The 52,205-nt window shown below is 70.0% G+C and carries 64 protein-coding genes and 1 tRNA gene (2 of these 65 running past the window's edge); 28 read left to right on the top strand and 37 right to left on the bottom strand.

Annotated features, from left to right (window positions below; all coding sequences use genetic code 11):
- The 4 genes from BUR99_RS09385 to BUR99_RS09370 all read right to left on the bottom strand — a co-directional run.
- Positions 1 to 320: the 5' end (the start) of an NAD(P)-dependent alcohol dehydrogenase gene (locus tag BUR99_RS09385; RefSeq protein ID WP_074260062.1), read on the bottom strand. It extends 727 nt beyond the left edge of the window; only the first 320 of its 1,047 coding nucleotides appear in the window; the start codon lies at positions 318 to 320; its stop codon lies off the left edge, out of view.
- 71 nt (positions 321 to 391) lie between these two features.
- Complete coding sequence (locus BUR99_RS09380) at positions 392 to 1,252, bottom strand: 5-oxoprolinase subunit C family protein (protein ID WP_074260061.1); 861 nt, start codon at positions 1,250 to 1,252, stop codon at positions 392 to 394.
- 58 nt (positions 1,253 to 1,310) lie between these two features.
- Positions 1,311 to 1,943 (bottom strand): 5-oxoprolinase subunit B family protein, encoded by a 633-nt coding sequence (locus BUR99_RS09375; RefSeq protein ID WP_074260060.1) that lies wholly within the window; start codon positions 1,941 to 1,943, stop codon positions 1,311 to 1,313.
- The gene (locus BUR99_RS09370) at positions 1,940 to 2,716 is read right to left on the bottom strand and encodes a LamB/YcsF family protein (protein ID WP_084183864.1); all 777 of its coding nucleotides are present in this window, start codon (positions 2,714 to 2,716) and stop codon (positions 1,940 to 1,942) included. The genes BUR99_RS09375 and BUR99_RS09370 overlap by 4 nt, the downstream gene beginning before the upstream one ends.
- A 49-nt stretch (positions 2,717 to 2,765) precedes the next feature.
- Here BUR99_RS09370 and BUR99_RS09365 point away from each other — a divergent pair, with 49 nt between their 5' ends.
- From BUR99_RS09365 to BUR99_RS09355, 3 genes are all read left to right on the top strand, one after another.
- A complete protein-coding gene (locus BUR99_RS09365) occupies positions 2,766 to 3,995 on the top strand; it encodes a PQQ-dependent sugar dehydrogenase (RefSeq protein ID WP_234980802.1) in 1,230 nt (409 codons plus the stop codon).
- 82 nt (positions 3,996 to 4,077) lie between these two features.
- A complete protein-coding gene (locus BUR99_RS09360; protein ID WP_074260058.1) occupies positions 4,078 to 4,575 on the top strand; it encodes a SprT-like domain-containing protein in 498 nt (165 codons plus the stop codon).
- 81 nt (positions 4,576 to 4,656) lie between these two features.
- A complete protein-coding gene (locus BUR99_RS09355; protein WP_074260057.1) occupies positions 4,657 to 5,268 on the top strand; it encodes a CGNR zinc finger domain-containing protein in 612 nt (203 codons plus the stop codon).
- Between the two features lie 4 nt (positions 5,269 to 5,272).
- On the opposite strand, the gene BUR99_RS09350 is transcribed toward BUR99_RS09355, so the two are convergent.
- The gene (locus BUR99_RS09350) at positions 5,273 to 5,845 is read right to left on the bottom strand and encodes a 2-phosphosulfolactate phosphatase (RefSeq protein ID WP_074260056.1); all 573 of its coding nucleotides are present in this window, start codon (positions 5,843 to 5,845) and stop codon (positions 5,273 to 5,275) included.
- Between the two features lie 47 nt (positions 5,846 to 5,892).
- Positions 5,893 to 7,146 carry a hypothetical protein gene (locus BUR99_RS20270; protein WP_159440979.1) on the bottom strand — a complete coding sequence of 418 codons (1,254 nt, stop codon included), beginning with the start codon at positions 7,144 to 7,146 and terminating at the stop codon, positions 5,893 to 5,895.
- Between the two features lie 100 nt (positions 7,147 to 7,246).
- Here BUR99_RS20270 and BUR99_RS09340 point away from each other — a divergent pair, with 100 nt between their 5' ends.
- The 4 genes from BUR99_RS09340 (at position 7,247) to BUR99_RS09325 (ending at position 11,243) form a co-directional block, all read left to right on the top strand.
- A complete protein-coding gene (locus tag BUR99_RS09340) occupies positions 7,247 to 7,798 on the top strand; it encodes a hypothetical protein (protein WP_074260055.1) in 552 nt (183 codons plus the stop codon).
- A complete protein-coding gene (locus BUR99_RS09335; RefSeq protein WP_074260054.1) occupies positions 7,795 to 8,424 on the top strand; it encodes a DUF1684 domain-containing protein in 630 nt (209 codons plus the stop codon). The genes BUR99_RS09340 and BUR99_RS09335 overlap by 4 nt, the downstream gene beginning before the upstream one ends.
- Before the next feature lie 308 nt (positions 8,425 to 8,732).
- Positions 8,733 to 10,298, top strand: a complete 1,566-nt coding sequence (locus BUR99_RS09330) for a DEAD/DEAH box helicase (protein WP_074260053.1) — start codon at positions 8,733 to 8,735, stop codon at positions 10,296 to 10,298.
- A 387-nt stretch (positions 10,299 to 10,685) separates the two neighbouring features.
- Positions 10,686 to 11,243 carry a hypothetical protein gene (locus tag BUR99_RS09325; RefSeq protein WP_074260052.1) on the top strand — a complete coding sequence of 186 codons (558 nt, stop codon included), beginning with the start codon at positions 10,686 to 10,688 and terminating at the stop codon, positions 11,241 to 11,243.
- On the opposite strand, the gene BUR99_RS09320 is transcribed toward BUR99_RS09325, so the two are convergent.
- From BUR99_RS09320 to BUR99_RS09305, 4 genes are all read right to left on the bottom strand, one after another.
- Entirely contained in the window at positions 11,240 to 11,743 is a 504-nt protein-coding gene (locus BUR99_RS09320) for a hypothetical protein (RefSeq protein ID WP_074260051.1), read from the bottom strand. The genes BUR99_RS09325 and BUR99_RS09320 overlap by 4 nt on opposite strands.
- Positions 11,740 to 12,366, bottom strand: coding sequence for an RNA polymerase sigma factor (locus tag BUR99_RS09315; protein ID WP_074260050.1), 627 nt, complete (start codon positions 12,364 to 12,366; stop codon positions 11,740 to 11,742). Before BUR99_RS09315 ends, BUR99_RS09320 begins: the two co-directional genes overlap by 4 nt.
- 151 nt (positions 12,367 to 12,517) lie before the next feature.
- Positions 12,518 to 12,928, bottom strand: a complete 411-nt coding sequence (locus BUR99_RS09310) for a VOC family protein (RefSeq protein WP_074260049.1) — start codon at positions 12,926 to 12,928, stop codon at positions 12,518 to 12,520.
- A gap of 10 nt (positions 12,929 to 12,938) precedes the next feature.
- Positions 12,939 to 13,379, bottom strand: coding sequence for a helix-turn-helix transcriptional regulator (locus BUR99_RS09305; protein WP_074260048.1), 441 nt, complete (start codon positions 13,377 to 13,379; stop codon positions 12,939 to 12,941).
- Positions 13,380 to 13,449: 70 nt separating this feature from the next.
- On the opposite strand from BUR99_RS09305, the gene BUR99_RS09300 reads away from it, so the two are divergent.
- Positions 13,450 to 13,953, top strand: coding sequence for a GNAT family N-acetyltransferase (locus tag BUR99_RS09300; protein ID WP_074260047.1), 504 nt, complete (start codon positions 13,450 to 13,452; stop codon positions 13,951 to 13,953).
- 7 nt (positions 13,954 to 13,960) lie between these two features.
- Here the strand turns inward: BUR99_RS09300 and BUR99_RS09295 are convergent, their stop codons facing one another.
- Positions 13,961 to 14,542: an NUDIX hydrolase family protein gene (locus tag BUR99_RS09295; protein ID WP_074260046.1), complete on the bottom strand. Its 582-nt coding sequence runs from the start codon at positions 14,540 to 14,542 to the stop codon at positions 13,961 to 13,963.
- A 36-nt stretch (positions 14,543 to 14,578) separates the two neighbouring features.
- On the opposite strand from BUR99_RS09295, the gene BUR99_RS09290 reads away from it, so the two are divergent.
- Complete coding sequence (locus tag BUR99_RS09290; RefSeq protein WP_074260045.1) at positions 14,579 to 15,217, top strand: alpha/beta hydrolase; 639 nt, start codon at positions 14,579 to 14,581, stop codon at positions 15,215 to 15,217.
- 16 nt (positions 15,218 to 15,233) lie between these two features.
- On the opposite strand, the gene BUR99_RS09285 is transcribed toward BUR99_RS09290, so the two are convergent.
- Entirely contained in the window at positions 15,234 to 15,614 is a 381-nt protein-coding gene (locus BUR99_RS09285) for a DUF5997 family protein (protein ID WP_084183910.1), read from the bottom strand.
- Between the two features lie 132 nt (positions 15,615 to 15,746).
- Here BUR99_RS09285 and BUR99_RS09280 point away from each other — a divergent pair, with 132 nt between their 5' ends.
- Together BUR99_RS09280 and BUR99_RS09275 are read left to right on the top strand one after the other, a co-directional pair.
- Positions 15,747 to 16,466, top strand: coding sequence for a LysR family substrate-binding domain-containing protein (locus BUR99_RS09280; RefSeq protein WP_074260044.1), 720 nt, complete (start codon positions 15,747 to 15,749; stop codon positions 16,464 to 16,466).
- Positions 16,463 to 17,212, top strand: coding sequence for a glutamine amidotransferase (locus BUR99_RS09275; RefSeq protein ID WP_074260043.1), 750 nt, complete (start codon positions 16,463 to 16,465; stop codon positions 17,210 to 17,212). Before BUR99_RS09280 ends, BUR99_RS09275 begins: the two co-directional genes overlap by 4 nt.
- A 78-nt stretch (positions 17,213 to 17,290) precedes the next feature.
- Here BUR99_RS09275 and BUR99_RS09270 read toward each other — a convergent pair whose 3' ends face one another.
- The 4 genes from BUR99_RS09270 to BUR99_RS09255 form a co-directional block, all read right to left on the bottom strand.
- Positions 17,291 to 17,566, bottom strand: a complete 276-nt coding sequence (locus tag BUR99_RS09270; RefSeq protein ID WP_074260042.1) for a GlsB/YeaQ/YmgE family stress response membrane protein — start codon at positions 17,564 to 17,566, stop codon at positions 17,291 to 17,293.
- A 106-nt stretch (positions 17,567 to 17,672) separates the two neighbouring features.
- Complete coding sequence (locus tag BUR99_RS09265) at positions 17,673 to 18,497, bottom strand: YidC/Oxa1 family membrane protein insertase (protein ID WP_074260041.1); 825 nt, start codon at positions 18,495 to 18,497, stop codon at positions 17,673 to 17,675.
- A 121-nt stretch (positions 18,498 to 18,618) separates the two neighbouring features.
- A complete protein-coding gene (locus tag BUR99_RS09260) occupies positions 18,619 to 18,912 on the bottom strand; it encodes a DUF6412 domain-containing protein (RefSeq protein ID WP_074260040.1) in 294 nt (97 codons plus the stop codon).
- Between the two features lie 90 nt (positions 18,913 to 19,002).
- The gene (locus tag BUR99_RS09255; protein WP_074260039.1) at positions 19,003 to 19,545 is read right to left on the bottom strand and encodes a GNAT family N-acetyltransferase; all 543 of its coding nucleotides are present in this window, start codon (positions 19,543 to 19,545) and stop codon (positions 19,003 to 19,005) included.
- 92 nt (positions 19,546 to 19,637) lie between these two features.
- Between BUR99_RS09255 and BUR99_RS09250 the strand changes: the two genes are divergently transcribed.
- Complete coding sequence (locus BUR99_RS09250) at positions 19,638 to 20,711, top strand: DNA polymerase IV (RefSeq protein WP_455423299.1); 1,074 nt, start codon at positions 19,638 to 19,640, stop codon at positions 20,709 to 20,711.
- A gap of 20 nt (positions 20,712 to 20,731) precedes the next feature.
- Here BUR99_RS09250 and BUR99_RS09245 read toward each other — a convergent pair whose 3' ends face one another.
- From BUR99_RS09245 to BUR99_RS09235, 3 genes are all read right to left on the bottom strand, one after another.
- Positions 20,732 to 21,961 (bottom strand): RNA polymerase sigma factor, encoded by a 1,230-nt coding sequence (locus tag BUR99_RS09245; protein WP_074260038.1) that lies wholly within the window; start codon positions 21,959 to 21,961, stop codon positions 20,732 to 20,734.
- Positions 21,958 to 22,326, bottom strand: a complete 369-nt coding sequence (locus BUR99_RS09240; protein ID WP_074260331.1) for a YciI family protein — start codon at positions 22,324 to 22,326, stop codon at positions 21,958 to 21,960. The genes BUR99_RS09245 and BUR99_RS09240 overlap by 4 nt, the downstream gene beginning before the upstream one ends.
- Before the next feature lie 81 nt (positions 22,327 to 22,407).
- Positions 22,408 to 24,009, bottom strand: a complete 1,602-nt coding sequence (locus BUR99_RS09235) for an MFS transporter (RefSeq protein WP_074260330.1) — start codon at positions 24,007 to 24,009, stop codon at positions 22,408 to 22,410.
- Positions 24,010 to 24,117: 108 nt separating this feature from the next.
- On the opposite strand from BUR99_RS09235, the gene BUR99_RS20425 reads away from it, so the two are divergent.
- The 3 genes from BUR99_RS20425 to BUR99_RS09220 are packed head-to-tail and all read left to right on the top strand — an operon-like array spanning position 24,118 to position 25,190.
- On the top strand, positions 24,118 to 24,468 hold the full coding sequence (locus BUR99_RS20425; protein ID WP_074260037.1) for a three-helix bundle dimerization domain-containing protein: 351 nt from the start codon (positions 24,118 to 24,120) through the stop codon (positions 24,466 to 24,468).
- A gap of 31 nt (positions 24,469 to 24,499) precedes the next feature.
- On the top strand, positions 24,500 to 24,820 hold the full coding sequence (locus tag BUR99_RS09225) for a DMT family transporter (RefSeq protein WP_074260036.1): 321 nt from the start codon (positions 24,500 to 24,502) through the stop codon (positions 24,818 to 24,820).
- Position 24,821: 1 nt separating this feature from the next.
- On the top strand, positions 24,822 to 25,190 hold the full coding sequence (locus BUR99_RS09220; protein ID WP_074260035.1) for a DMT family transporter: 369 nt from the start codon (positions 24,822 to 24,824) through the stop codon (positions 25,188 to 25,190).
- Positions 25,191 to 25,223: 33 nt separating this feature from the next.
- On the opposite strand, the gene cls is transcribed toward BUR99_RS09220, so the two are convergent.
- Both cls and BUR99_RS09210 read right to left on the bottom strand, forming a co-directional pair.
- The gene (cls, locus tag BUR99_RS09215) at positions 25,224 to 26,693 is read right to left on the bottom strand and encodes a cardiolipin synthase (protein WP_074260329.1); all 1,470 of its coding nucleotides are present in this window, start codon (positions 26,691 to 26,693) and stop codon (positions 25,224 to 25,226) included.
- A 236-nt stretch (positions 26,694 to 26,929) separates the two neighbouring features.
- Complete coding sequence (locus BUR99_RS09210; protein WP_143231562.1) at positions 26,930 to 27,379, bottom strand: hypothetical protein; 450 nt, start codon at positions 27,377 to 27,379, stop codon at positions 26,930 to 26,932.
- A gap of 226 nt (positions 27,380 to 27,605) precedes the next feature.
- Between BUR99_RS09210 and BUR99_RS09205 the strand changes: the two genes are divergently transcribed.
- Entirely contained in the window at positions 27,606 to 27,959 is a 354-nt protein-coding gene (locus tag BUR99_RS09205) for a hypothetical protein (protein WP_074260033.1), read from the top strand.
- A gap of 377 nt (positions 27,960 to 28,336) precedes the next feature.
- Here the strand turns inward: BUR99_RS09205 and BUR99_RS09200 are convergent, their stop codons facing one another.
- From BUR99_RS09200 to BUR99_RS09190, 3 genes are all read right to left on the bottom strand, one after another.
- Positions 28,337 to 30,157 (bottom strand): DUF11 domain-containing protein, encoded by a 1,821-nt coding sequence (locus tag BUR99_RS09200; protein WP_084183860.1) that lies wholly within the window; start codon positions 30,155 to 30,157, stop codon positions 28,337 to 28,339.
- A gap of 326 nt (positions 30,158 to 30,483) precedes the next feature.
- A complete protein-coding gene (locus BUR99_RS20675; RefSeq protein ID WP_074260031.1) occupies positions 30,484 to 30,774 on the bottom strand; it encodes a helix-turn-helix domain-containing protein in 291 nt (96 codons plus the stop codon).
- Between the two features lie 147 nt (positions 30,775 to 30,921).
- On the bottom strand, positions 30,922 to 31,470 hold the full coding sequence (locus tag BUR99_RS09190; RefSeq protein WP_143231561.1) for a hypothetical protein: 549 nt from the start codon (positions 31,468 to 31,470) through the stop codon (positions 30,922 to 30,924).
- A 255-nt stretch (positions 31,471 to 31,725) separates the two neighbouring features.
- On the opposite strand from BUR99_RS09190, the gene BUR99_RS09185 reads away from it, so the two are divergent.
- The 5 genes from BUR99_RS09185 to BUR99_RS20265 all read left to right on the top strand — a co-directional run bounded on the left by BUR99_RS09185 (position 31,726) and on the right by BUR99_RS20265 (position 33,667).
- A complete protein-coding gene (locus BUR99_RS09185; protein ID WP_074260029.1) occupies positions 31,726 to 32,409 on the top strand; it encodes a hypothetical protein in 684 nt (227 codons plus the stop codon).
- Positions 32,410 to 32,511: 102 nt separating this feature from the next.
- Complete coding sequence (locus tag BUR99_RS09180) at positions 32,512 to 32,718, top strand: hypothetical protein (protein ID WP_074260028.1); 207 nt, start codon at positions 32,512 to 32,514, stop codon at positions 32,716 to 32,718.
- Between the two features lie 46 nt (positions 32,719 to 32,764).
- Entirely contained in the window at positions 32,765 to 32,992 is a 228-nt protein-coding gene (locus BUR99_RS20000) for a hypothetical protein (RefSeq protein WP_234980801.1), read from the top strand.
- Between the two features lie 44 nt (positions 32,993 to 33,036).
- The gene (locus tag BUR99_RS19995) at positions 33,037 to 33,504 is read left to right on the top strand and encodes a hypothetical protein (protein ID WP_143231560.1); all 468 of its coding nucleotides are present in this window, start codon (positions 33,037 to 33,039) and stop codon (positions 33,502 to 33,504) included.
- Positions 33,505 to 33,514: 10 nt separating this feature from the next.
- Positions 33,515 to 33,667, top strand: coding sequence for a hypothetical protein (locus BUR99_RS20265; protein WP_159440978.1), 153 nt, complete (start codon positions 33,515 to 33,517; stop codon positions 33,665 to 33,667).
- 50 nt (positions 33,668 to 33,717) lie between these two features.
- Here BUR99_RS20265 and BUR99_RS19990 read toward each other — a convergent pair whose 3' ends face one another.
- Together BUR99_RS19990 and BUR99_RS20260 are read right to left on the bottom strand one after the other, a co-directional pair.
- Positions 33,718 to 34,185, bottom strand: coding sequence for a hypothetical protein (locus BUR99_RS19990; protein WP_143231559.1), 468 nt, complete (start codon positions 34,183 to 34,185; stop codon positions 33,718 to 33,720).
- Positions 34,182 to 34,334: a hypothetical protein gene (locus BUR99_RS20260; RefSeq protein WP_159440977.1), complete on the bottom strand. Its 153-nt coding sequence runs from the start codon at positions 34,332 to 34,334 to the stop codon at positions 34,182 to 34,184. Before BUR99_RS20260 ends, BUR99_RS19990 begins: the two co-directional genes overlap by 4 nt.
- 112 nt (positions 34,335 to 34,446) lie before the next feature.
- Between BUR99_RS20260 and BUR99_RS09165 the strand changes: the two genes are divergently transcribed.
- The gene (locus BUR99_RS09165) at positions 34,447 to 35,208 is read left to right on the top strand and encodes a tyrosine-type recombinase/integrase (RefSeq protein ID WP_074260025.1); all 762 of its coding nucleotides are present in this window, start codon (positions 34,447 to 34,449) and stop codon (positions 35,206 to 35,208) included.
- A 52-nt stretch (positions 35,209 to 35,260) separates the two neighbouring features.
- Here BUR99_RS09165 and BUR99_RS09160 read toward each other — a convergent pair.
- Positions 35,261 to 35,350: transfer RNA gene (locus BUR99_RS09160), tRNA-Ser, on the bottom strand.
- A gap of 109 nt (positions 35,351 to 35,459) precedes the next feature.
- Here BUR99_RS09160 and BUR99_RS09155 point away from each other — a divergent pair.
- Positions 35,460 to 36,281 (top strand): SGNH/GDSL hydrolase family protein, encoded by an 822-nt coding sequence (locus tag BUR99_RS09155; protein ID WP_234980800.1) that lies wholly within the window; start codon positions 35,460 to 35,462, stop codon positions 36,279 to 36,281.
- Here the strand turns inward: BUR99_RS09155 and BUR99_RS09150 are convergent.
- Positions 36,259 to 37,473, bottom strand: a complete 1,215-nt coding sequence (locus tag BUR99_RS09150) for a flavin-containing monooxygenase (protein ID WP_074260024.1) — start codon at positions 37,471 to 37,473, stop codon at positions 36,259 to 36,261. The two genes, BUR99_RS09155 and BUR99_RS09150, sit on opposite strands and share 23 nt — an antisense overlap.
- 100 nt (positions 37,474 to 37,573) lie before the next feature.
- On the opposite strand from BUR99_RS09150, the gene radA reads away from it, so the two are divergent.
- Positions 37,574 to 38,938 (top strand): DNA repair protein RadA, encoded by a 1,365-nt coding sequence (gene radA / locus BUR99_RS09145; protein WP_074260023.1) that lies wholly within the window; start codon positions 37,574 to 37,576, stop codon positions 38,936 to 38,938.
- Between the two features lie 40 nt (positions 38,939 to 38,978).
- Here the strand turns inward: radA and BUR99_RS09140 are convergent, their stop codons facing one another.
- Together BUR99_RS09140 and BUR99_RS09135 are read right to left on the bottom strand one after the other, a co-directional pair.
- Positions 38,979 to 39,404, bottom strand: coding sequence for a heavy metal-responsive transcriptional regulator (locus tag BUR99_RS09140; RefSeq protein WP_074260022.1), 426 nt, complete (start codon positions 39,402 to 39,404; stop codon positions 38,979 to 38,981).
- On the bottom strand, positions 39,356 to 39,823 hold the full coding sequence (locus BUR99_RS09135; protein WP_143231558.1) for a hypothetical protein: 468 nt from the start codon (positions 39,821 to 39,823) through the stop codon (positions 39,356 to 39,358). Before BUR99_RS09135 ends, BUR99_RS09140 begins: the two co-directional genes overlap by 49 nt.
- A 146-nt stretch (positions 39,824 to 39,969) precedes the next feature.
- Here BUR99_RS09135 and BUR99_RS09130 point away from each other — a divergent pair, with 146 nt between their 5' ends.
- Positions 39,970 to 40,434 carry a DUF3237 domain-containing protein gene (locus tag BUR99_RS09130; protein ID WP_074260020.1) on the top strand — a complete coding sequence of 155 codons (465 nt, stop codon included), beginning with the start codon at positions 39,970 to 39,972 and terminating at the stop codon, positions 40,432 to 40,434.
- Positions 40,435 to 40,461: 27 nt separating this feature from the next.
- On the opposite strand, the gene BUR99_RS09125 is transcribed toward BUR99_RS09130, so the two are convergent.
- The 4 genes from BUR99_RS09125 to BUR99_RS09110 form a co-directional block, all read right to left on the bottom strand.
- Positions 40,462 to 40,872 carry an SseB family protein gene (locus BUR99_RS09125; protein ID WP_074260019.1) on the bottom strand — a complete coding sequence of 137 codons (411 nt, stop codon included), beginning with the start codon at positions 40,870 to 40,872 and terminating at the stop codon, positions 40,462 to 40,464.
- Between the two features lie 277 nt (positions 40,873 to 41,149).
- Complete coding sequence (locus BUR99_RS09120; protein ID WP_074260018.1) at positions 41,150 to 41,779, bottom strand: hypothetical protein; 630 nt, start codon at positions 41,777 to 41,779, stop codon at positions 41,150 to 41,152.
- Between the two features lie 121 nt (positions 41,780 to 41,900).
- Positions 41,901 to 42,404: an amino-acid N-acetyltransferase gene (locus BUR99_RS09115; protein ID WP_074260327.1), complete on the bottom strand. Its 504-nt coding sequence runs from the start codon at positions 42,402 to 42,404 to the stop codon at positions 41,901 to 41,903.
- A gap of 72 nt (positions 42,405 to 42,476) precedes the next feature.
- Positions 42,477 to 45,005, bottom strand: coding sequence for an ATP-dependent Clp protease ATP-binding subunit (locus BUR99_RS09110; RefSeq protein ID WP_074260017.1), 2,529 nt, complete (start codon positions 45,003 to 45,005; stop codon positions 42,477 to 42,479).
- A gap of 174 nt (positions 45,006 to 45,179) precedes the next feature.
- On the opposite strand from BUR99_RS09110, the gene BUR99_RS09105 reads away from it, so the two are divergent.
- On the top strand, positions 45,180 to 45,797 hold the full coding sequence (locus tag BUR99_RS09105) for a DUF2975 domain-containing protein (RefSeq protein ID WP_074260016.1): 618 nt from the start codon (positions 45,180 to 45,182) through the stop codon (positions 45,795 to 45,797).
- Positions 45,797 to 46,045, top strand: coding sequence for a helix-turn-helix domain-containing protein (locus BUR99_RS09100; RefSeq protein WP_074260015.1), 249 nt, complete (start codon positions 45,797 to 45,799; stop codon positions 46,043 to 46,045). Before BUR99_RS09105 ends, BUR99_RS09100 begins: the two co-directional genes overlap by 1 nt.
- Positions 46,046 to 46,113: 68 nt before the next feature.
- Here the strand turns inward: BUR99_RS09100 and BUR99_RS09095 are convergent, their stop codons facing one another.
- Both BUR99_RS09095 and BUR99_RS09090 read right to left on the bottom strand, forming a co-directional pair.
- Positions 46,114 to 49,491 carry a prealbumin-like fold domain-containing protein gene (locus tag BUR99_RS09095; protein ID WP_143231557.1) on the bottom strand — a complete coding sequence of 1,126 codons (3,378 nt, stop codon included), beginning with the start codon at positions 49,489 to 49,491 and terminating at the stop codon, positions 46,114 to 46,116.
- Between the two features lie 175 nt (positions 49,492 to 49,666).
- Positions 49,667 to 50,149, bottom strand: coding sequence for a hypothetical protein (locus tag BUR99_RS09090; RefSeq protein ID WP_074260013.1), 483 nt, complete (start codon positions 50,147 to 50,149; stop codon positions 49,667 to 49,669).
- 60 nt (positions 50,150 to 50,209) lie between these two features.
- Between BUR99_RS09090 and BUR99_RS09085 the strand changes: the two genes are divergently transcribed.
- Positions 50,210 to 51,259 (top strand): pirin family protein, encoded by a 1,050-nt coding sequence (locus BUR99_RS09085; protein WP_074260012.1) that lies wholly within the window; start codon positions 50,210 to 50,212, stop codon positions 51,257 to 51,259.
- A gap of 18 nt (positions 51,260 to 51,277) precedes the next feature.
- Here the strand turns inward: BUR99_RS09085 and BUR99_RS09080 are convergent, their stop codons facing one another.
- Positions 51,278 to 52,205, bottom strand: the final stretch of a protein-coding gene (locus BUR99_RS09080; protein ID WP_074260011.1) for an MSCRAMM family protein. 3,158 nt of this gene lie beyond the right edge of the window; 928 of the gene's 4,086 nt are visible here — the last part of the coding sequence; its start codon lies beyond the right edge, outside the window — the gene reads right to left on this strand; it ends in the stop codon at positions 51,278 to 51,280.

Below are 52,205 nucleotides of genomic sequence, written 5' to 3'. Positions count from 1 at the left end.
AACTGCTCTTCGCCGCGGAGGCAGTTGCGGCACTGCCCGCACGAGTTCACCATGCAGCCCACACCGACCCGGTCGCCCACGGCGTGCCTCGTCACCGCCTCACCGATCTCGGCGACGGTGCCGGCGATCTCATGGCCGGGGGCGAGCGGGTAGTACTGGGACCCCCAGTCGCCGCGCACGGTGTGGATGTCGGAGTGGCAGATGCCGGCGTAGGCGATGTCGATGCGCACATCGTGCGGTCCGAGTGGGCGGCGCTCGATCAGGGTGCGCTCGAGCGGAGCGGCCTCGCTCGGGGCGGCGTAGGCGTTGACGACGGTCATCTCGGTCTCCTCGGTGCTGGGTCGCGCGTGCGCGCCTGCACGACGCTACACGCGCCCGCCGCCGAGGGGGCTCATGCGTGCCGGAACCGCACCTCCTGGCCCGGACGCAGCTGGGCCACGGCATCGAGGGAGGCGGGCGAGATGATCGCGATGACGGGGTAGCCGCCCGTCACCGGACGATCGGCGAGCAGCACGGTCGGCCTGCCGTCGCCCGCGACCTGCATCGAGCCCGGCACAGTGGCCTCGCTCGCGAGCTCGCCCGTCATCTGCCGCTCGAGCGCCGGGCCCTCGAGCCGGGCACCGACCCGGTCGGCCTGGCCCGAGAGGCGCCAGGTGGCGTCGAAGAGCGTCGCGCGCGCGGCATCCGTGAACCAATCGGCACGCGGCCCGGGCAGCAGGGCGAGGGTCACCGCGCCGGTGGGCGGCGGGAAGGCGGCCTCGCGATCGAGCAGGGGCACGGATGCCGCGGGCGCCGCGCCGATCGCGAGCACCCGGCCCGCGGCCACGGGTGCCGGGCCGATCGCCGAGAGCGTGTCGCGCGAGCGGGAGCCGAGCTCCGCCGGCTCGTCGACGCCGCCGCGCACCGCGAGCAGGTACCGCGCACCGCGCTCGGCCGGGCCGATCTCGAGCACCGACCCTGCGACCGCGCGACCCGCGGTGTACGGCGCGAACGGCCGGCCGTCGAGGGTCACCCGACCCCACGCACCCGTCACGGCGACCCAGGTCTCCTCGTCGAATCGGGCGCGGAACCCGCCCATCAGGATCTCGATCCCCGCCGCACCGTCGGGGTTGCCGACGAGGCGGTTCGCGAGGGCGAGGGCCGCCCGATCGAGCGCGCCCGACCCCGCGACCCCGAGGTGCGCGAGCCCGGGCCTGCCCAGGTCTTCGACGAGCGCGAGCGCACCCGGCGCCTCGACGGTGAGCCGCCTCATGACCGGCCGGCGTCTTCCACGAATGCGAGCGCGCCCGGCGCCCCGACCGTGAGGTGCCTCATGACCGGCCGGCGTCTCTGAAGCGCACGCGGCGCCCCGGCACGAGGAGCGCCGGCGACTCCGCGGCCGGATCCCAGAGCGGCGCATCCGTGCGCCCGATGAGCCGCCAGCCGCCCGGGCTCTGACGCGGGTAGACCCCGGCGAAGGCCCCGGCGAGTGCCACCGCACCCGAGGGCACTCGGGGGCGCGGCGCATCGAGCCGGGGCACCTCGAACGGCCAGTCGTCGCTCACGAGGTAGCCGAACCCGGGCGCGAAGCCGATGAACGCGACCCGCCATTCGACGGCCTGGTGCCGGGCGACGAGCGCGTCGCTCGAGATGCCGAGGAGGGCGGCCGCACTCCGGAGGTCGTCGCCGTCGTACACGACGTCGACGGTCACCTCGTCGGCGGCGTGGCCCGACCTGCGGGCCGCGGCCTCGGCCGGAATGCGCCGCACCCAGGTCGCGGCCGACTCGAGCGGCAGACGTTCGGGGTCGATGGCGACGAGGATCGTGCGCGCCGCGGGCACGAGTTCGACGAGGCCCGCCGGCGGCTCGGCCGCGAGCGCATCGTGCAGCGCGAGCACCTCGTCGAGGCTGTCGCACTCGACGAGCAGCGCGGCATCGCCGCTCGGCAGCAGGCGGCGGCTCACGCGAACGCCTCGATCTCGAACCCGGCCTGTTCGAGCGCGGCGCGCACCGCTCGCGCGATCGCGACAGCGCCGGGCGTGTCCCCGTGCAGGCACAGCGAGTCGGCGCCGAGCTCGACCCGGCTGCCGTCGTCGGCGGTGATACCGCCGGTCTCGGCGATCTCGAGCGCGCGATCGGATGCCGCAGCGGGATCGTCGACCACCGCGCCCGGCTCCCCTCTGGGCACGAGGGAGCCGTCGGCCACGTAGCCCCGGTCGACGAAGGCCTCGCGGGCGTAGCGGAGGCCCGCGGCATCCGCTGCCCTGACGATCGCGCCCGACGGTTGGCCGAGCACGGTGAGTGCGGGATCGAAGGCGGCGACGGCTTCGACGAAGGCGTGGGCGGCCGATTCGTCGGTCGCGAGCCGGTGGTAGAGCGCGCCGTGCGCCTTCACGTACCGCACCCGGGTGCGGGCCGCGCGGGCGACGCCGTCGAGTGCACCCAGCTGGGCGAGGAGTTCGGCGGCGATCTCCGCCGGACTCGTGTCGAGCGCACGTCGGCCGAACCCGGCGAGATCGCGGTAGCCGGGGTGCGCGCCGAGCGCGACGCCGTGCGCCGCCGCGAGGCGGGCGCTCGCGAGCATCGTCACCGGGTCGCCGGCGTGGAACCCGCAGGCGACGTTGGCGCTCGACACGAGGGCGAACATCGCCGCGTCGTCGCCGAGCCGCCACGCCCCGAAGGACTCTCCGAGGTCGCTGTTCAGGTCGATGCTGGTCGCATCGTTCTCGGCGGGCATGCTCCCATTCTGGCGCGGACTCGGGGCAGACTGGAGAGAGGAGGACGGGATGGCGCGCACTCGGGTTCCGCACGGTGGCGGCCTCGGCGCGCGGTCACGGCGACGATCGCCGGCCGTCGGGCGCGCGACATCCGCTGCCGGCATGATCCTGGCCGTCGCGCTGCTGACGCCGCTCGCAGGCTGCACGCCCGCTCCCCCGCTGCCGACCCCGACGCCGCTGCCGAGCACGGCGCCGCCGTCGACGGTTCCGCCCGCAACGCCCGTGCCACCGCCACCCGTGCTGCAACCCGCCGGCGCTCCCGAGCCGATCGCCGCCGAGCTCGACGCGCCGTGGTCGATCCTCGTGCTGCCGAACGGCGGCGTGCTCGTCAGCGAACGCGACCGAGGCGACATCGTCGAGGTGCTGCCCGACGGTTCGCATCGCGTGGCCGGCACCGTGCCCGGCGTCGAGGCCGGCGGCGAGGGCGGGCTGCTCGGGCTCGCGTTCCTGCCGGGCGACGGCGAGCGAACCGACCGGGTCTATGCGTACTTCACGGCCGAATCCGACAACCGGGTCGTGCGGTTGCCGCTCACCGGCGCGCCCGGCGCACTCGCGCTCGGTGCACCGGAGGCCGTGTTCACCGGCATCCCCAAGGGCGGCACGAACCACAACGGCGGCCGCATCGCCTTCGGCCCCGATGGACTGCTCTACGTCACGAGCGGCGACGCCGGCAACCGGGACGCCGCGCAGGACCCCGGGTCGCTGTCGGGCAAGATCCTGCGGGTGACGGCCGACGGCGCTGCGGCGCCCGGCAATCCGTTCGGCAACGCCGTGTGGTCGCTCGGGCATCGCAACCCGCAGGGCATCGCCTGGGACGCCAACGGCGAGCTGTGGGCCGCCGAGTTCGGGCAGAACACCTGGGACGAGCTGAACCTCATCTCGCGCGGGGCCAACTACGGCTGGCCGATCGTCGAGGGCGTCGCCGGCGACCCGAGGTTCGTCGACCCCGTGATGCAGTGGTCGACGTCGGAGGCGAGCCCGAGCGGGCTCGCGGTGATCGGCGACACGCTCTTCCTCGCGGCCCTGCGCGGGGAGCGCGTCTGGACGATCGCGCCCGCGACCACCGGCGGCGCGCTCGAGGCGGCGCCGTGGTTCGCGGGCGACCTCGGCCGTATCCGAGACGTCGCGGCCGCCCCCGACGGCTCCCTGTGGCTCATCACGAACAACACCGACGGACGCGGCTCGCCGACCGAGGGCGACGACCGGCTCTACCGGGTGCCGCTCGCCGCAGCGGGCTGACCGCGGCGCGGCGGAATCCGCCACCCGATCGGGGGCCGCCGGTTCCTCCCCGGTGACCCCCGTCGGGACTATTCTCTGTTCCATGGCGGATCTCGAGCGGGTGCGACGATGGGCCGAAGCCCTCATCGTGCTCCATCTCGACGCCGCCGCGTGGAGCTTCGAGTTCGACAACGCGAAGAAGCGCGCCGGCCTCTGCAACTACACCGAGAAGCGCATCTCGGTGTCGCGCTACCTCGCCGCCCGCTACGACGACGACGAGATCCACCAGATCCTGCTGCACGAGGTCGCGCATGCGCTCGCCGGTCCGCGCGCCGGGCACGGTCCGAAGTGGGCTACCGTCGCCTCGGGGCTCGGCTACGTCGGCCGCCGCACCCATGACGGCGAGGTCGCCCATGAGCTGGCTCCGTGGGTCGGGCGATGCCCGGCCGGCCACGAGCACTTCCGGTACCGCGAACCGCAGCGGCAGTTGAGCTGCGGGCTGTGCCGACGCGGGTTCGACCGTGCGAACCTCATCGTGTGGCGCCGTCGCGAGATCACCGCGGCCGTGCGCCGCCGGGCTGCGAGCGCCGCGAGCGGCTGAAGATATGCCGGTGCGCGCATGCGCCCCGTGCGCTCCGGCACGCCGTCGGAAGGGCCCGCCGGCACCGGCTAGATTGGTGGCGTGCCCGTCTCAACCGTCTCGATACCCGTCGGGCAGTGGTTCACCACCGCCGAGGGCGTTCGCTGGTGGTTCGATTCGGGTTCGTTCGCGCTCGACTTCGCCTACACCGGCCAGATCGGCGGGCTCCGCGTCGACGAACAGCTGCACGCGCCCGACGACCTCACGCGCTGGCTCCACGAACGCTTCCCCGTCGCCGTCGGCGCGGCGCGATCGCGCGACCTCTTCGACGCAATCGCCCTGCGCGACGCGATCAGCCGCATGGCGGTCGCCGTGAGCGACGACGAGCCGGTGCGCCCGTCCGATATCGACCTCGTGAACCTCTACGCGGCGACACCCGACGTTCCCCCGTCGCTCGCCGGCGGCACCCGCCAGGCGGGGCGCTCGGTGCAGACCGTGGCACAGGCGCTCTCGACGATCGCGCGCGACGCCGTCGACCTGTTCTCGCCGGGCAACACCGAGCGCGTCCGCTGCTGCTCCGGCGCCGACTGCGACGTCGTCTACCTCGACACGTCGCGTGCCGCGAGCCGCCGCTGGTGCTCCATGCAACGCTGCGGCAACCGTGCGAAGGTGCGTGCGCACCGAGCTCGCAAGGCCGGGCGCGCGGCAGCCTGACGACTCAGTCGACGGATGCCTCGGCGCCGCCCCTGAGCACCCGCGCGGCCTCGCTCGCATCGAGCGCCGCCGCGTCGTGCAGCTCGCCGATGCTCATGCCGGCAGCCGACGCAGCCCGACCGGACGCCGACGCCGACGTCAGGTGACGCACCGCACGGCGGAGTCCGCCGAACGCCGAGGCGGCGACCGCGGCCTCGGGCGAGGAGTCGTCGATGCCGAGCGCCGCGAGGGCGTCGATCACCGCGCCGGCGCCGAGCAGGTCGTCGGCCGAGAAACCCGCCTCGGCGTCGCCCGCAGCGACGATCGCGATGAACGCGCGTTCACCCAGACGCTCCTGCTCGGCGAGGATCCACCGTGCGGTCGCCGATGCGTCGACGAGCCCCGACTCGAGCACCGCCGCCCGCTGCGGCGCCAGGCCGACGATCGACGCGCTCGGCAACGACCCGGTGCCGGGCAGCACGTCGACCCAGACGAGGAGGCGCACGCCCTCGGCGATGCGCCCCGCGCCTCGCCGCCCCCAGTCGAACCGCACCTGGTACTTGGACTGCGCAGCGGGATCAGGGCTCGGCTCGTTCACCCGCACAGGCTATCCGGTGGGCACGCCGTCGGCGTGCCCACGACGCCTCAGAACCCGCGGTAGAGCGCGAGCGCCTCGGCGTCGCTCGCACGCGAGGCGGCCCGCCGTGCCGCGTCGAGCGCGGCGACCGGGTCGGGCTCCTGGTGGGCGATCACGAGTTGGCGCTCGGCCTCAGCCAGCCGGGTGCGCGCATCGGCGCCCACGGGGTGGCCGCCGCGCTCGATCGCCGCTCGCGCCACGCGCAGCTGGCTCTCGGCGATCGCGAGCGCGCCACCGAGTGCACCCCGAGCACCGTCGAGCCGGCCCTGCGCGTTGCGCGCGGCGGCACGGGCCACCTCGAGCCGATCGCGGCACGCGCGCAGCCGGTCACGGTCGATGAACGGGTCACCGGCGAGTGCCGGCCGATCCGCCATCGCGGCCGATCCCGTGCCGATCGCCGTGCCGAGCGCCTCGGCGGCGTCGGCGTCCTCCTGGGCGTCGCGCTCCCGTCGTGCGGCCACGAGTTCGCCGTCGAGCGCGGCGGCCTCCTCCGAGGCGTCCGCCTGCGCCTTCGCGAGCGCCAGCTCGAGCGCGTCGATCTCGTCGAGGTCGCGGCCCGCCCGCCCCAGCCCGTCGGCGGCCGTGCCGAGCAGATCAGCAGCCGGTTCCGAGCGGGCGAGCCTCGCCTCGGCCTCGACGAGCGCGGCCGTGACGGCGGCGAGCGCGGCATCGACCCGGGTCTCCGCGCCTCGCGCGGTGGCGAGCGCCGACTCCGCGAAGCGGGTGGCGAGTCGGCCGAGCATGGCCTCGGCCTCGACGCGTCGGCGGCCGAGCCGCTCGGCCTGCGCACGCAGGGCGGGCAGCTCGGCATGGGCGCCCCGTTCGGTGCGTCGGCGGCCGGCGAGGGCGGATTCGGCGTCGTCGAGCGCGGCGATCGCCGAGGTGCAGAGCCCGTCGATGCGGGTGGTCCAGTTGCGGCGCTCGGCGGCCGAATCGGCATCGGCGTCGTCGAGCCGCTGCTGCAGGATGAACGCCTCGCGCATCCAGGTGCGGGCGGAGCCGATCGCCCCGCGCAATCCGCGCGACGCGTCGGCGCCGAACTGCGCCTCGGCGAACGCGAGCTCGCGTTCGGCGTCGCGCACGGCGTTGTCGGCCTGCACGATGAGCCCCTTGGCCCGCACTTCGGCGGCCGAACCCGCGGCGAGCGCCGCGCGTTCGCGTCGCGCCCCGCCCCGGCGCAAGGCCACGACGCCGCCGATGAGCGCCGCCGCGGCTGCGGCGAAGACCAGGAGGGAGGGCAACCACCAGAGACCGTCGGGCATGTGCGGGAGTCTAGGCGTTCGTGGTTCGCGCACACCGAGTGCCGGCTTCGAATCCGGCGCGGCGCTTGGCGACGGCATCCGGCGGCACTACCGTCGGTTCATGCGGGTGCTCCTGAAACTCACGCTCGACTGCACACCGGATGCCGCGTGGCGGGCGCTCCGGAGTCCGGCGGTGCTGCGCGAGGTCGTCGCCCCATGGCTCGACTTCGAGTCGCTCGAGCCCGACGGACTGCCGACGACGTGGCCCGACGGACGGCATCGGCTGCGGGTGCTCGCCTTCCGCCGGTTCCCGGCCGGTGAGGAGCGCGTCGACCTGACGAGCCCCGGCGGGCTGCCCGCCGGCGTCCGCATGCTCCGCGACGGCGGTGGGGCCGAGACCGGCGTGTTCTCCGCATTCGACGCGTGGGACCACCGCATGGCCGTCTCGGCGCTGCCCGACGGCCGCACCCTCTATCGGGATCAGCTGCTCGCCAGCGCCGGGCCGCTCGACGCGCTCGCGTGGTATCCGACGTGGGCGTTCTGGCAGTGGCGCGGCATGCGATTGCGACAGCTCGCGCCGACCTGGCGGTTCGATCCGCCCGGCACCGCGGATGCCGATGCCGCTGCCGGCGAGCAGGCCCGGCGAACCGGCGCAGCGGGGGGAGCATCATGACCGACTCGATCGCCGCCCTCCAGCTCGCCGATTGGCGCCGGCGCGTCTTCGGCCTCTACTCGGGCGTGCGCCAGCTCAGCGTGCACTCCCCCGCCGCCGGGCACGAGCTGTGGAAGTCCGCCCGCGATGAGCTCTTCGCTGGGCATCCGCAATCGCCGTTGCTTCCCGACGACCGCGCCAGCTTCACGGGACTCACGGTCGCTCGGTACGACCCCGACTGGCGGTTCGAACTCGAGGTGCGCCGGGCGTCCGAGCCGATGCGGCTCGTCGTCGACAGTGCGAGCGACGGCGCGATCCCGTTCTCGCTCGTCGGAGAGGTGCGCGTGCCGTACCTCGGCACGCTCGACGTGTGGCGCCTCACGGGCTACGGCGGCGGACTCTTCGTGCCCGTCAAGGACTCGCTCGCCGGCACCCCCGGCGGCACCTACGGCGGCGGGCGCTACCTGATCGACACCGTGAAGGGCGCCGATCTCGGGCCGGGTGCCGACCCCGACTCGCTCGTCATCGACTTCAACTTCGCCTACAACCCCTCGTGCGCCTACGACCCCTCGTGGTCGTGCCCGCTGGCGCAGCCGGGCAACACGCTGCGGCACGAGGTGCCGGTCGGCGAGCGGATGCCGCGCTGACCCGAGCATCTCGAGACCGCGGCGTCTCCCGGGCCCGCCACGAGGGCGGTTCCGGCCGCTCAGGGCATGCACAGCGGGTCATCCGCTAGACTGTCTCTCGGTGTGCGCGATGATCGCGCCGCCTGCGTCGTAGAAACGCTTTCCGGACACTGTGCGCTGTAGATACTGAAATCGCGCAGGGGTCCGTGACTCTCATACGGCGAACGGATGCGCCGACCGGCGCCTTCGCCAATACCCACCGCCGGGTCTCACCCTTCCGTTTCACGGAAAACTCGATCCTGCGGTGTGCTCTGCCCTGAAAGGCACCAGTGACCGACATCACCTTCAGCACGCTCGGCGTGCCCGCCCCCCTCGTCTCCGTACTCGCGGCCGACGGCAAGACCACCGCGTTCCCGATCCAGGTCGACACGCTGCCCGACACGCTCGCCGGACGCGACGTGCTCGGCCGCGGCAAGACCGGCTCGGGCAAGACCATCGCCTTCGCGCTGCCCATGGTGGCGCGCCTCGGCACCTCGCTCGCCGGCGGCCGTCGCCGCCCGGGCCGCCCCCTCGCCCTCGTGCTCGCCCCGACCCGCGAGCTCGCCACGCAGATCGACGCGGTGCTCGCGCCGCTCGCCGCCGCCTACGACCTGAAGACCACGACGATCTTCGGCGGCATCAACCAGAAGCGCCAGGTCGAGGCGCTGCGCGCCGGCGTCGACATCGTGGTCGCCTGCCCGGGCCGCCTCGAAGACCTCATGAAGCAGGGCTTCGTCACCCTCGACGCGATCGAGATCACCGTGCTCGACGAGGCCGACCACATGGCCGACCTGGGGTTCCTCCCCGTCGTCACGCGCATCATGGACAAGACCCCCTCCGACGGCCAGCGCCTGCTGTTCTCGGCGACGCTCGATAACGGCGTGGACAAGCTCGTCAAGCGCTTCCTCCACAACGAGGTGCTGCACTCGGTCGACGAGGCCACCTCGCACGTCGCCGCGATGACCCACCACGTCTTCGAGGTCGCCGACGTCGACGCGAAGAACGACCTCGTGAAGGCCCTCGCGTCGGGCACCGGCCGCCGCATCCTCTTCATGCGCACGAAGCACCACGCCAAGAAGCTCGCGAAGAAGCTCACCGAGCAGGGCATCCCCGCCGTCGATCTGCACGGCAACCTCTCGCAGCCGCAGCGCGACCGCAACCTGGCCGCGTTCTCCGACGGCTCGGCCAACGTCATGGTCGCCACGGATGTCGCGGCCCGCGGCGTGCACGTCGACGCCATCGAGCTCGTGATCCACGTCGACCCGCCCATGGAGCACAAGGCGTACCTGCACCGCTCGGGCCGCACGGCCCGCGCCGGCAGCGAGGGCGACGTCGTCACCATCAGCCTGCCCGCGCAGAAGCAGGACCTGAAGACCCTGCTCCGCAAGGCCGCGATCACCGTCACCCCGCAGCAGGTCACCGCGACCTCGCCGTCGGTGACCGCCCTCGTCGGCGACGTCGCACCGTACGTGAAGCCGGCTCCGCGCGCCGAGACCCAGCAGCAGGGCGGCGGCGGCCGTTCGCAGGGCGCCAACGCGCAGCGCAAGCGCGCCGCTCGCGACGAGCGCGGCGGCGAGGCGCGCACGGGTGCCGGTCAGGGCCGCGGCCGCGGCCGTGGCGGCAACGCCGGCCAGTCGGATGTCGCCGGCGCACCCCGTCGCGACCGCTCGGGTCGCCCCGCCGAGGCACGTGCCAACGCGCCCAAGCAGGGCGGTGGCCAGGGCCGCGGCGCGCAGACGACGGGCGCGCAGCGCTCGACCTCCAACCGCTCCTCGGGCGGCAAGGCTCCCCTGCGCGTCGGCAGCCTCGTCTCGCCCTCGGGCAACTCGCGCGGCAACCGCCGCGCCCAGGGCTAGCCCCAGACGCTGAACGGCCCCGACGAGTTCCCTCGTCGGGGCCGTTCGTGTTCGCGCCGCCATCCCGGCGATGCCGGCCAGAGTCCCCCGACGGGCCGGCACCGGCGACATGGCGGCGCGAAGGTCAGCTGCCCGACAACATCACCCTCCCGATGTCGCCGCCGACCACGAGCGCGATGACGACCGCCGCAGCCATTGCCGCAGCGATCATCGTGGTCGTCAGCATCGTCATCCGTCGCATCCGCAGCCTCCATCGCTCACAGGGGTATGTCCGGCTCGCACGGTTCGGTTCCATCGGATCCGAAAGGGATTCGAGGGAACTCGCCGGGCCGTGTCGGACATATCCGTGCACGACCGCCGCCCGGGCGGGACTGAAGAGGAGACCCGATGCCTCGCATCAACATGATCAGCGCCGCACTCGCGGCCGCACTCGTATTCGCCGGTTTCGGTGCGGTCTCGCCCGCAGCCGCGGCCGAGACGATCGGCACCGGCTCGAAGGCCGCCGCCGCCGAGCACTGCGCCGTGGAGGTGCGGGCCGTGGGCGAGCGAGCCGCGCCGTCGGCCCCCGTCTGCTTCCCAGAGCCGGAGGGCGTCGAGCGGTACCTCGACGCGATCGGCACCGCCGATGCATCCGGGCGCGCCCTCGCCGCCGCCTCGACCTCGCTCGGAACGGTCTACTCCAACAGCAACGGCGGCGGATCCAGCCTCACGTTCTGGGGATCGAGCGGATGCTACGGCGTCGTGTTCGGCTTCTCGAGCATGCCCTCGGGCTGGAGCAACAACGTCAGTTCGGCGGGCGGCGCCCACGGGTGCTGGGTGACCCTCTACGGCGCGACCGGGTACGGAGGATCGCGCCTGAACTGCACGCCGTGGTGCGGCGGAATCGGCGGTCTCAACGATCAGGTGAAGTCGATCGTGTTCCGCCCGACCGGCACCTTCGGCTAGTCGTCGAGCGGCGCGAGTCCGAGCGCCGCGCAGATCGACGCATTCGACGACGGCACGACCGCGGCGGTCCCGTCCGCCAGGACGCAGGCCTGCAGCTCGTCGGGTACACGGCCCGGCGGGTTGCTCGCCGCCGTCGGGTCGAACGTGTCGTCGAACACGCCCTGCTCCCACATGAGCCTGCAGAGCCCGACCGCGTCGGCGACGCGACCGGCGCCGCTCGGCGAGGCGATCGTGGCCGACGAACCGGGGTACCCGCCGTCGGCGCCCCGCTCGTCCTGCGTCATGCAGAGCACCAGCTCGGTGTTCGACACCTCCGTCGGCTGCAGCAGCACCGCGCCGGCGGTCGCCGCGACGCCGATCGCGAGCACGCCGATGCCGCTCCATCCGAGCACTCGGCGTCGGCGGCGCTTCGCCTGCGCGACCGGCTCGGTGCGCGCGTGCTCCATGAGCATCGCGCGGATCGCGGCATCCCGCTCGGGACGCATCTCGGGCTGGGTCATCGCGTCACCTCCGCGTCGTCGCTCGCCGCCGCCGTCGTCGAGGGCGTGGACGTCTCACCGGGGTCGCGGAGTGATCCGAGTTCCGCCTGGAGTTTCGCGCGCGCCCTCGCGAGTCGGGACTTCACGGTGCCGACCGGGAGGTCGAGCACACTCGCCACGGCGGCCATCGGCAGCTGGTCGACGAGACAGAGGTCGACGATGCGGCGGTCGCTCGCGCTGAGTCGCTGCAGTGCGGCCGTGATCTGGTGCGACATCCGCTCGCTGTCGAGACGGTCGCCGACCTCTTGGCTCGGGTCGACCGTGTGCTCGGCGGCCGGCAGCTTCGCGAGCAGACGTCGGTAGCGCCGCCCCGAGCGCTCGCTGTTGAGCGACACGTTCGTGGTCACGACGAGAAGCCAGGGCAGGAGCGAACCGTCGACGAACCGCACGTCGCGGCGGCGGCGCCACGCCTCGAGGAAGACGACGGCCACGACGTCTTCGGCGTCGGTGCGGTCGAGCACCCGGGAATACGCCTTGCGGAAGATGCGCGCGCGGTACCGGTCGTAGACGACGCCGAACGACGCCTCCGTACCCGAGGTGGCCTCGAGCCAGAGCGCCGCGTCGGATCGGGCGTCGTCAACCATGGTCGAGCCAGCCTAACCGGGCGTCGCGCGCGTGCGTCGCCGTACTCCATTCGGTGCTCCCCGTCTGAGGCGGGTTCCGCAGGACCACCTCGCTCACAGTGGTATGTCCGGATGGTCCCGTCGGGTTCCGCCGGGCTGCCGCTCCGACCCGTCAGGCGGCGAGCATCTGCGAGATGCGCACCGTGTTGCCCGAGGGGTCGCGGAAGGCGCAGTCGCGCGGGCCCCAGGCCTGGTCGATCGGCTCCTGCAGCACTTCGGCGCCCGAGGCGCTCACCTTCTCGAAGAGCGCGTCGACGTCGTCGGACCGGAACACGAGCATCGGCAGCACGCCCTTCGCGAGGAGCTCCTGCATCGCGTCGCCGTCGGCCTGCGAGCGGCCGGCGTGCGGGTCGGAGATCACGATGCCGAGGCCGGGCTGCGCGGCGCTGCCGAGCGTGACCCAGCGGTGATCGCCGGATGCCACGTCGTTCTGCACCTCGAGGCCGAGGCCGTCGCGGTAGAAGGCGAGGGCTTCGTCGACATCGTTGACGGTGACGTTGGTGTACTGGAGTGCGATGGTCATGGCAGCGACGTTACGCCGCGGCGTCACCGCTCGCTTCTCCGTTCCTGCTCGGAGCACCCCGCACCGGACGGGTGCAGGTCTTCGCGACGCACGGGGGCATGGCGTCGACTGCCGCGTGGTCACGACTGCGGTACGACGTGGGGGTCTCTCCGACGATCTCGGTGAATCGCGAGCTGAACGAGCCGAGCGAGGTGCAGCCGACGGCCATGCAGGCGTCGGTGACGCTGGCACCGCCTCGCAGCAGGGCCATGGCGCGTTCGATGCGCCGGGTCATGAGATAGCTGTAGGGCGTCTCGCCGTAGGCGGCCCGGAAGCGGCGCGAGAAGTGCGCCGGGGACATGAGCGCACGTGCCGCCATGGTCGGCACGTCGAGCGGCTTCGCGTACTCGCGATCGATCAGGTCGCGGGCGCGGCGCAGATGAACGAAGTTCTCGAGCTCCTGCGGAGTCATGCACCAACGCTAGCACCGGGCATCCGTCGCTCGATTTCGCGCGACGCCCATGCTGGCTTAGTCTCGGGGCATGAGCACCGAAGTCGTTGCCGAAGTCGTCGTCCGTCCCATCCGTGACTCCGATGTGGAGGCCCTGGGCCGCGTTCACGCGACCTGCTGGCACGAGACCTACGACCACCTGATCAGCGCCGCTGCGTTCGAGCACCTCTCCCCCCGCCGCATGGCCGAGCTGTGGACCCACATGGCCGCTCGCGGTGAGGAGTACAACCAGTTCGCCGCCCTCGTCGACGGCGAGATCGTCGGCTTCGTCGGCTCGGGCCCCGCCCGCGACGAGAACCCCCCGCGCGAGCGCGAGCTCTACTTCATCTACCTGCTCGACGCCTACCACGGCACGGGCATCGGCCAGAAGCTCTTCGACGCCGCGTGCGGCGACCGCCCGGGCTACCTCTGGGTGGCCGAAGACAACCCGCGCGCCCACCGGTTCTACGCGCGCAACGGCTTCACGCCCGACGGCGCCGCGCAAGACGTGCCGTTCCTCGGCGAGGAGATCCACGAGGTGCGCCTGGTCCGCTAGGCGGGCCTCAGCGCAGCGCGCCCACCGAGGCGAGCGCCTGCTTGACGAGCGCGCCCCGCCCGCCCTCCATCTCGGCGGCGACGCTCGGGCTGACGGCCTCCGCCGGGGTCATCCACGTGACCTCGAGCGCGTCCTGGCGCGGCTCGCAGGTGCCGGTCACGGGCACCACGAACGCGAGCGACACCGCGTGCTGGCGCTCGTCGGTGAACGGCGTGATGCCCGGCATCGGGAAGTACTCGGCGACGCTGAACGGCACCGAGCTCGCCGGCAGCAGCGGGAACGCCATCGGCCCGAGGTCCTTCTCGAGGTGGCGGAAGAGCGCGTCGCGGATCGTCTCGCCGTACATGACGCGGCCCGACACGAGCGTGCGGGTCATCTCGCCGACGGCGTTCGCACGCAGCAGCACGCCGACCTCGGTCACCTGGCCGAGCCCGTCGACCCGCACCGGCACCGCTTCGACGTAGAGCAGCGGCAGCCTCCCCCGCACCTCGGCGAGTTCGAGGTCGGTCAGCCACCCCGGATTCGCCGGAGGCCTGACGACGGGTTCGTCGTCGGGGTTCCAGTCCGGGTCGGGGGTGCGTACGCTCATGCCTCGATTCTGCCCCACCGCGCTAGCGTTGACCCCATGACCGACGTGCAGATCGACGATGAGGCCGTGCTGTGGTCCGCCTCAGCGGCCGACCGTGAGGGTCGTCCGCTCCTCGTGCTGCTGCACGGCTACAACTCGAACGAGGGCGACCTGTTCGGCCTGGCGCCCTATCTGCCGCTGTCGCCGGCGGTCGCCTCGCTCCGCGCCCCGACGTTCACGGGGTACGGGCACGCGTGGTTCCCGCTCATGAACGAGGGGGTCGAGCTGTCGATCGATGGCGCGGACGCCTCGGTCACGGCGATCATCGACTGGCTCGACCGGGTCGCGCCCGACGCGTCGTCGGTGGGCCTCCTCGGCTTCTCGCAGGGCGGCGCGATGGCGATCGAGCTGCTGCGCCGCGCGCCGGAGCGCTTCGCGTTCGCAGTGAGTCTCGCCGGATTCGCCCTCCCGGGCGATCGCACGGGCGACGAGCGGATGTCGCAGCTCCTGCCGCCCGTCTTCTGGGGTCGCGGCACGGTCGACCAGGTGATCCCCGCGGCATCCGTCGCCCGCACGCAGGCGTGGCTCCCCGCGCACTCGTCGCTCGACGAGCGCATCTACGAGGGCCTCGGCCACTCGGTGTCCGAGCTCGAGCTCGCCGATGCCGCGGCGTTCCTCGCCGCGCGCTACGCCTGACGCGCAGCCGGCCGGATCAGACTCCCGAGCCGCCGCTGCGGCGAGCTTCGCGCTCCTTGTCGCGCTCGGCGACGCGGATCTTCTCGGCGCGCACGGCGGCCTGTGTTGCACGTTCGGTGACGAGCCATGCGGGCGGCGCCTCGAGCAGCGCCTTGATCTCGGCCGAGGTGAGCGGGTCGGTCACGCCGCCTCGTGCGAGACCGGAGTTCGAGATGCCGAGCTTCGCGGCCACGACGGTGCGCGGGTGCGGGCCTTCGCGACGCAGCACCTCGAGCCACTCGGGCGGCTCCGCCATGAGCGCCGCGAGCTCGTCGCGCGTGACGAGCCCCTCGCGGAACTCCTCGGGAGCGGCCTCGAGGAGGATCCCGAGCTTCTTGGCTGCGGTCTCCGCCTTCATGGTCTGGGAGTTCTTCGACTGGCTCACTCCCTCACCGTATCCCGTCTCGGCGCTTCCGCCCACCGGGAGCCCGTCGGCCATCGTCTACGCTGGGAGCAGGCTGAACACGGCTGCAGGGGAACGGGGGCCGAGGTGACACTGCGACTCCGCTACGTCGCCGGGGTGAGCCCGTCGAAATGGCTTCGGGTGTGGAACGACCTGCGCCCCGATCTGCCCCTCGAGGCGATCGTCGTCGAGGAGTCCGAGCAGCTCGACGCACTCGTCGCGGGCGAGGCCGACATCGCGTTCGTGCGCCTGCCCGTCGACACCGAGGACATGCACGCCGTGGCCCTCTGGGAGGAGCTCGCGGTCGTCGTGCTGCCGAAGGAGCATCCGCTCGCCGAGGCCGAGTCGCTCACGCTCGCCGACCTCGAGGGCGAGACCCTCGCCCCGGTGCAGGACGACCCCGCCATGACGATCGAACTCGTCGCGGCCGGCACCGGCCACGCGATCGTGCCGCACTCGGTCGCCCGCCTGCACCGCCGGAAGGACGTCGTCGCGATTCCGGTGACGGATGCGCCGCCGACGCAGATCTCGCTCGTCTGGCCGCGCGAGCGTGACGACGCCGACATCCAGCAGTTCGTCGCCGTCGTCCGCGGCCGCAGCGCCAAGAGCTCGCGTGGTTCGGCCGACGACCCGCCCCCGATGAAGCCCGCCAAGGCGGCGAAGCTCGCCGCCGCCGAGCGACGGGCCGCGGCGGCGAAGTCGGGCGACGGCAAGGGCAAGGGCAAGAAGGGCGGCGCCAAGGGCGGCCGCCCGGCGCCGCGCACCGGAGCGGGCGCCAAGCAGCGCAGCCGCAGGAGAGGTCGATGAGCTCGAAGCCCTTCCTCTTCCTCTCGGCACGCCCCGAGGTCGAGGCCGTCGGGCCCGAGTACGAGTCGGTGCGCCGCGCCATGGGCGTCGACGCCGACCGCCTCGAGCACGTGCGACTCGACGTCGACCCGATCGGCGATCTCTCGCTCGACTCGTTCGCCGGCATCGTCGTCGGCGGCAGCCCGTTCAACGTGACCACCCCAGAGACGGGCAAGCACGAGGTGCAGCGCCGGGTGGAGGCCGACCTCACGCGCCTCGCCGAGCAGGCGCTCGCCGTCGACTTCCCGTTGCTCTTCACCTGCTACGGCATCGGCGTGCTCACCCGATTGCTCGGCGGCGAGGTCGGCACCGCCTACGGCGAAGACGCCCAGGCGGTCGAGATCCGGCTCACCGATGCGGGCGCGGCCGACCCCCTGGTCGGGGCGCTGCCCGAGCGGTTCGACGCGCTCGTCGGGCACAAGGAGGCCACCGGCCGACTGCCCGGCGACGCCGTGCTGCTCGCGTCGTCGGCGGCATGCCCCGTGCAGATCTACCGTGTGGGCACGCGCGTCTACGCGACCCAGTTCCACCCCGAGGTCTCGACGGCCGACTTCATCGCCCGCGCGCAGGTCTACCGTCACCACGGCTACTTCCCGGCGAGCGAACTGCGCGAGGTGGGCGAGCGTCTGGCCGCGGCATCCGTCACCGAACCCCAGCGGATGCTCCGCCGCTTCGCCGAACTCGCGAGCGAACCCGCGCGCGGCTGACGCGCGACTGCGCCACGTGCCGGCGGTGCGTCCTGTGTCGCACCCGGCCGACACGCGGCGGTCGATCGCGCGGTGGGGCTACGCGGCCGTGCTCTTGTTGCGCCCCCGGGTGATGAGCCCCCAGATGAGCAGCACGATGATCGAGCCGGCGATGGCGAGGAGCCACGTGCCGAGGTCCCAGAACTGGTCCATGCCGACACCGAAGAGGGCACTGCCGATCCAGCCTCCGAGCAGGGCCCCGACGACGCCGAGCAGCAGGGTCATGAACCATCCCCCGCCCTGGTTGCCCGGCAGGATCAGCTTGGCGATCGCGCCGGCGATGAGGCCGAGGATCAGAAACGCGAGGAAACTCATGATGTGCTCCTTCGTTCGATACCCCAACGAAACCACCGCGGATGGGCTGGTGCAAGCCCCTTGCCCCGCGTGGCGTCGATGCGATATCTCGCCGATGCCGCGCGGATCAGGCCGTTCTCGCCGCGAAGAGCGGGTAGCGACGGCGCAGCAGCATGCGCTGCCCGAGCGTCCAGGCGACCGTGACGAACAGGTAGAGCGCCGCGGCGAGCGGCACGAAGACCGCGATCACGGCGGTGATGAACTGCAGGGCGCCGAGGGCGCGGGCCATGCCCGGCCCGGCGAGCAGCGCAGCGGATGCCGCGGCGGGATCGTTCGGCGCCGAGGCATCCGCTCGGCTCGTGGCGACGGCCCCGCCGGCCCCGCCGGCCGGCGGCTTCGGCTGGAAGACGCGGCGGGTGAGTTCGCCGACGACCGCGATGCCCGCGATCACGACGCCGAAGACCACGAGCGCGGCCGGGGTCAGCGTGCCTGTGGCGATCTGGCCCGCGAGGCTCGAGCCGAGCGGCACGCCGAAGAAGGTCTGCTCGAGCAGCGCGTTCGGGTGCCCGGCGATCGTGGGCAGGATGAAGAGCGCGTAGATCACGCCGACGATCGGCGCCTGCACGAGCATCGGCAGGCAGCCGGCGAAGGGCGTCGTGCCCTCGTCGCCGTAGAGCTTCATGGTCTCGCGCTGCAGTCGTTCGGGGTTCGCCTTGTGCTGCTTCTGCAGCGCGGCGAGCTTCGGCGCGAGGCGTGAGCGGGTCTGCTCGGCCTTGGCCTGCGAGATGCCGACGGGAATGAGCGCGGCGCGCACGAGCAGGGTGACGAGCACGACGGCCGCCGCGGCGCTGGCGATGCCGATGACGGGTTCGAGCAGGGCGGCGAGGGCCATGAGCACGGCGTGGGCGCCGTCGAGGAGGCCCGCGATGGGCGGGAAGGCGTAGAGGTCCATGAGGGGTTCCTTGCGGTCGAGAGGGATGACTGGATCCGTCTGGCCGCGAGGAGTCGCCGAGGGCACGCCCGAATGGGCGGTGCACGGGCCGGTGGGCGCCGTGCGGGTCGGTCGAGTGTCGCTACGCGGCCGCGTGGCCGCGTGTCGGAGCCCGGGGACGCGCACGCCCGGGTGCGTCGGGGTCGCTCTGCGCGAGGAGCCGCCACGGATCGGCCGTCTGGCGGAACCGGGTGGCGGCGCCGCTCGCGTCGGCCGCGACCATCGCGGGCATCGACTGGCAGGCGACGACGACCACGGCGACCGCGGCGGCGCCGACGACGCCGACGAGCACGACCGACATCTGCGCGTTCGAGGCGAGTGCGATCTCGAGCGAGGCCTGCGCGACGCGGAAGAGCGCGACGAGGAGGTCGATCATGTCGACTCCTCTCTGCGGTGGTGCGTCTCGGTGTGCGTTCGCAGGGTCGCGGGTGCCGCGCCTCCGTGGCTCCACGCTAACACCGGCGCGTCACTCCTCGTCGAGCAGCCGCTCGAAGAGCACGTGGTCCTGCCACTCCCCCGCGATGCGCAGGTAGCGACGGGCGAGGCCGAACCGCTCGAAGCCGTTGTGCGCGAGCACCGCCTGCGACGCGGCGTTGTGCACGAGCGTGCCGGCCTGCACCCGGTGCAGGCCGATGCCCCGCGCGGCGTGCACGGCGAGGCCGACCGCCATCGTCGCGAGTCCTCGGCCGTTGTACCGCGCGTCGATCCAGTAGCCGAGGTGGGCGTTCTGGAAGGCGCCGCGGACGATGTCGGAGAGGTTCATGCGGCCCACGATCTCGTCGCCGTCGACGATGACGAAGGGCACCGCGAGCCCCGCCTCGAAGCGGACGATCGTGGCCTCGACATCGCGGCGATGCGTCTCGACGTCGAAGAACGCCTCTGAGCGAGCGGGCTCCCAGGGCGCGAGGTGCTCGCGGTTGCGCGAGTATGCCGCGGCGAGCGCGGGACCATCGCCGGGCGCGAGCTCTCGGAACACGAGGCCGTCGCCGAGATCGACCGGTTGCTGCACGCGTCTGCTCGCTTTCCTCCGATGCCGGGCGACGGATGCCGCGGGGCCGGTCAACCACGCTAACACCGGCGGAACCGGTGCAGACTGGTGGGGTGACCCGCACGTCATGGGTGCTGCACGTCGACCTCGACCAGTTCGTCGCTGCCGTCGAGGTGCTGCGGCGCCCCGAACTCGCGGGCAAGCCGGTCATCGTCGGGGGCCGCGGCGACCCGAGCGAACGGGCCGTCGTCTCGACCGCCTCGTACGAGGCGCGCGAGTTCGGCGTCGGTTCGGGGATGCCGCTGCGGATCGCCGCCCGCAAGGCACCGGATGCCGTGATCCTGCCGGTCGACGCCGAGGCGTATGCCGAGGCATCCGCTGCCGTGATGGCGACCCTGCGCGTGCAGCCCGGCGCGATCGTGCAGGTGCTCGGCTGGGACGAGGCGTTCGTCGGCGTCGAGACCGCGGACCCCGAGGCGTACGCCCGGCGGATCCAGCAGGCCGTGCTCGACCGCACCCGGTTGCACTGCAGCGTTGGCGTCGGCGACACGCTCGTGCGGGCCAAGGTCGCGACGGGGTTCGGCAAGCCTCGCGGGGTGTTCCGGCTCACCGTGGAGAACTGGCTCGCGGTGATGGGCGACCGGCCGACGATCGATCTCTGGGGCGTCGGCACGAAGATCTCGCGGCGGCTCGCGGACCTCGGCATCACGACGGTCGCCGAACTGGCCGCGGCCGATCCCGATGCGCTCGCCGCCGAGTTCGGGCCGCGAATGGGCCCCTGGTATGCCGAGCTCGGTCGGGGCGACGGCTCCGACATGGTCGACGACACGCCCTGGGTCGCTCGCGGCCACAGCCGGGAGACGACCTACCAGCAGGACCTCACGGAGCCCTCGCAGGTAGAGGACGGCGTGCGCGAGCTGGCCGCGCACGTGCTCGACGACGTCGCCGCCGAGGGCCGGCCCGTCATCGGGTTGACGCTCAAGGTGCGCTACGCGCCGTTCATCACCAAGGTGTTCACGAAGAAGATCGCCGAGACGAGCGACCGCGCGGTCGTGCTCGAACGCGCGCTCGAACTCGTCGGCCGTATCGAACCCGACCGGCCGATCCGCCTGCTCGGGCTGCGCGCCGAGATGACGATGCCCGCCGACGCGCGCGACGGGCACACACCGACCCGCGGCGGGTGGTAGCCCGGCCGCGCTCGGTGACCTCAGCCGTCGAGTCGCCTGGCCCGCGCGAGCAGGTAGTCGCGCTCGGGGATCGAGAGCGTCAAGCCGGCGGCGTCGCGGTACTCGTCGACCGCCTCCGCGCTCCGGCCCGCACGCTCGAGCAGGTGGGCGCGCACCGAGGAGAGGCGTCTCCGGTCGGGGATCTCCCCGCTCCCGGTGAGCGCGTCCACCGTGGCCAGGCCGGCTTCGGGCCCGTGCACCATCGCCTCGGCGACGGCGCGGTTGAGGGTGGCGATCGGGTTGCCGCTCGTCTGCTCGAGCAGGCGGTACAGGGCGAGGATCTGCGGCCAGTCGGTGGTCTCGGTGCTCGGGGCCTCATCGTGCAGGGCCGCGATCGCCGCCTGGATCGCGAACGGCCCCGGGGCGCTGGGCGCGGCCTGCACGAGCGCGGTGTCGAGGAGGTCGGTGGCCTCGCGGATCGCGTCGCGGTCCCAGAGCGAGCGGTCCTGTTCGTCGAGCGGGATCAGCGCGCCGTTCGCGTCGGTGCGAGCGGCCCGACGCGCATCGGTGAGCATCATCAGCGCGAGCAGCCCGGCGACCTCGACCTGGTCTGGCAGCTCGGCATGGAGCAACCCGGCCAGGCGTATCGCCTCGTCGCTCAGGCGGAGGTCGTTGGCGTCGTGGCCGGCACTCGAGGTGTGACCTTCGGTGAACATCACGTAGACGACATCGAGCACCGGGTCGAGCCGGTCGCCCGGCCCGAGCGGGGGCGGAAAGCCGGCTCCCTCCGCACGGATGCGAGCCTTGGCACGACTGATCCGCTGGGCCACGGTCGCCTCGGGGAGGAGGTAGGCATGGGCGATCTGAGCGGTGGTGAGCCCCGCCACGGCCCGGAGCGTCAACGCGACCTGCGCTGAACGGGTGAGCACCGGATGACAGCACAGGCGGAGGAGCTGCACACTGTCGTCGGTCTGGACGACGGTCGCGTCTGAGAGCGGATGCCGCAGCTCGACGTAGTTGCGCTCCCGATCGCGCCGGTGGTGGTCGCTGCGGATGCGATCGATCATCCGTCGCCTCGCCGCCGTCAACAGCCACGCGAAGGTGTCGTCGGGAACCCCGCCCTCGGGCCATTGACGGTGCGCCGCCAGCAGCGCTTCCTGCACGGCGTCCTCGCAGACGTCGAACTGACCGACGCCGTACTGGCGCAGGAGCGCAGCGAGGACCTGCGGCGCGCGTGCGCGCAACAGGTCCTCGTGCGGGGTCGGACTCACATGTCCGCTCCGGCCGAGAACATCACGGGCCGGATCTCCAGCGCGAGGCCGTCGATGCTCGCGTCCGGGATCTCCTTGGCGAGTTCGATGGCGCGTTCCTCCGACTCGACGTCGAGCAGGTAGTACCCGCCCATGAACTCCTTCGTCTCGGCGAACGGGCCGTCGACGGTCTCCGGCCTGCCGTTCCGGCTGCGCACCACCTTCGACTGGCTCGGGGCCCCGAGCGCGTGGGTGCTGAGCATCTCGCCCGTCTCGGTGGTCTTGGCCATGAACGCCTCGTGGCCGGCGCCGATGGCCTGCTGCTGCTCGGCGGTCAGGGATTCGAGGACCACGGGGTCCACGTGCATCAGGATCAGGTACTTCACGATTCGTTCTCCTTCGTCGTGCATCGAGGCGGCCCGGTGCCGCGTCATCCTGTGGTCGGAGTCGAGGGCTCGTTCTCGACGCTATCGCTCGAATCGTTCGATGTGACGCAGTCGGACGGCGGTCACGACGGCGAGGATCGCCATGATCACGGCCGCGACCAGCGCCGATGCCTGAACGCCTGAGCAGTACGCCGCAGCCGAGGCCGCTCGCAGCACGTCGTCCCCCGTCGACACGGCGAGGTCGACCGCACCGGCGAGGCTCTCGACGGCGCCGGCCGCCGCCGTGCCCGGTTCGGAGGAGGTCGTCATCTGCGACCGGTACACGGCGGTGACGATGCTGCCCAGCACGGCGATGCCGAGGGCGTAGCCGAGCTGTCCGCTGGTCTCCGAGGTGGAGGCCGCCGACGAGGCCTTCTCGAGCGGCACGGAGCCGATGATCAGATTGGTTCCGAGCGTGGGCAGCGGGGCGGCGCCGAAGCTCACGAGGCTGAAGCCGAGGATGAGCGGCCACGGGCCGGTCGACGGTGAGATCTGCGCCATGACCAGCAGCCCCACGACCGTCAGCGCCAGCCCGGCGCCGATCACGAACCCGGGACGGATGCGCCGCGCCACGAGCGGCATCATGACGAATCCGACGACTCCGACGATCGCGGGCGGCACGGTGTGCAGGCCGGCCGTGAGCACGTCGGCGCCCGCGACCAGCTGGAAGTACTGCGTGTTCAGCATCATGAGCGGACCGGTGAGCATCGTCATCAGGAAGAGGCTGACGAGAACCAGGCTGAACCCTCGCCTTCGGAACATCGACAGGTCGAGCAGCGGCTCGTGATGCGGGTCGTCGGCGAGCCGCTGCTGCCGTCGGACGAACGCCACGAGGAAGCACGCGCCCAGCACGATGGCGACGACCGGCGCCCACTGGATGCCGACCCGCGCCGACTCCTTGAGCCCGAAGACGATCGGCAGCACGGCGAGGAGGGAGAGCGGCACGCTCACGGCATCGATGCGGCGACGGTGCGGGTTCGCACGAGGTTCCTTGCCGTTGCCGTCGCCGTCGCCGTCTCCGGCGCCGTCTCCGCGGTTGTCCACTCCCTCGCCGACCACGAACGGGAGCATTGCGCAGACGAGCGCCATGACGGGCACTGCGATCAGGAAGACCGAACCCCACCAGAACGAACTCAGCGCCACCCCGCCGACGAGCGGTCCGATGATCATGCCGCCCATGAGGCACGTCATGAAGATCCCGAGGGCGACCGAGCGCTGCCGGTCGTCGCGGAACATCCCGGTCAGCAATCCGTAGAGCGCCGGCGTGAGCGCTGCCGCTCCGACGCCCATGAGCGCTCGGGCCGCGATCAGCACGTCGGGCGATGGGGCGAACGCCGCGACGGCGGACGCGATGGCGACGGTCGCCGCTCCGAGCATCGCCATCCGGCGCCGCCCCAACCGGTCGGCGAGTCCTCCGAACGCCACGAGCAGCCCGGCGAGGGCGAACCCGTAGGCGTCGACGATCCAGAGCTGCTGACTGGCGTCGCCGCCCAGCTCCACCGCGATGCTCGGCAGCGCGAGCAGCACGACCGAGGTGTCGATCGCGATCACCAGGGCTGCCATCGCGAGCACCGCGAGCCCGAACCACTCTCTCAGCCCTGCGCGGCGGGTCGTCTCCGCTGCTCGAGTCGTCGCCGACGCCATCGTGTTCCCCTGTCTGTCGATCTCCATGCACCGTGGTCGGAGACGACCCGCCGTTCTCGACAGTCCCGGGGTATTGATGGAGCGAACCGTTGGGGCGAGACTTGCGACATGGACCACACGGAAGAAGTGCGCGCCGTCGGCGAGGTGATCGACCGGCTCGTCGGCCGGTTCCCCGATCTGCCCCGCGACCACATCGCCGCCGTCGTCGAGGCGGCCCACCTCGAGCTCGAGGGCAATCCCGTGCGCGACTTCGTTCCCGTGCTCGTCGAGCACACCGCGAAGCAGCGCCTGAAGCAGGAGGCGACGGCCGCCCCGGTGTTCACCGATGCGGCCCTCGGCGACGCTCGCGGCCACGACGACGCCGACGCGGTCGAACTCGACCCGATGGAGATCGAACGGCAGGCGCGCGAGCGCGAGTCCGGCTTCCTCTTCGGCGACCTCGGCGGCGGACCGAGCTGAGGGGCTCGGCGGAGATCTGGAACGGAGCGCGATGGACTGGGTCATCCTGATCGCGTCGGGCGTGCTCGAAGCCGTGTGGGCGACAGCGCTCGGTGCATCGCAGAACTTCCGGCGCCCCTGGCCGACCGTGCTCTTCGTCGTCGCCCTCGTGCTCAGCATGGCCGGACTCGCCTTCGCGATGACCACGATCCCGGTGGGGACCGCGTACGCCGTCTGGGTCGGCATCGGCGCGGTGCTGACGGTCGCCTACGCGATGATCTTCGGCGGTGAGCGCGCGAGCCTCGTGAAGGTGCTGCTCCTGCTCGGCATCATCGGGTGCGTCATCGGACTGAAGATCGTCGGGGAGGCCTGACGTGCACTGGCCCGTCCTCATCGTGAGCGCCGTGCTCGAGGCGGTCTGGGCGACCGCCCTCGGCTACTCCGACGGGTTCTCGAACCTCGTTCCGACGATCGTGTTCTTCGTGGCGCTCATCGGCAGCATGGCCGGCCTCGCCTACGCGATGCGCGGCATCCCGATCGGCACCGCCTACGCCGTGTGGACCGGTCTCGGGGCCGCACTCACCGTGACCTACGCGATCACCTTCGGCGGCGAGTCGGCGAGCGTGCTGAAGGTGATCTTCCTCGCCGGCATCATCGGGTGCGTGATCGGGCTGAAGCTCGTGCACTCCCGGGAAGAGCGTGACGCCGAGGCGTCCGGTGCGCCGCCGGCCTCCGACTCGTGACGCCTCAGATCGCCCGCCCGGAGCAGGCTCCGCTCACTGCAACGCCGAGGTGAGCCGCGCGACGCCGTCGAGGAACGTGGCCGAGGCGGGCTCCTTCTCCCATTCCTCGAGCGTCAGCCGGCGCCCCGCATCGCGGTAGCCCTGCTCGACCGCGCGCATCTGCTCGACGAACGATCGACCGCGCACGAGCAGGGTCACCTCGGAGTTGAGCGCGAACGAACGGATGTCCATGTTGCTCGACCCGATCACGGCGACGTCGTCGTCGATCGAGAGGTGCTTCGAGTGCAGGATGAACGGCGCCGGATAGAGCCAGATCTCGACACCCGCCTTGAGCAGCGGTTCGTAGTACGAGCGCTGGGCGTGCCACACGGAGCCCTGGTCGCCGATCTCCGAGACGAACAGCTGCACGTCGAGCCCCCGCTTGCACGCGGACGTGATCGCGTACATCATCGCCTCGTCGGGCACGAAGTACGGACTCGTGATGATCACCTTGCGCTGAGCCGAGGTGACCAGGGTGAGGAACTGACGCAGGTTGTTCTCGTCGTCGTAGCCGGGACCGCTCGGCACGACCTGGCACACGAGCGCCCCGGCCGAGACGTCGGGTGCGACATCCGATGCCCGAAGGTGCGCCTCGTCACCGAGGAGTTCGCCCGTCTCGGAATACCAGTCGGACAGGAAGACGCCGTTGATCGCCGGAACGATCGGGCCGGTGACGCGGGTCACCAGCTCCTGCCACTTGAGCCCTCGTTTCAGGTTCTTCGGCGAGTTGTAGGTGCGGTCGATGAGGTTCTGCGATCCCATGAAGCCGACCAGGCCGTCGACCACGAGCAGCTTGCGGTGGTTGCGCAGGTCGGGTCGCTGGTACTGGCCCTTGAACGGCCGGACCGGCAGCATGTAGCTCCACCCCACCCCGATCCGGTCGAGCTCGGCCACCGTCTCGTCGTGCCCCGCCACCTTCCTCGACGCGATGAAGTCCATGAGGAGGCGAACGCGGACGCCGCGCTGGACCGCGCGTTCCAGGGCGCCGAAGAACCCCTTCGTGGTCGCATCGAACGAGGCGATGTAGAACTCGACGTTCACGAATCGCGTCGCGGTGTCGATCTCCGCGGCCATGGCATCGATCGACGCCTCGTAGTCGCCGATCAGGACGGCGGTGTTCCCATCGACTGCGGGCAGCGCTCCCAGGTCCTGGTTCTGCCGGGTCAGACCGATGAACCAGTCGGGCCAGGTCGATCGGTCGGTGGGGAGGTCGAGTTCGTCAGCTCGCTCGGCGATCAACCGGTTCAGCTCGGCCTGTCGCTCGGTTCGCCGCTTCGGGAGCTTCGAGTTGCCGATGATCAGGAAGAGGATGATGCCGACGAACGGGATGAGGAAGATCGCGAGCAGCCATGCCATGGCGGCGGTGGGCTTGCGATCGCGCGGAACGATGATGAGCGCGGCGATGCGGATCCCGAGATCGAGCACCACCACGATGCCGGCGATGATCGGGAACTGATCGTTCACGAGCACGTCGTTCGTGTCGAGGCATCCGTGCCGCGCCGACGATGGAAGCGATCGGACATGGTGAGTCCTTCCGACTGGGCGATTCCCGCGTGGGCGCCGACGACACCCCAGCCGTCATTCGACACTGCGAGGACGCACGGCGCATCATCGGGATCGAATGAAACCCCGCGGCGTGCCCGGCAGCGATCGATGCCGGTTCCTCTCGGGGATCGACGGTGTCCGGTTCGCTCGGGAACTCAGTACCCCGAGGTCTCGGTGGGCTCGACGCACACCGACTTGACCTTGTCGGCCGCTTCCTGGATCGCGGCCTGCTGCTCGGCCAGCGCGTCGGGGTCGGGCGCGAGCTCACCCTCGGCATCGGTGGGGATGGTCGCCGCGAACGCCGCCGCCTCGCTGAGCTTCTCGTCGACGGTGGCGAGCGCATCGGCCACGTCGGGGTTGTCGGCCTTCTCGGCCAGTTCGGCGGCTCGCGAACCGTAGTCCTCGAGCGTGGCCTGGATCTCTGCGGGGGTGCCGACGCCGCTGAGGGCGTTCTGGGCGCCGTTCGCGACATCCCGCAGCGTGTCCTGCAGGGTCTCGCACGCACTGGCGACCGCCGTCGACGGTGTGCCACCTCCCGAGGCGCAGCCGGAGAGGAGCAGCGCGCTCGCAACGACGAGCACGGCGGACGTCTTGGTTCCTCGCATGATGGAATCCCCGATCGTGATGCCCCCGCGTCTCGCGAGCACCACTTCGACTGTGGCACGTCCCCGAGTGGGAGTAAATAGCGAGTTTCGCTCACATGATCGGGCGGGCGCGCTTCCCCTGTCGCAGGGGGGCGCCCACGCCGACCCGTCGCCTCCCACACAGGCGACCCGGCGAGCTGACTCCGGCGGGGTTCGTACGTATGATCGCCTGCATGAGGAGACGGTGATGTCGAAGATCATCTGGACGGCCGTTGCGATCGCGGGTCTTGCCGCCGTGGCGATCCTGTTGGCGCTGTTCCCCGAATCGGCGGGCCCGTGGATCGCCGCTGCGCTCTGGGGATCGATCGCGGTCGGAATGGTGATCAGGATCCTCACGAAGCGATCCGGGCCTCCGGCGCAGGAGCCCGGCCTCGGCGCTCTCGAGGCGTACGAGTCGAACTACCTCGGCCGGCGCCCTCACCGCGCCGAGTGGCCGGTCGACGAGGAGCCGACGACCTCGATCATCGAGGACACCGGCCAGAGCGACATACAGGGCAATCGCATCGTCGTGAAACCCGGCGAGCAGTCCGGCGACGCGTAGGTGCGCGCCGGGAATCGAACCGGCCCGGCCCGAGTGTCGACTTCGAGAGCCGCGGGCTCAGCATGCACTCCGTGGGGCGGTCTGGAGCGTGTGACGGACAAGCCAGCGCAGCGTCGAACTCAGCCTGGTCGACGCCGCATCATGACCGCAGTTCTGGTGCTGGTCGGCGTGGCGCTGGTCGTGATCGCCGTCGTCACCTGGTCGATGTACCTGTCGTAGCCCGCGGGGTGCAGGAACAGACGGGCCAGGGCGCGCCTCAGTCTCAGCCATCGACCAGCGAGACGAGCTGGCCGTGTCAGCAGGTGGTGAGCGGGGCACGAAAACGCCCGCTGGAAAGACCCTGTCGGAGCAGTCTTCCCAGCGGGCCTTTTCGCTACCTACGCGGCGTCCCCGTGAACGCCGCGTCGACGGCGGTACCGGGCGAACCCCAGGAGCGCGCCGGCGCCGAGGAGCACCGCAGCCGCCAGGTTCACCAGCGTGCCCACGTGCTCGGTTCCGGTGCTCGCGAGGCCAGCTCCACCAGCCGACGGCGTGCCCGGGACTACAGGCTTCGTGGTCGGCGGCGTCACCACAACGGGCACCTCACCAGTCCGCGTGGTCGCTGTGTCCTCGCGCTGGCCGGGGTTCGCGACTCCGGTCGGCGGGGTGACAGTCGCCGTCGCGACGTTCACGACAGACCCGGCCTTCACGTCGGCCGCCGTGACGACGTAGTCCTCGTCCGTCGCGCAGCTCGTGCTCGCTGCAGGAGCCAGCGACGTGACATCACAGGTGACGGCCCCGCCGAGCGGGTCCTTGATTGCGAGGCCGGAGAGGGGCACGTTGCCGGTGTTGGTGACCTCGAACGCGTAGCTGATCTTCTCGCCGGCGTCCGCGAGCTCGTTGTCGTTCTCGTCGACGAGCGTGGCGGTCTTCTTCATGGTGAAGTCGGCCGCTGCGTCTGCCTGGGTACGGGTCTCAGCGGTCGCGGTGTTGTTCTCGAGCACGTCGTCCGGCTCGTTGGCGATCACGGATGCCGTGTTCACGATGAGAGCGCTGTCAGTCTGCGGCGCCGTGCCCGTGAGCACGATGTCGGCGCTCCTGCCGACCATGAGCGTCGAGCCGACACATGTGAGCGACCCACCAGCGACAGTGCAGCCCTCGGTCGAGGTCGCGACGTTCGTCACGCCAGCAGGCACGAGATCCTGCACGGTGTAGCCGGAGCTGATCGCGGGGCCGTTGTTCGTGACCCGGATCGCCCAGGTGATCGCACCGCCCGGCGCGAGGATCTGATCAGCCTTCTTCTCGATGGCGAGATCAGTGTTCGGCACGGCGGGCATGCAGGAAGCACCATCGTTGCGCTGCGACTTCGGGCCGGCGGCCTGGCTCACGACCGTGAAGGTGGGCGCAGCAGCGCCGGGGTCTCCGATCGCGAGCTGCGTGACGACACCGGTCGAGCTGCTCGAGATGCCGAAGTTGCCGTTGCCGAAGGTGAACGCAGCGCCGGCGTTCGCGTCCTCGGCGGAGATCACGTTGTTCAGCGAGAACGACGTGACTGAGCCGGAGACCGGGTCGATGCGCTCGATCATGCCGCCCTGGTTCGTGCCCCAGAGGAAGCCGCCGACCGGCGTGAAGTCGGCGACCGTGAACTCGTTGCCGAGCTGGATCGTGAGCACAGCACCGGTGTCGACGTCGATCTTGTAGAGCTCGCTCGAGTAGAACGAGCCGACGTAGTAGCCGCCATCGATGAACGCGCCGGCGTTGATGAACGCTCCGTTCGTCGGCATGCCGACGAGGGGACCGAGGTTGTTCACCGTGCCGTCCTCGTCGATCTGCAGCAGGTCGTACGTGGAGGTGCCCGCCAGGTCGTACGAGCCAGAGATGCCGTAGAGCTGCCGGTCCTCGGTGTTGAATCCGATGGCGTTGTAGCGCCCGCCATTGCCGCTCTGGCCGCCCCACGGGGCACCGATCTCAGTGAACACGGCCTTGCCCAGTTCGTACGTCTCCGAGTACAGCTGGGTCGATCCTGACCCGTCAGCGTTCTCGCTCTGAGCCACGTACGCCGTGGGCGTGAGGCAGTCGAGCGGCGCGGCATCGGCAGCCGTGACAGGCAGGGATCCCGCGAGCACAGCGCCGGCCGCGAGGCCGAGCGCCGTCAACGTAGCCAGAGCGCGCGGGCCGCGTCTCGTCCGGTCGTCCAGTTGGTGATGGGTTCGTTGCATTGCGCGTCTTTCGTTCGGAGAGGACGCCCGTTCACAGCCTGGTGGGGAGGCACGGGCGCGCAATGGTGCGAGTTGCACCACCCGAGAGACGCGCGAAGCGCTGGATTATGACGCGAGAGTGATATATCACTCGCAAGCGAGTTGCGCAGCGCGACCTCGGCCAGATCCGTGCAAAGCAAAACCCCCGCCCTCCCAGTGAATTCCTGAGAAGCGGGGGCTTCGTCTATGGCGGTACCGGTGGGATTTGAACCCTAGTCAGCACCCACACCCGAGCTGGGCTGGCACCCCGGAACCGCTAGAACATGCGGAAGTTGGCTCACTCCGCATCACGGGATCTCTCTAGCCATCCCGTCCAAATGTGTCCAGAACTGTGTCCACGTGTCACCGTGACGTGTTGCGCCGTCGAGAACCTGGTGCAGCCCAACCGCTGGTCGCTGGCTCCAGTTGTGACTACGTCGTGCGCGCGGGGCTGCCCAAGGATCCGTCGTGCGCGTGAGGTGTGCTCGAACTTCCGATCTGTAGAAGCGAAGACGATTTCCAATCTTGAAGCTAGGTATGTCGCCCTTGTGGGCGTACACGCGAACCGTGTCCGCCGATACACCTAGGTACTCCGCCATCGCCTTTACGTCGACGGGCTTCTCTTCCAGCCCGAAATCGACGGGTGGAATTTCCTCAGATTTCCTGACCATGCTTGCAACGCTACGGCCACACCCAAGTTGCTAAACCGAGTTGCAAAACCGAGTTGCTAAACCGAGGTTCGGGGTTCATGGCGCGTCGTTGGGGAGCGCTGATAGCCAGCGTTCCAATTCCTCACGGCGGATGACCGCCTTCGAATTGGCATACGACGCGACAAGGTTGTTCCGATGGATTTCGCCGCGGATGGTGCCCTGGCTGTAGCCGGTCGCGGCTGCGGCCTCAGCGACCGTGAATGCGAGCTTCGTTGTGTACGCAGGCCCGCGTTCCATCTCAGCGCGCACCACTCTCCGAATGAGTTCCTCCTGCAAGAGGAAGACTTCGAGTTCCGGGTTCGGCTCGTGCCGGTCTAGGTCGGGCGGGAAGGTGGCCTCGAGGTCGCGGGGGATCTCAGGATGAGTTTCGAGGTATGCAGGGAGGTCGTCCCATTTGCAAGGTAGCTTCGCGCGGCGTACCGCATACGAACCACGAGCAGGACCGTCATGGACCATGATCTTGATCATCGCGTCGTAGTGCGGCCCGGGATCAACCACGAACGCCCTGAAGAGCGGCCACTTACTCCTGTGGCGGTAAGCCCAGTACTCGCCTGCCTTGATTCCGAGCGGCCCTCCCATTGGCATTTGCCGATGGTATCTGACACGCAGTTTCGGCTCGAGAGGTAGTCGATGCGCCGAGCAGTTTCCCGAGAGACGTGGCGTGAGTATTGCAACTTTCAATGCCAATTACATTGCCAACTACATTGCAACCTTCAATGCCAACCCACAGAAGTGGGCTAAATATGTTAGATTTTAGGAGTAACGCCCCAGGACTATTCGGTTATCCGGACTCCTGGGGCGAAAGACTTTAAGCGGCGCAAATAGTGCATCCTGATTCACATGGATCCCGCTAGCATCGCAACCTTCCCCGACTCAATTGGCTCGGCCCGGTTCCAGCGCTACTTGGATCGCTACCCTGGCCGCAACGATCTCGCCGCAAGACTCTATCTTTGGAACCTCGAAGTCGCAGGCGCCTACTGGGGGCCTATCAGCCTCTTGGAGGTAGCCCTGCGAAATGCGGTGCACGATCGCATGAAGCTCGGCCGGTCCGATGAGTGGTGGCTGACCACACAACTCGCGCCCTACGAGGCCGCGGCCCTCACCCGAACCATCGACAAGGTGTTCAATCGCAAAGGCACACTTATGTGCGCGGACGACGTTGTCGCTGCAACGTCCTTCGGATTCTGGGTTGGGATGCTGAGTGGCGGCATCGCTCGTGACCCTCAGTTCGATTACGAAACGCGCTTCTGGCAAACGCGTCTAGTCCACGCGTTTCCGGGACTTCCGTACGGGAAACGGAAGTACTTCCACGGAGAGCTCCTGCAGGTACAGCAATTGCGCAACCGGATCGCCCATCACGAACCGGTGTACCACTTCAATCACACAGTGATGATTGGTCGGATCGTCGAGCTGGCGTCCTACGTGAACTCAGATCTCTCCGACTACATCAATCGTGCAGAACGCGTTACTGGAGCAGTAGCGCGGATGCCCGACGCTGTTTCTCGGGGGGACTGCATTCTCTAGACTTGATACGCGCGGGCCGGCGCGCTCCCCTCGAGAGGAGCACCCGGCCTTTTGCGTTACTGGCAGCCGAAACTTCGATCCGTCCGCCGTGGCGAGTGGATCATGTTCGACGACATCACACGAATCGCGATCATTCGCGAGGTTCAGGCTGGCACCCCGGCTGAGCCGATGCTGCTCGCCGAGACTTGGTCAGCCGAGCCCTCTGAGCGCATCCTGCTCGGGTACTTTCCTGAAGGGCGGCTGCGCTTCGCAGCTGACGTCGTGTGGAGCGTCTACCGGCGCGAAGCAGAGGCCGCCGATGGCCCGTGACGAGCCGAAGTGGCATCCGCTCTTAGCTGCTGTCGAAGGGCCGCCAATGACGTGGCTGCTGCTCGACACCTACGACCGCGAGTATGGTCGCATAACCGCAGTACGAGTCGATGGCGAACCGATGTACCGGCTTGAGTTCCGAGACGAACACATCGGCTACGAGGCGACGCTTCGGAAGGCCGTCGAAACGGTGCATCAGCGCTTCATTCGCGCCCACGCGCCAGGTGGTTTCGCACCGAGCCCGTGGCCAAGCACCGGACGAAAAGGGCGCTGAACGTCGGGTGAACGTTGGTCATTGGCGCTGATAGTCTCCGCTTCGTGGCCCTTAGCGATGAGCAGCTTCGTAATCTGCGCGTAGAGATGATCAGCGCAGAAGTAGATCGCGAACTTGCGGTTAACGATGCACGTCAATCGAACGCGCTGGCGAGGGCATCCATCGTGCTTGCAGCGACGAGCATCACCGCGATTGTGCAGGCCGCTTCCCCTGGGGAGTTCGGCCCGGAGACACTGTCTATCGTGCTAAACATCTTGGCCGGTCTATCCTCTTTGGCGGCAGTTCGGTTGTGGAAAACTAAGGCCCTTACGGTGGAGGCTTCCGACTTAAGGGGGTGGATGTCTGTGGATCCGGGGGCACTCCGCGAGCGACTCCTTGCAGACAAGCTTGATGAGCTTTCCCACGCACGGGGTGATCTGACAAAGAAGAATCACTGGGTAGGGCTGAGTTTTCGCTTCCTGGTGGGAGCATGGGTGTTGAGTCTGCTATTGACGTTTGCCCCCGACATGTGAGGACACGCTCGTGAACGACAAGAACGAACCAGGCAATGATGACTGGCTTTCGCCGGCGGCGAAAGACGTCAAGTCAGGGGTGAAGGACGTGCTTACCGCAAGCGGTGAACCCGTCGATCAGAACCCAAACATCGTGCGTCTGTCAGAGGATGCCGGAGAGTAGTCCTGAACGCACTGGATCACTCTCGAGACTGAGAGCCTTCGAAGTTGGTGCTACTCCAAGATGACATTGGCATCGGTGTCATACGTTGGCGCGTCATCGAGTGTCTTCTCCCGCGGCAGTTGATCGGCTGGGATTGGTCCACCGATCCCGTGGATCCGCCAACCTCCCAGCGACGGTCGCCATACGAGCGCGACATACGCGACCTCCGATTCTGGCTTCTGAGCGACGCGGGCTTGACTGCCCTCGACCAGCTTTATGAACGCTACGTCAGCGGCACCGGGAACACGGAGGGTCCGATTCGAGATCGCGAGACGATCCAAGAACTCCCGCGCGCCATCGAAGCTACCCCAGTGCTGTATCGATTCCGGCGTGACCACCGATTGCAACGCATCGACTTCGATGGGATCTGTTGAGAGAAGCTCGTGGAAGCGCGCGACGACTCGCGAAGGGTGCCCCTCTGGCAGCCCCCAATGGGCAACGTAAGCCTCGCCGCCATCTGTCCAGTTGGAGTCGGTCATTCTTGGAGCTCCGTTCGTTCCTTCGATGCGACCTGCACGCCGCATTCGGTGCATACCCAGCCGACCATTGCGTACGACTCACCACGCAGCAGGCGGTGCGACGGGTCGATCGGGCATCGGATGTTCTCATTCGAATTGGTGGTTGCCATGTCCCGAGCCTCCGTCCGATTGGGCTCGGTGACTTCGCGACACGCGCAGTGTCGAAGCGATCGGAACGCCGCTACTTCTTATGCGGCTTGATCGGCCCAGCATCGAACGAACGTGGCTCTTGCCGGCCGGCCCATTCGCCCCGCCTACGGCGTCCTGGCGGGCATCCTCGACATAGCCGTGAAGGACAGGCGAATCCCGTCAAACCCGGCCCGTGGCGTCAACCTCCCGCGGAAGAAGAGCAAGCGCCACGCCTACCTCACGAACCAGCAGGTGACCGTCCTAGCTCTGCAAGCAGGCGTCCACGCCACCATGATCCTGACACTCGCATACTGCGGTGTCCGGTGGGGTGAGGCGACCGGACTTCGTGTTCGCGACGTTGATCTCAAACGTCAGCGAATCAACGTGGTCGAGAACGCCGTAATGGTCGGCGGGACCGTGCATGTCGGCACACCCAAGACGCACGTCTCTCGGTCTATCGCGTTCCCCGCATTCCTGCGGCCCATGCTCGAGGACGCGATCAGCTCCCGGCCCTCCGATCAGATCGTGTTTGGCGACGGCCATGACCACATGAAGCTCCCCCACTCCAAGGCTGGCTGGTTTGCCTACGCTGTTCGCCGAGCCCAGAAGTCAGACCCAACCTTTCCGCGAGTGACACCGCACGATCTCCGGCACACAGCAGCGTCGCTGGCAATCTCAGCCGGCGCGAACGTGAAAGCCGTACAACGGATGCTCGGACACGCCTCGGCAGCCATGACGCTCGATGTCTACAGCGACCTGTTCGACGACGATCTGAACGCCGTTGCAGACCGACTGGATGCCGCGTACCGCGAAGCCAATGTGTCCAAAATGTGGCCAGACGCGGTGTCGGCTTAAAGCAGAAACGCCCCGGACCCTTGCTACTGCTCGGATCACGGGGCGAATCAGATGGCGGTACCGGTGGGATTTGAACCCACGGTGGGCTTTCACCCACACAACTTTTCGAGAGTTGCACCTTCGGCCGCTCGGACACGGTACCGAGGACAATCGTAGACGACGAGGCCGCAACCACCAAAACGAGCGGATGCCTCAGCAGATGTTCAGCCTGCATGCAGCTCACGCGAAGCGTGCAGCAATACGTTCTGCTCGTGACCGTCTCCCCCATCTCCCGTGCCGACGCCCCGCGCCAGAGCCTCACGGCCGGCGCGCGGCTCGCCGCGTCGACCGTGCTCGGCAGCTTCGGCGTGCGTCCGTTCCGCGAGCGGGTGCGCGAGAACCGATCGACCCTGAACGAGACGCTGCCTGTGCACTCGAAGTGGTGGCGCGACCACGCGAAGGCCGACGGCGAGCTGCTCTACGTCGCGATCGGCGACAGCGCCGCGCAGGGCATCGGCGCCTCCCGCCCCGACCGCAGCTACGTCGGCCAGATCGCCGATGAGCTGCGCGAGTCGACTGGACGGAGCGTCCGCGTCGTGAACCTCAGCGTCTCGGGCGCCACCACGGCGCTCGCGGTGCGCGATCAGCTGCCGCGCTTCCGCGACATCCGTGCCCTTCGACCCGATGTCGTCACCGTCTCGATCGGTGCGAACGACATCGCCGACTGGAGCCCGGAGCGGTTCGACCGCAACATCCGCTCGATCTTCGCGGAGCTGCCGCTGCACGCCGTCGTCGCCGACCTGCCGTGCTTCCACTTTCCGCAGAACGAGCGCAAGGTCGCCGAGGCGAACCGGATGCTGCGCGCCGCCGCCCGCGAGCACGGACTCGTCGTGGCGCCGCTGCACGAAGCCACTCGGCGTCAGGGCCTGCGCGGCATCCTGACGCAGTTCGCGCGCGACATGTTCCACCCGAACGATCACGGCTACGCCGTGTGGGCCGAGGCGTTCCGGCCGGCGATCGCGGGCGTGCTGCGATCGCGGCGCCGCGAGTCGCTGAGCTCGTTCGAGCGCATCATCGAGCGGCAAGCCGCCTGACGACGACCTCGGCGTCCTCGCCGACGCCGAGCAGCAGCGGGGATCTGCGCGTGCGCATCCACGGCACCCCGACGAAGGACAGGCCGGGCACGCGAGCGCTCGCCCCGTCCTCCTGCACCGGGAAGCCCATGTCGTCGACGATCTCCGGCAGGTCGATCCAGCCGTAGTCGGGGCGGAATCCCACGGCGTTGACGACCACCCCGAGCTCGTCGAGGAGCGGCGCCGTAGCAGCGACGAGCCCGGTCGAGGGCCGTTCAGGCAGATCGGGTACCGGCAGGCCCTGCGACCAGCACAGGCGCCCGATCCCCGCGCAGACCTCGTGGAACACGTCGTCGCCGAAGGCGACCGACTCCGCGAGATCGTCGGCGACTCGCACCCGCGCCCCGTCGACGCCGGTAACGTGGCCGAGCAGCTCGACGCCGTCTGCGGCGAGCGCGCGGAGGTTGACCTCGTGCCCGCCGTGCGCGCCGGAGATGAGCGGGTTCGACACGTTCCGCACCGCCGGCGACGGCATATCCGCGAGGGTGTCGTCGAAGAAGCCGAGCTCGTTCAGCCAGTCGATGATGTCGCGCCCGTCGACACGACGCGGCATCGCCGGGGCCCGGCTCGCCGCGAGCACGACACGACGGCCGGCATGCACGAGTTCATGCGCGATCTGGCAGCCCGACTGGCCGCCGCCGATGACGAGCACGGTGCCGCCGGGCAACGCGTCGGGGGCCCGGTACTCCGTGGCCGCGACGACGGGCACCTCTCGGCCGATCTCCTCGACGAACCCGGGCCGATGCTCGCGCTGGTACGCGCCGGTGCAGACCACGACGCGACGGGCCCGGATGCCGCCCGCCGCCGTCTCGGCGACGAAGCCGTCGCCCACGCCCGCGCTCCGGAGCGACTCGACGCCGGTCCGCTCCTGGATCGGCGCGGCGAAGGAACTCGCGTAGTCGCGCAGGTGCGCGCCGATCTCGTCGCGATCGAGGTAGCCGGCGGGGTCGTCGCCCCGGTACTCTCCGCCCGGCAGCCGGATGGTGTGATTCGGCGTCACGAGCCGGAAGCTGTCCCAGCGGGTGTCCCATGCTGCGCCGACACGCTCGCGCTCGAGCACCACGTGATCGATGCCCGAGGCCGAGAGTCCGTGGCTGACCGCGAGCCCGGCCTGGCCGGCTCCGATGACGAGCACGTCGACGTCCGCCCGCATGCCGCTCAGGGTACGCCGGGGCGACCCCGGCGGCCAGCGCATCGACCGCGGGCGCCGCGCCGCGCCTCCCGCTGTCGGCGGCCGCAACTAGTCTCGGGGCATGGCCCGCTCCACCTCCACGTTCCGTTGCTCCGAGTGCGGCTGGAGCACCCTCAAGTGGGCGGGTCGCTGCGGCGAGTGCCAGCAGTGGGGCACCGTCGTCGACGTGGCCGAGGCCACCGGCATCGTCCGCGCCGTGCAGGCCGTGCAACTCGGCGAGGCGCGCACGGCGCGATCGATCGTCGACGTGCAGACCGAAGACGCGGCGCACCGACCGAGCGGCATCGGCGAGTTCGACCGCGTGCTCGGCGGCGGCATCGTGGCGGGCGCCGCCATCCTGCTCTCGGGCGAGCCCGGAGTGGGCAAGTCCACGCTCCTCCTCGAGGTGGCGGCGCGCGTCGCCGGCACCGGTCGCCGCGTGCTCTACGTCACCGCAGAGGAGTCGGTCGCACAGGTGCGGCTCCGCGCCGGGCGCACCGGAGCAGTGCACGACGAGCTCTACCTCGCTGCCGAGACCGACCTCGCGACGATCCTCGGTCAGGTCGACGCCGTCTCCCCCGCCCTCCTCATCGTCGATTCGGTGCAGACCGTCTCCTCATCGCTCTCCGACGGCCTTCCGGGGCAGCCGAGCCAGGTGCGCGAGGTCGCCTCGACTCTCATCCGCGTGGCGAAGGAGCGGCAACTGCCCGTGCTGCTCGTCGGCCATGTCACCAAAGACGGCTCGATCGCCGGGCCGCGTCTGCTGGAGCACCTGGTCGACGTCGTCTGCCAGTTCGAGGGCGACCGGCAGACCGCCCTCCGCTTCGTGCGTGCGCTCAAGAACCGGTTCGGCCCCACCGACGAGGTCGGCTGCTTCGAGATGACCGGCGAAGGCATCGCCGAGGTCCCCGACCCCTCGGGTCTCTTCCTCTCGAGCGGCCGAAGCGCCGTGAGCGGCACCTGCGTCACCGTGGCGCTCGAAGGGCGGCGTGCGCTGCCGGTCGAGGTGCAGGCGCTCGTGGTCTCCACGAAGGCCCCGCAGCCGCGCCGCGTCGTCAACGGGGTCGACCCGTCGCGCGTCGCCATGATCATCGCCGTGCTCGAGCGCCGAGCGGGGCTCAAGACCCTCGGTGAGCACGACGTCTACGTCTCCACCGTGGGCGGCGTGCGGCTCGCAGAGCCCGGCGCCGACCTCGCGATCGCCGTGGCGATCGCCTCGGCCATGCGCGACCGTGCCGTGCCGCACGAGCTCGCGGCGTTCGGCGAGATCAGCCTCGCCGGCGAGGTGCGTCCCGTCACCGCCGCGAAGCAGCGCGGCGCCGAGGCCAAGCGGCTCGGCTACACGATGATCCTCGACGTCGAGGCGGGCAGCGTGCACGCGGCCGTGCAGCGCGCCATGATGGCCGCAGCCGACCCGCGCGAGCGCGAGCTCGACGCCGCGTTCTAGCTCGCTCGACGCGCCGGCACCGCGCGCACCGGCCGGCAGCTCAGACGACGGCGTCGATCACCGGACACGTCGGATGCACCGGCCCCGACTCGACCAGCAGGGCGAGCGCCGCGCGCACCCCGCGCAGGTCGGCGATGCGCTGATCGAGTTCGGCGAGCTTGTCGGCGACCTGTTCCGCGACATCGTCGAGCACGATGCGCTCGGGCTCGTCGGAGAGCGCCAGCACCTCTCGCACCTCGCGCAGGGTGAACCCGAGCTCTTGCGCGCGGCGGATGAACCGCACCCGCCGCACCGAGTCCGGAGAGTACTGGCGGTACCCGCCTCCCGAGCGACCGTCGGGCGAGAGCAGCCCCTGCCGTTCGTAGAACCGAAGCGTGCTCACCGCGACGCCCGAGGCGCCGGCGAGCGGGCCCGTCGTCAGCGGCGACGCAGTCGGAGCAGTCCGCTGAGCTGCAGGATCAGCCATGTCACCTCCCCGATCAGGAACACGACGATCGTCGCGCTCTGCCCATTCAACAGCGCCCAGATCATCCAGAGCGAGAACACCGCTCGCCCGATCGTGTCGATCGCGATGAACCGGGCCTCGGGGCGCAGGATCCGGGCGATCGCCCACATGGTCACGGCGGTGCCGAACATGCTCGTGAACATGAGCGCGGTGGGGTCGAGCTCGGGCAGCTGCGCCCCCTGCAGGTTCAGTGCCTCGTGGAGCGATCGGGTCAGGGCGAGCAGGAGCGACGCGGTGACGGGCGTCGCGAACCCGACGGTCACGATGAGGTCGTAGACGGCGCCGGCGCGACCCCAGCGCACGCGCTCGAAGGAATCGTCGGAGGCGGAGCGGAGGGCTGTGGAGGATGAGGTTGCGGTTGCGGTTGCGGTTGCGGTCATGCCGCCAGTGTCGACCGTGAACCACGGTGCAGGGTCAAGCGGGTCGAGCCTGCTTCCTCCCGATACCGTTGAGCGTTGCATGCGACGCGAAGGAGCGAGATGAACGACCACACGGAATGCACGGGCCGAACCGACGGAGCGCTCCGATGAGCGCCCTGCTCGAACCGAGCCTCGCGTTCGCCTTCGAGCTCAGGGTCGAGGTCGACGGCGAGCGTCACATCGGCCGCGGGGCATCCGAAGCTCTGGGCTTCACGCCGATCACGGGCGGTACCGTGACCGGTCCTCGACTGAACGGCCGCGTGCTGCCCGGCGGCGGCGACTGGTGGGTCGCTCGCGGCGACGTCACGCAGCTCGACGCCCGCTATCTTCTCGAGGCCGACGACGGTTCGGTCATCGACGTCGTGAACCGTGGCTACTACGTCGCCTCCGACGAGCTCGAGCAGCGGCTGGCGGCCGGCGAGCCGGTCACCGAGGCGGAGCTGTACTACCGAACCGCGCCGGTCTTCCAGACGGATGCCCCGGCCCACCGGTGGCTCGCCGAACGCCAGTTCATCGGCATGGCGAGGCCGGAGCCGGGATTCGTCTGCATCCGGATCTTCGAGCTGCGCTGACCCGACGCGCGCGAGACACGTCTCGGGCTACGCCTCGAGCGCCTTGAGCAGCTCGGCCGGCGGCGCCTGCATCGGATGCGGCCCCGCGATGTCGAGGAACACCGTGGTGATCGTCGACTCGTGCCGCTTCAGGAAAGTGCGCAGCCACGCCGCGCTCTGCAGCCCCACCGCGGGCGGCAGGTTCTCGGGCTTGTTCGCGGCGTCGCTGAAGAGCAGCAGCGCGACGTCGCCCGTCTTCGGGTCGCGGTAGGTCCACACCTCGCCGCCGTCGAGCGGCTTGTCACGCGGGCCCGGCTTCACGAGCGGCACCACGGTGTTGCCGTGGCGCAGCGCCAGGGCGACCGCCGCGATGTCCTGCCGTTCGAGCGCCTCGGCGAGCGCCTGGGAGCGGAACTCCACGGGCTCTGCGGCCTGCTTCCGTCGTGCCTTTCCTGCCATTCCTCAAGGGTACCGAGCGGATGCCGCGGGGCCGCCCTCCGTCCGCCCTCGGCGCACTCCGAGGCATCCATCCGAGACGAAAACGGCGCCGCCAGGACTGGGGAATGGACTTCCCCGAAAAGCGACCTAAGATGACTGTGCCGGACCGTGAGGGTCCGAGGTGTCGACGAAGACGACGGCGTTCTCGTAGACCCCACGGCGCCGGCGCATTCCACCGTTCAGCACTCGTGTCGCGACCGCGCGGCGACCCGGTCGCCGAGCCCCCGGGCCCTTCCGCTCAGTAGAGCAGGAACTGCTTCTGCTCGGCCGACTCGAACCCGTCGACCGTCACCGCCAGGTGGTACGAGGCGCCGCCTGCGGGCACCGTCTCGCGCGCGCCGCTGCAGGTGTCGGGAGTCGAGCGCGTGCGGTCCCAGATGATCGGCACGCTCGAGCTGACCGGGGTTCCCGGCGTCAGCGAGACCTCGGCGTCGATCGCGTCGACCATGCAGTCCGTCGAGGTCCAGTACTGCTCGGCGCCGCTCGTCACGGTGAAGACCTGCGCCTTCGTGCCCGCGTTCAGCACGCACACGTTCTTACCGGTGTTGGTGATCGTGAGCGACAGCTGCGGCTGCTCCCCCGGCTCGTAGGAGGACTTGTCGGTGACGGCCTCGACGAGGACGTTCTCCGGCGCGCAGGGATCGCCGTCGGCAGCCGTGGGCTCCGTCGGGATGGCGGTCTCCGGAGCCGTCGTCGGCTCCGCGCTCGGCGAGGCGCCGCCACTGGGCTCTTCGCCCTGGCTCGCACCCGGCCGCACGATGACGAGGACGATCGCGATGACCACCGCGATCAGTCCGATCAGCACGACGATGCGCCGACGACGGTACACCTGCGGTGACTGCCGCCCGGCCGGTGTGTTCGTCGACATGCACACAGGGTACGGCGGGGATGCGCGAGGCCCCGGTATCCGCTCGGCGTGCCGTTTCTGGTCTCAGGGACGTCTCAGCGCGCGCGAGCCTCCGAACGCACGGATCTCGGCGCCGCCGCCCCTAGAGCAGCTTCAGCATGCGGGTGTTGCCGAGCGTGTTCTGCTTCACTCGCGCGAGGTCGAGGAACTCGGCGACACCCTCGTCGTTCGAGCGCACGAGCTCGGCGTAGACCGAGGGGTCGACGGTCTCGGACCCCATGTCGACGAAGCCGTGGCGACCGAAGAACCCGGTCTCGAAGGTCAGGCAGAAGAGCCGGGTGAGGCCGAGCTCGCGTGCCTCCTCCTCGAGCGCCGCGAGCAGCGCGTGGCCGACGCCGTGGCCGAGCCACGCGTCGTCGACGGCGAGCGTGCGCACCTCGCCGAGGTCCTCCCACATGACGTGCAGCGCTCCGGCGCCCACCAGGCGGCCGTCATCGGTCTCCGCGACGCGGAACTCCTGCACGGCGCCGTAGAGGTCGACGCGCTCCTTTCCGAGCAGGATGCGTCGCTGCACGAGTGGCTCCACCAGCTCGATGATCTTCGGCACATCGCTCGTGCGCGCCCGGCGCACGTGGAACTCGGTCATCCTGCCATCGTATTCGGCGGCGGGTACGACGAAGGGCGGATGCCGCAGCATCCGCCCTTCGAATCGTGTCGGCTACTCGCCCGACGCGGCAGCCAGGTCGGGCGTCGCCGGACCGGTGCCGATCGCGGCAGCGCTGTTCACGCTGACCGACACGGGCAGCTCGCGCTGCGTGGTCGTGAAGAGGAACTCGCCGTCCTTGAAGTCGACGTGCACGTGGTCGCCCGAGTTGAGCTCGCCGTGCAGGATCTTCTCGGAGAGGCGGTCTTCGACCTCGTGCTGCACCGCGCGGCGCAGCGGACGGGCGCCGAGGGACGGGTCGAACCCGACCTCGATGAGCCGCTCCTTGGCCGACTGCGTGAGTTCGATCGTCATGTCGCGGTCGAGCATGCGCTCGCTGAGCCGCTTGATGAACAGGTCGACGATCTGCAGCAGCTCGGGCTTGGAGAGCTGCGGGAAGACGATGATCTCGTCGACGCGGTTCAGGAACTCGGGCTTGAAGTGCTTCTTCAGCTCCTCCTTCACCTTGCCGCTCATCAGGTCGTACCCGGTGCGCGAGTCGCCCTCGAGCTGGAAGCCGACGGGGCCGCCCGAGATGTCCTTCGTGCCGAGGTTGGTCGTCATGATGATGACCGTGTTCTTGAAGTCGACCACGCGACCCTGACCATCGGTCAACCGGCCCTCTTCCAGGATCTGGAGGAGCGAGTTGAAGATGTCGGGGTGCGCCTTCTCGATCTCGTCGAACAGCACGACGCTGAAGGGCTTGCGGCGAACCTTCTCGGTGAGCTGGCCGCCCTCCTCGAAGCCGACGAACCCGGGAGGGGCGCCGAACAGGCGCGAGACCGTGTGCTTCTCGCCGTACTCCGACATGTCGAGCGAGATCATCGCCGCCTCGTCGTCGAAGAGGAACTCGGCGAGCGCCTTGGCGAGCTCGGTCTTGCCGACGCCGGTGGGGCCGGCGAAGATGAACGAGCCCGACGGGCGCTTCGGGTCCTTGAGGCCGGCGCGGGTGCGGCGGATGGTCTTGGCGAGTGCCGAGATGGCCTCCTCCTGACCGATGACGCGCTCGTGCAGGGCCTTCTCCATGAAGACGAGTCGCGACGACTCCTCTTCGGTGAGCTTGAAGACGGGGATGCCGGTGGCCTGTGCGAGCACCTCGGCGATCAGGCCCTCGTCGACGACCGCGGTGGTCTTGACGTCGCCCGACTTCCACTGCTTCTCGAGGCGCAGACGCTCGCCGAGGAGGTTCTTCTCCTCGTCGCGGAGGGAGGCGGCCTTCTCGAAGTCCTGCTCCTCGATCGCGGTCTCCTTCGCAGCACGAACGACGGCGATCTTCTCGTCGAACTCGCGCAGCTCGGGCGGGCTCGAGAGGATCGAGAGGCGCAGGCGTGCGCCGGCCTCGTCGATCAGGTCGATCGCCTTGTCGGGGAGGAACCGGTCGGAGATGTAGCGGTCGGCGAGGTTCGCCGCCGCCACGATGGCGCCGTCGGTGATCGAGACCTTGTGGTGGGCCTCGTAGCGGTCGCGCAGTCCCTTGAGGATGTTGATCGCGTGGGGCAGCGACGGCTCGGCGACCTGGATCGGCTGGAAGCGGCGCTCGAGCGCGGCGTCCTTCTCGAAGTGCTTGCGGTACTCGTCGAGCGTGGTCGCACCGATGGTCTGCAGCTCGCCGCGAGCGAGGAGCGGCTTCAGGATCGAGGCGGCGTCTATTGCGCCCTCGGCGGCACCCGCACCCACGAGCGTGTGGATCTCGTCGATGAAGACGATGATGTCGCCGCGCGTGCGGATCTCCTTCGTGACCTTCTTCAGGCGCTCTTCGAAGTCTCCGCGGTAGCGGGAGCCGGCGATGAGCGAGCCGAGGTCGAGCGAGTAGAGCTGCTTGTCCTTCAGGGTCTCGGGCACCTCGCCCTTGACGATGGCCTGTGCGAGGCCCTCGACGACGGCGGTCTTGCCGACACCGGGCTCGCCGATGAGTACGGGGTTGTTCTTCGAGCGACGCGAGAGGATCTGCATGACCCGCTCGATCTCCTTCTCGCGCCCGATCACGGGGTCGAGCTTCGACTCGCGAGCGGCCTGCGTGAGGTTGCGGCCGAACTGGTCGAGGATCTGCGAGCCGCCCTGCGGGGTCGTCTGCTCGTTGGCACCGACCTGCACCTGCTCCTTGCCCTGGTAGCCCGAGAGCAGCTGGATGACCTGCTGGCGCACACGGTTGAGGTCGGCGCCCAGCTTGACCAGCACCTGGGCGGCGACGCCCTCGCCCTCGCGGATGAGCCCGAGCAGGATGTGCTCGGTGCCGATGTAGTTGTGGCCGAGCTGCAGGGCCTCGCGGAGCGAGAGCTCGAGCACCTTCTTGGCGCGCGGCGTGAACGGGATGTGCCCCGTCGGCTGCTGCTGGCCCTGGCCGATGATGTCCTGCACCTGCTCGCGCACGGCGTCGAGCGAGATGCCCAGCGACTCGAGCGCCTTGGCGGCGACGCCCTCACCCTCGTGGATGAGCCCGAGCAGGATGTGCTCGGTGCCGATGTAGTTGTGGTTGAGCATCTTGGCCTCTTCTTGGGCCAGGACGACGACACGACGGGCTCGGTCGGTGAATCTCTCGAACATCTCTACTCCTCACGACCCCGCTGGGTAGGGGCGCCGATACAACGAGCGTAAACAAGGCGGATGCCCCGTGGGGCCCTGTTCGCCGTGGGCGCATCACGATCGACGGTTGACGAGCCAGCCCGAACGCCCTAACGTATCGTTTATCGTTGTTATCGATAAACGTTAGGATCTGAGATGGACACGACCACGGCACGCTCGATCACCCGTTCCGATGCGGTGGGTCTCTGGCTGTTCATGGCCGCCGGGGCGATCATCGCCGTCTGGGGAATCATGGCAGCCGTGCTGCGCATCATCGAGATCGCGCCGAACCGCGACGTCAGCGTCGCGGCCGAGTTCGCCGGAACGCCGGCTGATGCGCCGATCGGGCCGGGCGGCTCGTCGGTGGAGGTCGCACTCGACCAGGCCGTGCTGACCGTTCCCGCACTGCCCGGTGCATCGTGGGCGGCGCTCATCGCCCAGCAGGTGATCGCCGCGACGACGATCGGCGTCGTCGTCGTCTGTCTCCTGATGCTCTGCTGGGCGGTCATGCGGAATCAGGTCTTCAGCGGCCGCAACACCGCCTTGGTGGCCGTGGCCGGCATCACCGGGACCATCGGCTTCGCGGCCGTGCCGTTCTTCGGCAACATGGCCGCCAACGGCGCCTTCACCCGTCTCAGCGACGGCGACTTCGACAACGTCGTGATGTCGGTCGACCTGATGCCCCTCTTCTTCCTCGCCTTCGTCGCTGCCATGGCCGCGACGGTGTTCACGGTCGGCGACCGACTGCGGCGCGACACCGAGGGACTCGTCTGATGGCGCCGGCAGAGCCCGACGAGGCATCCGATGTGCACTGCAGGCTCGACGAACTGCTCGCGGCACGGGGCATGACGCTCACCCGCCTCAGCGAACTCGTCGGCGTGAGCGTCGTGAACCTCAGCGTGCTGAAGAACGACCGGGCCCGCGCCATCCGCTTCTCGACACTGCAGGCCGTCTGCGAGGTGCTCGACTGCGAGATCGGTGACCTGCTCGTGCTCCGACCTGGTCGGGGCGCGACGACGTGACTCGGCGGGGTTGAACGACGGCGGGCCGCCGGGGTCTCCCCCGACGGCCCGCCGTTCAGCGCTCGGCGCTACTCCGCGCTCACCGCCCGGCGGCGACGACGGAGGAACAGCAGCAGGCCGCCTGCGGCGATCACCGCGAGGCCGACCCAGCCGGCCGCGAGGCTCACACCCGTGCTGGGCAGCGGCGGCTGCTTGGGAGTGATCGGCGCGCAGTCCTCGCTCGAGGCCGAACCGTTCCAGAACTGGATCGTCGCCGAGTTCAGCGTGCCGCTGCCCTCGTCGCTCGAGCCCACGGCGCAATCGGCCTGGTCGGACGTCACATCGGACGCGACATCCGCGGTCACCGAGACCGCGTAGACGTGCTCGCTGCCCGCCGGCACCACCGCGGTCGTGACCGCGATGTCGTCGATGCCGTCCCAGTCGGGGTTGATGACGATGCCCTCGGGCCCGGTGATCTCGGCGGAGATCACCGTGATGCCGTCGCCGAACTTCAGCTCGTCGGTGAGGTCGTACGACTCGTCGGTCGCCGACTCGCTCGTCACGGTGATCGTGTACGAGACGTCCCACGTGCCGTCGCCGTTGTCGACGGCCGGGCCGTCGACGGTCTTGAGGATGTCGATCGGACCGCGGGCGACGTTCTCGATGTCGCAGGCGATGAGGTCGCCGGGCTGCACCGTGAAGTCGTTCGCGTCGATCGGCGTCGCGCCGGCCTCGCCGACCGGGTCGACCGTGCAGGCCAGTTCACCCGCGACCCAGGCCTCGCCCGGGTCGGCCTCGGCGAGCGAGAAGCGGCCGCCGGGCAGCACGCCCTCGAACACCGAGGTGCCCTCGCCGCCCTCGGTCGTCACGCTCTCGACGATGGGGTCGCCCGCGGGCGCGCCCTCGGCGTCGAGCGGGGTCAGCTCGAAGTCGAACGTGCCGTCGCCGCCGACGGCGGACTTCGTGACCTCGATCTGGCCGGGCACCGCCTCGTTCGTCAGCGCGCAGTCGATTTCGGTGTCGATCTCGGCCACGAATTCGAAGCCGGGTGCGTCGCCATTGAGGTCGGTGAGCGCGCCGTCGCCGCCGGTGCAGGTGATGGGGCCCATGTTCCAACCGTCGACCGGGGTCTCGGTGACGGTGTAGTGGTCACCGGGCACGAGGTCGGTCCAGGTGACGCTGTCGGACCCGTCGCCGGCGCCGCTCACCGTCTGGGTGCCCGCCTGCTCGCCGGGAGCCGGGGAGATCGTGAGGTCGAACGCCCACTCGAAGCCGTCGGCGACGCCCTCGACGCTCTTCTCCACGGTCACCGAGCCGGGCAGGGCGCGGTTCGTGAACACGCAGGTGATGATGGCGCCGGGCTCGAGCACGACGTCGGTCGACGAGCCCTCGGGGGTGCCGCAGCCGATCGAGTCGAGTTCCCAGTGCTCGGGCACCGTCTCGCCGACGGTGTAGTCGCCGGGCACCACGAGCCCTGTGCTCCACGGGTTCGCCTCGTCGTCGGACGAGTCGTTGAGCGTGAACTGCTCATCGGTGTCCATGCCGACGACCGAGAAGTCGAAGGCCTGATCCCACTCGTCGGGGATGGTCTCCTTGTCGACGCGGATCTCGCCGCGCTGCGTGTTCGTGTAGGTGCACTCGACGAGCTCGCCCGGGTCGACGTCGAGCACCGCCGAGGCGGCGTCGATATCGACGGTCGTGCCCTGGTCGGGGTCGACGCAGACGAGGTTCGTCGTGTCGTAGCCCTCGAGCGCCGTCTCGGCGAGGTCGTAGCTGCCGGGCTCGACCGAGTAGGTCTCGCTGTCGCCCGAACCGTCGGTCGCGTCGATCGTGAAGGTCGACGGATCCTCCAGCCAGCTGCCGGTGTACTCGAAGACGGCGCCCTGCGGGCCATCGACGACCTTGTGCACGATGATCTCGCCGTTCTGCGTGTTCGTGAACACGCAGTGCACGCCCTCGCCAGCGACCGTGGTCACGGTCTCGCCGTCGGCCGTGGCCGTTCCCGCGGGGGTGCACGTGACGTCGGTGAGGTTCCACCCGGCGGGCACGGTCTCGGTGACCGGAACCTCGGCGCCGGGCACGTAGTAGACAGGAGCGCTGGTCTGGCCGTCGGTGAGCTGCACGTCGGTGTCGCCGACGCCGAAGTCGAAGACCTGGGCTGAGCCGTCGGGCAGGGTCTGCTTCTCCACCGTGACCCACGAGGTCGTGTTGACGATCGTGCACGCGGTGACGTTGCCGTCTTCGACCGGGAACACGTCGTCGGGCGAGGTCAGCTCGATGATGCGGTCGTCGATCTGGCAGTTGATCGAGAGCTGCGCCCACGGCAGGCCGTCGCCGATGACCTCGCTGAGCGTGTAGTCGTCGCCGGCGAAGACGTCTGGCCAGACGTCGGTCTCGCCGATGCGCAGCGTCTCGTCGATCGCCGTCTGGTCGGGGTAGATGTCGCCTCCGCCCGCGCGTTCAACGGTGTACGCGAAGTCGTCGGTAGAGGTGATCCCCGGCGGATCGGAGAGCTTCGTCACGCTGAGCGCGCCGCAGTTCGTGATCACGAGCGGATTCTGCGGCTGGAAGAAGTCGATGATCTCGGCGGTCGCCGAGTTGCCGGTGCGCGTGAACCCGATGCCGGTCGCGAAGCCCTCGCACGCTTCGTCGTCGAAGAGGCCGACGCTCGAGAGGTCCACCGCGATCTCGCCGAACGTGCCCGGCTCGCCGGGCAGCGGCCCGGGGCCTTCCATGCGCGGTCCGACCGCGGCCTGGTACACGAGCGTCTGCAGGATCGGCACCCAGAGGCCCGGCCCGTCGGGGTCGGTGCAGTCGCCGTCGGCAGCGACCCACCGCAGCGCGCCGGCGGTGGTCGTGTTGTTCGCCGAGTCGTAGTTGAACTCCACCGCGAAGTCGTCGCAGCGGCCGGCCTCGGGACCCTCGAACGTCTGGAAGGTGCTCATGTCGCCCGAGCCGTCGAGGCGGGTCCAGTACATGTAGAGCACGACGTGCTCGTCGCCCTGGTCATCGGTGACGACCTCGTACGCGGCGCCGCCGGTGCAGGCGTCGTCCTTGGCGTTGACGTTGGCCGGCGCCGGAGCCCACGGGTTGTCGTTCTGCTTCTGCGACCCGGGCGAGCCGGTCAGGTCGCTGCCCGTACACGCGACGTCGGAGGCGCCGTTGTCCCAGCCGCGCGTCGCGAAGACGATGCCGGTCGACGAGAATCCCTGGTCGGTCGTGTACGGGGTCGCGCCCAGGAAGTCCGAGGTCCCCTCCGCGGGGAGCGCCGCCAGGATGCTGTCCCAGTCGGTGTCACCGGGATCGGACCCTTCGAGCGTCATGTTGCCGTCGATCTCGAACCCGGTCTGGAGGCCACCCGGTTCGAGGGTTGCCGCCGACGCCGGTGCAGCGAGCAAGGCGGGGGTCAGGAGTGCGCCGAGCACGGCGGCGATGGCGGCAGCAGCCGTCAGTTTGCTTCTGGGCACGAACAACGTCCTCACGTGTCGGGTTGCCGTCCCGGGTGGACGGCGCACGTGGACGCAACGCTAGTGGGGAAGGATCCCTCACTTCAGGGCCCGAAGCCGAACGTCTTACCCCAGTTCAGGGGACATTTCCGATTCGAGGTACAGCGGCGCGCTCGAACGGGGTACAGAGACGCGACTACTTGACCGGAACCGTGACCTCGGTGTCGGCGACCTCGACGACGAGCGGCTCGGTCGTCGTGACCGTGGTCGGGGTCCAGAACAGGGTGGTGTGCGGCACGAAGTCCATCGTGCAGACCTGGTCTGCAGGCTGCTCGACGAGGTCGATCGCGACGCGGTTTCCCTCGCCGGCCGGTTCGAGCACGCGGATCTGCTCTCCGACCACCGGGCAGGTCGAGCTGCCCGAGATGGTGAGCGCGAGTTGGCCGCCGTCGGCCCACCAGACGACCACCGGGCCGTCTTCGGACGACGGCATCTCCACCTCGTCGCCCGCCGGGTCAGTGCCCGAGTCGACGTCGACCACATCGGCGTCGGCCTCGGTCGGCACTCCGGGGAAGTCTTCGGCGGGCGTGCTCGGCGGGTTGCATCCCGACAGCAGGAACACCGACGAGACCGCCAGGGCGAGGAGACCAGCACGACGGAGACGCAGCGAAGGAGCCATACGGCCATGCTAATGGTCGACTCCATCCCGCGCGCGGGTGCCCCGCGTAGAATTTTCGGCATGAGCAACCTCGAGCGAGACCCTGCTGAACTGCTCTGTCCGCCAGAGGCCGAGGCCGCTCCCGCCATCGCCGTGCTGCAACCGCGAGACGTGCCGCTCGGCGGTCCGCGGGCGATGAACGTGCGTCGCACGCTCCCCCAGCGCGGCCGCACGACGATCGGCGCCTGGTGCTTCGCCGACCACTACGGCCCCGACGACGTCGCGGTCTCCGGGGGCATGGTCGTGCCGCCGCATCCGCACACGGGCCTGCAGACCGTCAGCTGGCTCTTCGAGGGCGAGATCGAGCATCGCGACAGCACCGGCAGCCACGAGATGGTGCGGCCCGGCGCCGTCAACCTGATGACGGCGGGGCGCGGCATCTCGCACTCCGAGGTCTCGACCCCGCAGACGACTCGGCTGCACGGCGTGCAGCTCTGGGTGGCGCTGCCCGACGCCGCCCGCCACGTCGCACCGTTCTTCGAGCACGCCGAGATCGACGAGGTGCCCGTCGACGACGCCCTCGTTCGCGTCTTCGCCGGGTCCCTGCCCGGAGTCGCCGCCGAGTCATCCGTCTCGCTCTTCTCGCCCCTCGTCGGCGCGCAGATCGAGTTGCCGGCGGGCGGCGAGGCATGGATCGAGCTCGACCCCTCGTTCGAGCACGGCCTGCTCGTCGACCTCGGCCCGGTCGGGGTGACGATCGCGGCGCTCGACGGCGAGGCCGACGACTCCGACCCGCTGGAGCCGCTCGCCGAGACCGGCCGCAACGCCACGCTCGCACGGAGCGAGCTCGGCTACCTGCCCGTCGGTCACGAGGGCGTGCGACTGCGCGCAGCGGATGCCCCGGTGCGCGTGATCCTCCTCGGCGGCGTGCCCTTCGACGAGGCCCTCGTGATGTGGTGGAACTTCATCGGCCGCGACCATGAGGAGATCGTCGAGTTCCGCCGGCAGTGGCAGGCCGACGTGGTCGGCCGCGACAATCCCGACGGCCGCTTCGGCGACGTCACCGGGTACGAGGGCGCGCCGCTGCCCGCACCCGAGCTGCCGACCGTGCACCTGAAGCCGCGGCGCTGACGCTGAACCGCCCGCGAATCAGCTCCGCGCGGGACGGGCACGCCTCACGACGAGTACTGCCGCGCCGCCGACGATCAGCAGCAACGCGTACCACAGCGCCGTGAGGCTGACACCGGTGGGCGAGAGCCCTCCGGCCGGCGCGGTGACGGGCACGGGCACGGGCGCGCACGCGTCAGCCTCGTCGCTGCCGTCGCCGTTCCAGAACGCGACGGTCGCGGTGTTGAGCAGGCCCGATCCCTCGGTCGGGCTCCCGACCGAGCAGTCCGCCTGATCGGCGGTGATGCCGACCGGGATCCGGGCGCTGACGGTCACCGAATAGGTGTGCACCGCGTTCGAACCGAGCACCGCTCCTGCGGCGACGAGCGTGTCGTCGATCCCGTCCCACCCGGCGTTCACGACGACACCGTCGTCGGAGACGACGGTCGCGCTCTCGATGGCGATGCCCTGGCCGAACCGGATCCGGTCGTGGAGGTCGTACGGCTGCTCAAGCGTCGAGGTGTTCGTCACCGTGATGCCGTAGCGCACGGTCACCGCACCTCCATCGCCGAACTCGGGGTCGCCGATGACCACCTTCTCGACCTCGACGGGGCCCCGCTGCACATTCGTGTAGGTGCACACGACCGTCTCGCCCGGGTCGAGTTCGATCGTTCCGAGAGCGCCCTGAACCGACGAGACTTCGCCGTCGGCGTCTCCGTCGACGCAGACGAGGTCGGTGTTCTCGTAGCCTTCGAGCGCGAGCTCCTCGACCGTGTACGTGCCCGGTGCGATTCCGGGGAACACGGCGGAGCCCGATCCATCCGTCGTCTCGATCGTGAACTCGGCCGGCTCGGCCCAGTCGCCGACGAACGAGAACGTGCCGTCGTCGCCCTCGACCTGCTTCGCGACGACGATGGTGCCGACGGCTCGGTTCGTGATGGCGCACGTGACGTTGTCGCCTGCCATCACC

This window comes from Agromyces cerinus subsp. cerinus, from assembly GCF_900142065.1.
Taxonomy (GTDB): domain Bacteria; phylum Actinomycetota; class Actinomycetes; order Actinomycetales; family Microbacteriaceae; genus Agromyces; species Agromyces cerinus.
Note: the sequence above shows the minus strand (reverse complement) of the source record. Positions and strands in the feature narration are given on the sequence as shown.

What these genes read in the sequence shown, in the direction of transcription:
- BUR99_RS09340 (WP_074260055.1), top strand. Translation starts at nt 7,247, where the DNA reads ATGCGGGTGCTCCTGAAACTCACGCTCGACTGCACACCGGATGCCGCG.
- BUR99_RS09335 (WP_074260054.1), top strand. Translation starts at nt 7,795, where the DNA reads ATGACCGACTCGATCGCCGCCCTCCAGCTCGCCGATTGGCGCCGGCGC.
- BUR99_RS09315 (WP_074260050.1), bottom strand. Translation starts at nt 12,366, where the DNA reads ATGGTTGACGACGCCCGATCCGACGCGGCGCTCTGGCTCGAGGCCACC.
- BUR99_RS09260 (WP_074260040.1), bottom strand. Translation starts at nt 18,912, where the DNA reads ATGATCGACCTCCTCGTCGCGCTCTTCCGCGTCGCGCAGGCCTCGCTC.
- BUR99_RS09370 (WP_084183864.1), bottom strand. Translation starts at nt 2,716, where the DNA reads ATGCCCGCCGAGAACGATGCGACCAGCATCGACCTGAACAGCGACCTC.
- BUR99_RS09300 (WP_074260047.1), top strand. Translation starts at nt 13,450, where the DNA reads ATGAGCACCGAAGTCGTTGCCGAAGTCGTCGTCCGTCCCATCCGTGAC.
- BUR99_RS09100 (WP_074260015.1), top strand. Translation starts at nt 45,797, where the DNA reads ATGGCGCCGGCAGAGCCCGACGAGGCATCCGATGTGCACTGCAGGCTC.
- BUR99_RS09120 (WP_074260018.1), bottom strand. Translation starts at nt 41,779, where the DNA reads ATGTCGACGAACACACCGGCCGGGCGGCAGTCACCGCAGGTGTACCGT.
- BUR99_RS09140 (WP_074260022.1), bottom strand. Translation starts at nt 39,404, where the DNA reads ATGGCTGATCCTGCAGCTCAGCGGACTGCTCCGACTGCGTCGCCGCTG.
- BUR99_RS09290 (WP_074260045.1), top strand. Translation starts at nt 14,579, where the DNA reads ATGACCGACGTGCAGATCGACGATGAGGCCGTGCTGTGGTCCGCCTCA.
- BUR99_RS09105 (WP_074260016.1), top strand. Translation starts at nt 45,180, where the DNA reads ATGGACACGACCACGGCACGCTCGATCACCCGTTCCGATGCGGTGGGT.
- BUR99_RS09180 (WP_074260028.1), top strand. Translation starts at nt 32,512, where the DNA reads ATGTTCGACGACATCACACGAATCGCGATCATTCGCGAGGTTCAGGCT.
- BUR99_RS09365 (WP_234980802.1), top strand. Translation starts at nt 2,766, where the DNA reads ATGGCGCGCACTCGGGTTCCGCACGGTGGCGGCCTCGGCGCGCGGTCA.
- BUR99_RS09190 (WP_143231561.1), bottom strand. Translation starts at nt 31,470, where the DNA reads ATGCCAATGGGAGGGCCGCTCGGAATCAAGGCAGGCGAGTACTGGGCT.
- BUR99_RS09275 (WP_074260043.1), top strand. Translation starts at nt 16,463, where the DNA reads ATGAGCTCGAAGCCCTTCCTCTTCCTCTCGGCACGCCCCGAGGTCGAG.
- BUR99_RS20000 (WP_234980801.1), top strand. Translation starts at nt 32,765, where the DNA reads ATGACGTGGCTGCTGCTCGACACCTACGACCGCGAGTATGGTCGCATA.
- BUR99_RS09320 (WP_074260051.1), bottom strand. Translation starts at nt 11,743, where the DNA reads ATGACCCAGCCCGAGATGCGTCCCGAGCGGGATGCCGCGATCCGCGCG.
- BUR99_RS09270 (WP_074260042.1), bottom strand. Translation starts at nt 17,566, where the DNA reads ATGAGTTTCCTCGCGTTTCTGATCCTCGGCCTCATCGCCGGCGCGATC.
- BUR99_RS09085 (WP_074260012.1), top strand. Translation starts at nt 50,210, where the DNA reads ATGAGCAACCTCGAGCGAGACCCTGCTGAACTGCTCTGTCCGCCAGAG.
- radA (WP_074260023.1), top strand. Translation starts at nt 37,574, where the DNA reads ATGGCCCGCTCCACCTCCACGTTCCGTTGCTCCGAGTGCGGCTGGAGC.
- BUR99_RS09265 (WP_074260041.1), bottom strand. Translation starts at nt 18,497, where the DNA reads ATGGACCTCTACGCCTTCCCGCCCATCGCGGGCCTCCTCGACGGCGCC.
- BUR99_RS20260 (WP_159440977.1), bottom strand. Translation starts at nt 34,334, where the DNA reads ATGGCAACCACCAATTCGAATGAGAACATCCGATGCCCGATCGACCCG.
- BUR99_RS20270 (WP_159440979.1), bottom strand. Translation starts at nt 7,146, where the DNA reads ATGCCCGACGGTCTCTGGTGGTTGCCCTCCCTCCTGGTCTTCGCCGCA.
- BUR99_RS09325 (WP_074260052.1), top strand. Translation starts at nt 10,686, where the DNA reads ATGCCTCGCATCAACATGATCAGCGCCGCACTCGCGGCCGCACTCGTA.
- BUR99_RS09225 (WP_074260036.1), top strand. Translation starts at nt 24,500, where the DNA reads ATGGACTGGGTCATCCTGATCGCGTCGGGCGTGCTCGAAGCCGTGTGG.
- BUR99_RS09380 (WP_074260061.1), bottom strand. Translation starts at nt 1,252, where the DNA reads ATGAGGCGGCTCACCGTCGAGGCGCCGGGTGCGCTCGCGCTCGTCGAA.
- BUR99_RS09125 (WP_074260019.1), bottom strand. Translation starts at nt 40,872, where the DNA reads ATGGCAGGAAAGGCACGACGGAAGCAGGCCGCAGAGCCCGTGGAGTTC.
- BUR99_RS09135 (WP_143231558.1), bottom strand. Translation starts at nt 39,823, where the DNA reads ATGACCGCAACCGCAACCGCAACCGCAACCTCATCCTCCACAGCCCTC.
- BUR99_RS09305 (WP_074260048.1), bottom strand. Translation starts at nt 13,379, where the DNA reads ATGACTCCGCAGGAGCTCGAGAACTTCGTTCATCTGCGCCGCGCCCGC.
- BUR99_RS20675 (WP_074260031.1), bottom strand. Translation starts at nt 30,774, where the DNA reads ATGGCGGAGTACCTAGGTGTATCGGCGGACACGGTTCGCGTGTACGCC.
- BUR99_RS09115 (WP_074260327.1), bottom strand. Translation starts at nt 42,404, where the DNA reads ATGACCGAGTTCCACGTGCGCCGGGCGCGCACGAGCGATGTGCCGAAG.
- BUR99_RS09210 (WP_143231562.1), bottom strand. Translation starts at nt 27,379, where the DNA reads ATGCGAGGAACCAAGACGTCCGCCGTGCTCGTCGTTGCGAGCGCGCTG.
- BUR99_RS09310 (WP_074260049.1), bottom strand. Translation starts at nt 12,928, where the DNA reads ATGACCATCGCACTCCAGTACACCAACGTCACCGTCAACGATGTCGAC.
- BUR99_RS09185 (WP_074260029.1), top strand. Translation starts at nt 31,726, where the DNA reads ATGGATCCCGCTAGCATCGCAACCTTCCCCGACTCAATTGGCTCGGCC.
- BUR99_RS09205 (WP_074260033.1), top strand. Translation starts at nt 27,606, where the DNA reads ATGTCGAAGATCATCTGGACGGCCGTTGCGATCGCGGGTCTTGCCGCC.
- BUR99_RS09090 (WP_074260013.1), bottom strand. Translation starts at nt 50,149, where the DNA reads ATGGCTCCTTCGCTGCGTCTCCGTCGTGCTGGTCTCCTCGCCCTGGCG.
- BUR99_RS09360 (WP_074260058.1), top strand. Translation starts at nt 4,078, where the DNA reads ATGGCGGATCTCGAGCGGGTGCGACGATGGGCCGAAGCCCTCATCGTG.
- BUR99_RS09150 (WP_074260024.1), bottom strand. Translation starts at nt 37,473, where the DNA reads ATGCGGGCGGACGTCGACGTGCTCGTCATCGGAGCCGGCCAGGCCGGG.
- BUR99_RS09235 (WP_074260330.1), bottom strand. Translation starts at nt 24,009, where the DNA reads ATGGCGTCGGCGACGACTCGAGCAGCGGAGACGACCCGCCGCGCAGGG.
- BUR99_RS20425 (WP_074260037.1), top strand. Translation starts at nt 24,118, where the DNA reads ATGGACCACACGGAAGAAGTGCGCGCCGTCGGCGAGGTGATCGACCGG.
- BUR99_RS09200 (WP_084183860.1), bottom strand. Translation starts at nt 30,157, where the DNA reads ATGCAACGAACCCATCACCAACTGGACGACCGGACGAGACGCGGCCCG.
- BUR99_RS09110 (WP_074260017.1), bottom strand. Translation starts at nt 45,005, where the DNA reads ATGTTCGAGAGATTCACCGACCGAGCCCGTCGTGTCGTCGTCCTGGCC.
- BUR99_RS09285 (WP_084183910.1), bottom strand. Translation starts at nt 15,614, where the DNA reads ATGAAGGCGGAGACCGCAGCCAAGAAGCTCGGGATCCTCCTCGAGGCC.
- BUR99_RS09130 (WP_074260020.1), top strand. Translation starts at nt 39,970, where the DNA reads ATGAGCGCCCTGCTCGAACCGAGCCTCGCGTTCGCCTTCGAGCTCAGG.
- BUR99_RS19990 (WP_143231559.1), bottom strand. Translation starts at nt 34,185, where the DNA reads ATGACCGACTCCAACTGGACAGATGGCGGCGAGGCTTACGTTGCCCAT.
- BUR99_RS09295 (WP_074260046.1), bottom strand. Translation starts at nt 14,542, where the DNA reads ATGAGCGTACGCACCCCCGACCCGGACTGGAACCCCGACGACGAACCC.